At 61.7% G+C, this 56,748-nt stretch carries 48 protein-coding genes, 1 tRNA gene and 3 pseudogenes (1 of these 52 only partly in view); 27 read left to right on the top strand and 25 right to left on the bottom strand.

What is annotated here, in order from left to right; translation table 11 throughout:
* The 6 genes and pseudogenes from PQQ51_RS19520 to PQQ51_RS19545 form a co-directional block, all read right to left on the bottom strand.
* Positions 1–896, bottom strand: a pseudogene (locus tag PQQ51_RS19520) (hypothetical protein); the annotation flags it as partial.
* On the bottom strand, positions 847–2,943 hold the full coding sequence (locus PQQ51_RS19525; RefSeq protein WP_408498453.1) for a helix-hairpin-helix domain-containing protein: 2,097 nt from the start codon (positions 2,941–2,943) through the stop codon (positions 847–849). The pseudogene PQQ51_RS19520 and the gene PQQ51_RS19525, both read right to left, overlap by 50 nt.
* A gap of 379 nt (positions 2,944–3,322) precedes the next feature.
* Positions 3,323–3,949, bottom strand: a complete 627-nt coding sequence (locus PQQ51_RS19530) for a hypothetical protein (RefSeq protein ID WP_408498454.1) — start codon at positions 3,947–3,949, stop codon at positions 3,323–3,325.
* 53 nt (positions 3,950–4,002) lie between these two features.
* Positions 4,003–6,378 (bottom strand): hypothetical protein, encoded by a 2,376-nt coding sequence (locus PQQ51_RS19535; RefSeq protein ID WP_408498455.1) that lies wholly within the window; start codon positions 6,376–6,378, stop codon positions 4,003–4,005.
* Positions 6,368–8,269, bottom strand: coding sequence for a hypothetical protein (locus PQQ51_RS19540; protein ID WP_408498456.1), 1,902 nt, complete (start codon positions 8,267–8,269; stop codon positions 6,368–6,370). The genes PQQ51_RS19535 and PQQ51_RS19540 overlap by 11 nt, the downstream gene beginning before the upstream one ends.
* Before the next feature lie 308 nt (positions 8,270–8,577).
* A pseudogene (locus PQQ51_RS19545) lies at positions 8,578–8,844 on the bottom strand (peptidogalycan biosysnthesis protein); the annotation flags it as partial.
* A gap of 131 nt (positions 8,845–8,975) precedes the next feature.
* On the opposite strand from PQQ51_RS19545, the gene PQQ51_RS19550 reads away from it, so the two are divergent.
* Both PQQ51_RS19550 and glnK read left to right on the top strand, forming a co-directional pair.
* Positions 8,976–10,688 (top strand): NAD+ synthase, encoded by a 1,713-nt coding sequence (locus tag PQQ51_RS19550; RefSeq protein ID WP_408498457.1) that lies wholly within the window; start codon positions 8,976–8,978, stop codon positions 10,686–10,688.
* Positions 10,689–10,818: 130 nt separating this feature from the next.
* Positions 10,819–11,157: a P-II family nitrogen regulator gene (glnK, locus tag PQQ51_RS19555; protein WP_408498458.1), complete on the top strand. Its 339-nt coding sequence runs from the start codon at positions 10,819–10,821 to the stop codon at positions 11,155–11,157.
* A 224-nt stretch (positions 11,158–11,381) separates the two neighbouring features.
* On the opposite strand, the gene PQQ51_RS19560 is transcribed toward glnK, so the two are convergent.
* From PQQ51_RS19560 to PQQ51_RS19580, 5 genes are all read right to left on the bottom strand, one after another.
* The gene (locus PQQ51_RS19560) at positions 11,382–12,533 is read right to left on the bottom strand and encodes a porin (RefSeq protein ID WP_408498459.1); all 1,152 of its coding nucleotides are present in this window, start codon (positions 12,531–12,533) and stop codon (positions 11,382–11,384) included.
* Positions 12,534–13,124: 591 nt separating this feature from the next.
* Positions 13,125–13,904 (bottom strand): ABC transporter ATP-binding protein, encoded by a 780-nt coding sequence (locus PQQ51_RS19565; RefSeq protein ID WP_408498460.1) that lies wholly within the window; start codon positions 13,902–13,904, stop codon positions 13,125–13,127.
* A gap of 31 nt (positions 13,905–13,935) precedes the next feature.
* Entirely contained in the window at positions 13,936–14,649 is a 714-nt protein-coding gene (locus PQQ51_RS19570) for an ABC transporter permease (protein WP_074285052.1), read from the bottom strand.
* A complete protein-coding gene (locus PQQ51_RS19575; protein ID WP_408498461.1) occupies positions 14,646–15,335 on the bottom strand; it encodes an ABC transporter permease in 690 nt (229 codons plus the stop codon). The genes PQQ51_RS19570 and PQQ51_RS19575 overlap by 4 nt, the downstream gene beginning before the upstream one ends.
* Positions 15,336–15,664: 329 nt before the next feature.
* Complete coding sequence (locus tag PQQ51_RS19580; protein WP_408498462.1) at positions 15,665–16,441, bottom strand: ABC transporter substrate-binding protein; 777 nt, start codon at positions 16,439–16,441, stop codon at positions 15,665–15,667.
* Positions 16,442–16,928: 487 nt separating this feature from the next.
* Here PQQ51_RS19580 and PQQ51_RS19585 point away from each other — a divergent pair, with 487 nt between their 5' ends.
* Positions 16,929–17,639 carry a pirin family protein gene (locus PQQ51_RS19585; RefSeq protein ID WP_408498463.1) on the top strand — a complete coding sequence of 237 codons (711 nt, stop codon included), beginning with the start codon at positions 16,929–16,931 and terminating at the stop codon, positions 17,637–17,639.
* Positions 17,640–17,778: 139 nt separating this feature from the next.
* On the opposite strand, the gene PQQ51_RS19590 is transcribed toward PQQ51_RS19585, so the two are convergent.
* Positions 17,779–18,306: a Spy/CpxP family protein refolding chaperone gene (locus PQQ51_RS19590; protein WP_408498464.1), complete on the bottom strand. Its 528-nt coding sequence runs from the start codon at positions 18,304–18,306 to the stop codon at positions 17,779–17,781.
* 220 nt (positions 18,307–18,526) lie between these two features.
* Between PQQ51_RS19590 and PQQ51_RS19595 the strand changes: the two genes are divergently transcribed.
* Together PQQ51_RS19595 and PQQ51_RS19600 are read left to right on the top strand one after the other, a co-directional pair.
* Complete coding sequence (locus tag PQQ51_RS19595) at positions 18,527–19,252, top strand: response regulator (RefSeq protein WP_012432166.1); 726 nt, start codon at positions 18,527–18,529, stop codon at positions 19,250–19,252.
* Entirely contained in the window at positions 19,236–20,552 is a 1,317-nt protein-coding gene (locus tag PQQ51_RS19600; protein ID WP_408498465.1) for an ATP-binding protein, read from the top strand. The genes PQQ51_RS19595 and PQQ51_RS19600 overlap by 17 nt, the downstream gene beginning before the upstream one ends.
* 118 nt (positions 20,553–20,670) lie before the next feature.
* Here PQQ51_RS19600 and PQQ51_RS19605 read toward each other — a convergent pair whose 3' ends face one another.
* A complete protein-coding gene (locus PQQ51_RS19605) occupies positions 20,671–20,937 on the bottom strand; it encodes a double-stranded DNA-specific endonuclease (RefSeq protein WP_074763386.1) in 267 nt (88 codons plus the stop codon).
* A 170-nt stretch (positions 20,938–21,107) separates the two neighbouring features.
* Positions 21,108–22,799, bottom strand: coding sequence for a sensor domain-containing diguanylate cyclase (locus PQQ51_RS19610; protein ID WP_408498466.1), 1,692 nt, complete (start codon positions 22,797–22,799; stop codon positions 21,108–21,110).
* Between the two features lie 696 nt (positions 22,800–23,495).
* On the opposite strand from PQQ51_RS19610, the gene PQQ51_RS19615 reads away from it, so the two are divergent.
* Both PQQ51_RS19615 and PQQ51_RS19620 read left to right on the top strand, forming a co-directional pair.
* Positions 23,496–25,247, top strand: a complete 1,752-nt coding sequence (locus PQQ51_RS19615; RefSeq protein WP_408498467.1) for an ABC transporter permease — start codon at positions 23,496–23,498, stop codon at positions 25,245–25,247.
* Between the two features lie 19 nt (positions 25,248–25,266).
* A complete protein-coding gene (locus tag PQQ51_RS19620) occupies positions 25,267–26,613 on the top strand; it encodes an ABC transporter ATP-binding protein (protein ID WP_408498468.1) in 1,347 nt (448 codons plus the stop codon).
* 90 nt (positions 26,614–26,703) lie between these two features.
* On the opposite strand, the gene PQQ51_RS19625 is transcribed toward PQQ51_RS19620, so the two are convergent.
* The 3 genes from PQQ51_RS19625 to PQQ51_RS19635 all read right to left on the bottom strand — a co-directional run bounded on the left by PQQ51_RS19625 (position 26,704) and on the right by PQQ51_RS19635 (position 29,309).
* Positions 26,704–27,309, bottom strand: coding sequence for a hypothetical protein (locus PQQ51_RS19625; RefSeq protein WP_408498469.1), 606 nt, complete (start codon positions 27,307–27,309; stop codon positions 26,704–26,706).
* Entirely contained in the window at positions 27,306–27,935 is a 630-nt protein-coding gene (locus PQQ51_RS19630) for a hypothetical protein (RefSeq protein ID WP_408498470.1), read from the bottom strand. The genes PQQ51_RS19625 and PQQ51_RS19630 overlap by 4 nt, the downstream gene beginning before the upstream one ends.
* 315 nt (positions 27,936–28,250) lie before the next feature.
* Positions 28,251–29,309 carry a sigma-54 interaction domain-containing protein gene (locus PQQ51_RS19635; protein WP_408498472.1) on the bottom strand — a complete coding sequence of 353 codons (1,059 nt, stop codon included), beginning with the start codon at positions 29,307–29,309 and terminating at the stop codon, positions 28,251–28,253.
* A 328-nt stretch (positions 29,310–29,637) separates the two neighbouring features.
* Here PQQ51_RS19635 and PQQ51_RS19640 point away from each other — a divergent pair, with 328 nt between their 5' ends.
* The 6 genes from PQQ51_RS19640 (at position 29,638) to otsA (ending at position 34,424) form a co-directional block, all read left to right on the top strand.
* The gene (locus PQQ51_RS19640; protein WP_408498473.1) at positions 29,638–29,955 is read left to right on the top strand and encodes an ElaB/YgaM/YqjD family protein; all 318 of its coding nucleotides are present in this window, start codon (positions 29,638–29,640) and stop codon (positions 29,953–29,955) included.
* A 62-nt stretch (positions 29,956–30,017) separates the two neighbouring features.
* On the top strand, positions 30,018–30,284 hold the full coding sequence (locus PQQ51_RS19645; protein WP_408498474.1) for a hypothetical protein: 267 nt from the start codon (positions 30,018–30,020) through the stop codon (positions 30,282–30,284).
* A gap of 310 nt (positions 30,285–30,594) precedes the next feature.
* Positions 30,595–31,992: a sigma-54-dependent transcriptional regulator gene (locus tag PQQ51_RS19650; protein ID WP_408498475.1), complete on the top strand. Its 1,398-nt coding sequence runs from the start codon at positions 30,595–30,597 to the stop codon at positions 31,990–31,992.
* A gap of 173 nt (positions 31,993–32,165) precedes the next feature.
* On the top strand, positions 32,166–32,420 hold the full coding sequence (locus tag PQQ51_RS19655; protein ID WP_408498476.1) for a hypothetical protein: 255 nt from the start codon (positions 32,166–32,168) through the stop codon (positions 32,418–32,420).
* Positions 32,421–32,573: 153 nt separating this feature from the next.
* The gene (locus PQQ51_RS19660; RefSeq protein WP_408498477.1) at positions 32,574–32,783 is read left to right on the top strand and encodes a hypothetical protein; all 210 of its coding nucleotides are present in this window, start codon (positions 32,574–32,576) and stop codon (positions 32,781–32,783) included.
* A gap of 213 nt (positions 32,784–32,996) precedes the next feature.
* Positions 32,997–34,424, top strand: coding sequence for an alpha,alpha-trehalose-phosphate synthase (UDP-forming) (gene otsA, locus PQQ51_RS19665; RefSeq protein ID WP_408498478.1), 1,428 nt, complete (start codon positions 32,997–32,999; stop codon positions 34,422–34,424).
* Positions 34,425–34,589: 165 nt separating this feature from the next.
* Here the strand turns inward: otsA and PQQ51_RS19670 are convergent, their stop codons facing one another.
* The 5 genes from PQQ51_RS19670 to PQQ51_RS19690 form a co-directional block, all read right to left on the bottom strand.
* Complete coding sequence (locus PQQ51_RS19670) at positions 34,590–36,035, bottom strand: MFS transporter (RefSeq protein ID WP_408498479.1); 1,446 nt, start codon at positions 36,033–36,035, stop codon at positions 34,590–34,592.
* A 145-nt stretch (positions 36,036–36,180) separates the two neighbouring features.
* Complete coding sequence (locus tag PQQ51_RS19675; RefSeq protein ID WP_408498480.1) at positions 36,181–36,684, bottom strand: YbhB/YbcL family Raf kinase inhibitor-like protein; 504 nt, start codon at positions 36,682–36,684, stop codon at positions 36,181–36,183.
* Positions 36,685–36,845: 161 nt separating this feature from the next.
* Entirely contained in the window at positions 36,846–37,292 is a 447-nt protein-coding gene (locus PQQ51_RS19680; protein WP_408498482.1) for a very short patch repair endonuclease, read from the bottom strand.
* A 34-nt stretch (positions 37,293–37,326) separates the two neighbouring features.
* Positions 37,327–38,610 (bottom strand): DNA (cytosine-5-)-methyltransferase, encoded by a 1,284-nt coding sequence (locus PQQ51_RS19685; RefSeq protein WP_408498483.1) that lies wholly within the window; start codon positions 38,608–38,610, stop codon positions 37,327–37,329.
* A 252-nt stretch (positions 38,611–38,862) separates the two neighbouring features.
* Positions 38,863–39,204, bottom strand: a complete 342-nt coding sequence (locus PQQ51_RS19690) for a hypothetical protein (protein WP_408498485.1) — start codon at positions 39,202–39,204, stop codon at positions 38,863–38,865.
* Positions 39,205–39,380: 176 nt separating this feature from the next.
* On the opposite strand from PQQ51_RS19690, the gene PQQ51_RS19695 reads away from it, so the two are divergent.
* Both PQQ51_RS19695 and PQQ51_RS19700 read left to right on the top strand, forming a co-directional pair.
* Entirely contained in the window at positions 39,381–39,572 is a 192-nt protein-coding gene (locus PQQ51_RS19695; RefSeq protein ID WP_408498486.1) for a CsbD family protein, read from the top strand.
* A gap of 252 nt (positions 39,573–39,824) precedes the next feature.
* Entirely contained in the window at positions 39,825–40,532 is a 708-nt protein-coding gene (locus PQQ51_RS19700; RefSeq protein WP_408498487.1) for a glutathione S-transferase N-terminal domain-containing protein, read from the top strand.
* Positions 40,533–40,625: 93 nt separating this feature from the next.
* Here PQQ51_RS19700 and PQQ51_RS19705 read toward each other — a convergent pair whose 3' ends face one another.
* Positions 40,626–40,835, bottom strand: a complete 210-nt coding sequence (locus PQQ51_RS19705) for a hypothetical protein (protein WP_408498488.1) — start codon at positions 40,833–40,835, stop codon at positions 40,626–40,628.
* A 240-nt stretch (positions 40,836–41,075) separates the two neighbouring features.
* Here PQQ51_RS19705 and PQQ51_RS19710 point away from each other — a divergent pair, with 240 nt between their 5' ends.
* The 8 genes and pseudogenes from PQQ51_RS19710 (at position 41,076) to PQQ51_RS19745 (ending at position 50,419) form a co-directional block, all read left to right on the top strand.
* Positions 41,076–41,399, top strand: a complete 324-nt coding sequence (locus tag PQQ51_RS19710; RefSeq protein ID WP_408498489.1) for a DUF4148 domain-containing protein — start codon at positions 41,076–41,078, stop codon at positions 41,397–41,399.
* A 747-nt stretch (positions 41,400–42,146) separates the two neighbouring features.
* Positions 42,147–42,980: pseudogene (locus PQQ51_RS19715) on the top strand (alpha/beta fold hydrolase); the annotation flags it as partial.
* A 149-nt stretch (positions 42,981–43,129) separates the two neighbouring features.
* Positions 43,130–43,699, top strand: coding sequence for a methyltransferase family protein (locus PQQ51_RS19720; RefSeq protein ID WP_408498490.1), 570 nt, complete (start codon positions 43,130–43,132; stop codon positions 43,697–43,699).
* 10 nt (positions 43,700–43,709) lie between these two features.
* Positions 43,710–45,035, top strand: a complete 1,326-nt coding sequence (locus tag PQQ51_RS19725; RefSeq protein WP_408498491.1) for a glycosyltransferase — start codon at positions 43,710–43,712, stop codon at positions 45,033–45,035.
* Between the two features lie 86 nt (positions 45,036–45,121).
* Positions 45,122–46,642 (top strand): DHA2 family efflux MFS transporter permease subunit, encoded by a 1,521-nt coding sequence (locus tag PQQ51_RS19730; protein WP_408498574.1) that lies wholly within the window; start codon positions 45,122–45,124, stop codon positions 46,640–46,642.
* A 10-nt stretch (positions 46,643–46,652) separates the two neighbouring features.
* Positions 46,653–47,648 (top strand): glycosyltransferase family 2 protein, encoded by a 996-nt coding sequence (locus PQQ51_RS19735; RefSeq protein ID WP_408498492.1) that lies wholly within the window; start codon positions 46,653–46,655, stop codon positions 47,646–47,648.
* Entirely contained in the window at positions 47,645–49,192 is a 1,548-nt protein-coding gene (locus tag PQQ51_RS19740) for an efflux transporter outer membrane subunit (protein WP_408498493.1), read from the top strand. Before PQQ51_RS19735 ends, PQQ51_RS19740 begins: the two co-directional genes overlap by 4 nt.
* Positions 49,193–50,419: an HlyD family secretion protein gene (locus PQQ51_RS19745; RefSeq protein WP_408498494.1), complete on the top strand. Its 1,227-nt coding sequence runs from the start codon at positions 49,193–49,195 to the stop codon at positions 50,417–50,419.
* A gap of 188 nt (positions 50,420–50,607) precedes the next feature.
* Here the strand turns inward: PQQ51_RS19745 and PQQ51_RS19750 are convergent.
* Both PQQ51_RS19750 and PQQ51_RS19755 read right to left on the bottom strand, forming a co-directional pair.
* Positions 50,608–50,682 (bottom strand) — tRNA-Arg (locus tag PQQ51_RS19750).
* A 262-nt stretch (positions 50,683–50,944) separates the two neighbouring features.
* A complete protein-coding gene (locus PQQ51_RS19755; protein ID WP_408498495.1) occupies positions 50,945–51,163 on the bottom strand; it encodes a rubredoxin in 219 nt (72 codons plus the stop codon).
* A gap of 196 nt (positions 51,164–51,359) precedes the next feature.
* On the opposite strand from PQQ51_RS19755, the gene PQQ51_RS19760 reads away from it, so the two are divergent.
* The 4 genes from PQQ51_RS19760 to parC all read left to right on the top strand — a co-directional run.
* Positions 51,360–51,761 (top strand): DUF4399 domain-containing protein, encoded by a 402-nt coding sequence (locus PQQ51_RS19760; protein ID WP_408498496.1) that lies wholly within the window; start codon positions 51,360–51,362, stop codon positions 51,759–51,761.
* 270 nt (positions 51,762–52,031) lie between these two features.
* Positions 52,032–53,972: an ATP-binding cassette domain-containing protein gene (locus tag PQQ51_RS19765; RefSeq protein ID WP_408498497.1), complete on the top strand. Its 1,941-nt coding sequence runs from the start codon at positions 52,032–52,034 to the stop codon at positions 53,970–53,972.
* Positions 53,973–54,303: 331 nt separating this feature from the next.
* Positions 54,304–56,289 (top strand): DNA topoisomerase IV subunit B, encoded by a 1,986-nt coding sequence (locus tag PQQ51_RS19770; protein ID WP_408498498.1) that lies wholly within the window; start codon positions 54,304–54,306, stop codon positions 56,287–56,289.
* A 64-nt stretch (positions 56,290–56,353) separates the two neighbouring features.
* On the top strand, positions 56,354–56,748 hold the start of the coding sequence (gene parC, locus PQQ51_RS19775) for a DNA topoisomerase IV subunit A (RefSeq protein ID WP_408498500.1). Its footprint extends 1,927 nt past the window's final position; 395 of the gene's 2,322 nt are visible here — the first part of the coding sequence; it begins with the start codon at positions 56,354–56,356; the stop codon falls past the right edge of the window.

Raw genomic sequence — 56,748 nt, forward strand, 5'->3', positions numbered from 1 at the left:
GTGACGAGGAACTCGTCTCGATGCCTTTTCATTTGGGTGGCTATCTCCCGGTCGCTAAAGAGGTTTGTTGTCAGCGAACTGGCGCTCCCAGCGCGGAAGCCTAGGTATTGTCCTATGTGGACTAGTAATATGTCTCGCTCCGCTACAAGCGGTGACTGCGAATGCTCATCGAAGTAGGCTGCGAGGTCACGCATTTCATCCTGGGTCGACCAATGCTGGCCGTACGCGGTTCCGTTGGCGGTCGTTGCGAAGCAGAGCGGATATCTATCCTCAAAAGTGGGCTGCGTCTGGACGTTGGAAGCGGAACTGAGGCAGCTACGTATTTGGTAAAACATCGTCCAACCCACTAGGTTGTCGGCGTAGCACACGGTATCTTGTGCCCAGACGTAGAGGCCGTAAATGCAAATCAATTTTTTATTGACAGTTTTTTGATTGGCGTCTTCGTCGTCCTTTGAGGCCGGATTTGCCTTCACTCGAGCAAGTTCCCAATCGCGGTATTGTTCGAGGAACGCGCCATCAATGTCCAGCCAATGCCTGATATGAGATGGCAGTGGCTCTGCGATTTCTTCCGTCTTCTCAACCTCCCCTAGCGGTGTCTGTTCGTTTTGCCAGTCTACGCCTCGCGAAGCGAGATACTCGGCAAAATGCGTCAGCGCGTTGACCAACGGGTCCATGACCGACCGGTATGCGGTTTCGCTCTTTCTCTGGTCGTAGAGCGCTTTCGCAATTGCTTGCACGTGGTCAGTCAAAGGCTCGATTAGCGCTCCGTTTTTTGCCCTGAACGTGGGCCCATGTGCGCCCTTGCGCCCAGGAGGCCAGATTACCGTCACTTCATACATGGCAACCTCAGAGTATAGGAGAGGGTCGACCTCGAACAGGATGGTTTGGCGGGTCATCGAGAGTCGATAGCGAACCCGGATGTCTTTTTTTTGCGCTGACTAAAAGGATTGAGCGAGTGGCGGACGCGATTGCCTTCGACATCCATAGACGGTCGATAGGCCGGGGACTCTCAAGAGGAACAATGATGTGGTCCCATTCGGAAAACTGCGCTCTTTGCAACGTCAACGCATAGCCGAGTGAGAGGGTCTTCAACTCTTCGGCTGTCAGGAATGCTTCTCCGATGCTTTCGAAGTGAACTCGAACGCACTGCCGCACGGGACCAGAATCAGCAATGGTAAGCCGGGGTTTAACAAGAATCTCGACAATCCGTCCCAGTGTCCCTTTGGTAACCGACAGCCGATGCAGATGTGAGTTACAAACGAAAGGCTCTTCCTCTGTAGCAGGCTCGCGATAGCGGAGGTACACGAAATGATGGTCGCGTTTTGAGGCGGCAAGAAATGCGATTTGCTCATTGTGGAATTCAATGTTGTATCTTCGACATGCTGCAAATGTACGAACTAGCACCACTGCTGTTCCTGTCGAACGCCCTGCGTAAAACGCAGCTTTAACTTCAGCAAACATTTCATGGACGCCGGCGCATTCCACAATCGCAGCTCCATCGGTGACTGTCGTTCCAGCTTGAATTTTTTCGAACGACGGCATTTCGTCACGAATCAGCGCTTCGGACACGTTCGCCATAGAGTTGGCCCCCCTCGCTTGGGTAGCGGTCGGAATGACGTGGGGGTCGGGCAGTTGCAGTTTGCTGTTGATTTCGCCTGCAATAACCGCTGGCAGCGAAGAGGGCTGGACGGGCCATTTAAAGCATAAGTGTAGAAGGCCGCCCAGCGGTAGACGCTGAACGAGTTTTGCAAGCGTCAATATATCGAGCCCGGCACAGTTATGTATGAACATCGAACGATGGGACTTGCGCGGGGGATTCGGTAAGCGTCCGAGTACCTCGGCGATTGTCACCGCCGACCGGGGCCAATGGGCATTGATTGCATTGCGTTGTGAGAGTGTGGCAACTATATGTAGAGGTCGTTCGGTCGCGTCCCTGGCTGCAGCGAATCGTGCTGCTGGCATGCAAGGTAACGCCAGTAAGACGACCGACGTGGTAGGAGTGCGCTCTGGCGAGGTCAGCGTGCGGGACGAGTTAGGAAGCCGCGCCTGCAGTGCGAAATCGCGGAGCCTCTCCCCAAACCGTCGCAGAACAATGCTCATCCCGGCGCCTTGAATCATCTCGACGCCTCCGGAACTTAGTGGAACAAGCCGGCCCGCCTTGACAGCGGCAGTCCGCGCACTTTCTGCAAGCTGAGGGCCGACGTTTTTTGCCAGTAGTTCTTGGAAGGTCTTTTGAGTCATTGCAACTCGGCCGGCCTTCTCACCTAGTAGAACCACAGACTCGGCTGCCGCAATCAATCGCTGTTCCGATTTCTCGGGAATTCTATAAATTTTTCTCGATAACGTGTCAACCTCGCGCCATTTGCAGAAAGGAACAAGCAAATATGGGTTCTTGCAAATACGCTCTGCTGCGTTCTCGCCGAGAAGCGTCACCAGTTCGATTGCGAGCGACGGACGTATGCCACCGGTACTTAGAAGTTCAGCAATCCGCTTTGTCGAGAAATACAGTTTCCATTGTTGGACGAGAGCAACCGCAATACGAAGCTCCAGATGTGCTTCGACCAACGTGGCTATATCACCTTTATCGAGGGCTTCGATGAAACTCTGACCTAGCTTGCCTACAAAGTGACGGGCTCGTTTGGTTGACATTTCGGCGAAACGAGGATGGTGGCCGATGAAGCGAGCCAGTTCGTGAATGTTCGGCCGCTCTGCCCGCACGTCGTGGGCATGAAACTGCTCGTTGTAGACTGGATGAACGTCGTAACGCCCCCAAACAGTTAGGACCTCACCAACGTACGGTTGCTCGACTATCTTGTCAAAGGGAATCACGACGCGGGTGTACTTCTGTGGAGCAGTGCCTAGCGCGACGATTGCGCCTCCACCCGCTCCTACTGAAAGCACTTTTTTTACGACACCCCGCATTTTGGGCATGGACCGCGACATAATTAATCCTGCAGAAGGTGGCCTGTGTCTTCGAGATAACGCAGGCGAGCACACCTCAGCTCGGAATCCTGGAGCCTTTCCTCCAGGGCTCGCACGAACTTCGCATCATCGGCTCGTCGGCTCAATTTCGCCTCACTTCCCGACCGGGATGCAATCAATTTCTTTAGGGCCGTGTCGAGCTCCGTAAACAGCTCGCCGATGCGTGAGTTGCTATGAACCGTAGAGCGGGAGATTTTTAACCCTGCGCATATCTGAGTTCGCGAGCACTCGCCAAACTGATTCCGAGGTACGTCTTCGATGGGGGTTGTTGCTATCCACTTTTGCAAACGGTCGACGTTTTCGACAGCCCGTTTTTTCCGGTCATGTTGAGTATGCGTGCTCATTTCAGTTTGCCCGTCGAACGAAAACTCGTTACCTTCTTTAGTGTAGCTGTTAGCGCGGAGACCTCTGCGGAGAGTGATTGAATTTGTTCGTTCAGCGCCGCGTCGTTTTGCATTCGAGCTCGCCGCTCAGCTCGGTACTTCGCTTCGGCCTCAGCTGCCTTCGCTCGCTGGTCGCGAACGTCCGTCTCCTGTTTCTCCGCTATTGCTTTCCATCGGTCACGGTCCGCGATTACATCAGCAAGCTTTGTAGCCGGTTCCGATATCGTTAGCTGTGCTTTGGCCTTTTCTGTCAGTGCGTCAAGTACGTCAGAGACTCTATCCCGAAGGAGCACGTGAGCTGGTTGAACAATCGTTGAGCGGCTCAACGATTTAATTTCAAGCAACTCCGGAAAGCGTTCGACGGTCCGAGTGCAGTTTTGCTGAGCGGTCCATGCGCAAAAGGCTTTCTCGTCATCGGGAAAGTAGTCAAGCTGCATCACCTTCGATTGCGTCGTCTTGGGGCCCGGCCGCCGTGGAATGACAGGGATACCTCCACATACCCACTTGGTCAGGATAGCGAGCTTGGCGTTGATTTTGTCAGCGGCCTCTTGCTTGAGGCGGCGCGATACATGGTTTTCACTCATTTCGCTTCTCCTGAGCCACGTTGATAGGTTAGACCTGAAGGGCATCGCGGTCGTCAGGCCGCTGCCTGTGTCAGCGGCCATGTAGCTTCAACGGCCTGGTATTGATTAGCAGTCTCTTCGGAAAACTGCTTTTCGAGTGCAATGATGGCGTCCATCTGGTCAGCTTGCCGTTGGTATCCGATGCGGATGCTCGGCGCCAGACGCAAATTGTCGGCGCACGCGCGGGCCTCGTCACGGTCTTTCTCGAACCATAGAATGGTAGTGCTGGTGGTCAGCGAGAAGGTGCATTTTTGGCATCGCTTGGGTGAAGCTGTTTCTGGATGAATGTCGCCGTCTCTGGCGCAGTTTGCATTTTGTCTTCCCCGCCGCGCATCACCAGCCATGCACGCGCCGTTTTCCTTTTCACTGACTTTGTACCCGATGTGCTCCAGCCGCTCGGTGATTAGGCGAGCTTTCTCCTCGTTCGTAAGTTCGAGGAAGTCGCTGAATTTTGACAGTTGTTTCACGAATCTCAGAACTACTCTAGGGAAGGCGCCACCCAAGAGCTTACCGTTGAGCAGGTCCTCGATTTTTTCTGCGAGGAAGCGCGTACGAGTCTCCGATAGCAATTCCTGAAGGTTTTTTTGGTCTTCCCGGCCTTTCGCGAAGAGCTCCGCGATTCGGTTCTTTTGCACGCGCGACTTTGAATCAGTCACGTAGATTCTGGTCTGGTCGACAGTAAGATGAAAGAAGTGCTGGCTCAGTGCAAGAAGTTCCGGACAATCGTAGCGGTATACAAAGAGCACCGCGAACAGTCGACGGAATGGGTGTGTCCGAGCGGCGAAGTCACGGACGTCAACCCCGGCCATGGTGAAGAATTCGGGCGCGTAGTTGTCCCAGTTATATTCGGTGTTCCCTCCGGTAAGTCCGCGCTTCGAAAAGTTTACGAGGGTGAAGAGCTTCTGTGCCCGTTTGATTTTAAGCCGTTCCTCGCGCGAGAGTTTAGCGTTGCCTCCTGCCGATGAACTTGGACGCCTATTGGTTGCCCGGCTTGATGGTTTAAACCGGTTAAATAGAGTGTGCAAAGTTTCAAGCTTCTCGACACAGCGTTGGACTAGGATATTGCACCAAAGCGTTGCGTAGTTCCTGAGAGACTTCTCGATGTATATGTCGATTTTCTTGTTATCTGACTCTGGCGCAACCTCTTGGACGCATCCGACATACAGGCCGTAAATCTTCTCATGTCCTAAGATTTCATTTCTGCGACGCCCGTGGTTGAGTGCAATAAGGCAGGTTATGGCGGTCATCACATAGCCTACCATCGCATGGAGCGACTGATTCCCATGATTCATGTCTATTTCGGGAAACGGCAGTTGGTACTTCTCGCGTATGGCGGGGTAAGCGTTTCGTAGTGCCGTGCGCATAGCCGCATCGCATTCGTCGGCGTTCTTGTTCCTGTTTTTTTTAAACGCATTGAGCACTATCTGCACCAACTCTGTGACACCAGGGAAATAGTCAAAAGCCCATTTCAAAGATGTTTCGAGCAACGATATGGCTTGTGGCAATGGGAGGTTCAGTGTGCGGCCATCGTAATTCGCGCGAAGCGAATGGACCTTCTGATACCTTCTCTTCGCCGCTTCAGCATTCTGAAACGGGAAAAATGGGATGCTGTCCGCGTACGGGGGAAATAAGGCAAGAAGATTTAGCGTACGAATAAGCGAACCGGTGTCGACGAGGCGCTGACTGAGGCGTGCGGGCTGCTTGCGCTTGTCGTCGTATATTTTGCACATGGCGCGTGAGAACCAGTCCGGCAGAGCGCTTCGAGGGAGCGGAAGTCCAATTTGAGCCGAAATCCTAGTATGATTGAACGTCGTATACGGCACGTGGTCACTGGTGCCTTTCAATGAAATCGCAAATGCGTGGTCTGCTTTGGCGCGTTTCAATAGTGCACGCAAAGCTGAGTCATAGCCGAGCACGCCCCACCAACCCTTTTTGCCGACTGATGCGACGCAACTCGTCACATCTTCCGGCGTCAGGTCGGACAGTTTGTGGATTCCCTTCCGAATACACCAGACAAAGAATCTTATGCAATTCCACAGGAACATACCGACCTGCTGCCAAGCGTCCCCGTCATCATTTCTTGCTAGGACTGTGTTAATACCGATTTTGACGGCTTTGAGTAACCTGGGGAAATCCCGCAGACGCTTCATTTTGCGATAGGGACTTCGTCCACCACGGACGTCCATTACGATTTCGCCAAGATTAATCTGTCGAGTCTCACTCGAACGAAAGGTCGTGTGCGAGATGTTCACCGTAATTATGTTGTCTTCCCACGCGGTTTCGTATCGCCAGAATCTTTCCGGCCATTGCGCGGATGAATGCTCGACTCCGAACGGGGAGGTGACGTTGCGCGTATTATGCTGGCGCGGTCGCAGATAGTTACGCGGCATTTAACACCTCCTCACATTGCTCGAGAATGAAGCCATAGCGACTGCTCTTGATGAACTGGTACAGCGCGACACAGAACACGAGGCGGGGCAAGTGAAACGTCTTAAAACGAAGTTCGTTGTCGTTGATGAGTCTTCTTAGATTGGTCTTATAGAACAGCATCTGAAGCGCGCAATGTTGAATTTCATTCGCACCCAGTTTGAGTTGCAAATTTCCGTTACTGGAAATCCATTGGTCCGCAAGAGAGTTGTCCTCCTCTGCTGTCATGCTGCTTACTGGGAACAGCAAGCGGTCGTCGATTCGATTTGTGTCCATTTTTAGAGCTTCTACGGCCGAGCGACCTCGACACGCAAATACAATTGTCGGTCCCAGAATGTCCATATAACGCTTCAAATTCGCCTCGCCCAGCAATCGAATTATTGTGGTGTTGAGGTAGTCTTCGGTTGCGGAAAGGCTGGCGTGGCCCATCACGATTGATACACCCTGAATATTCCGCCCGGTTTGGAGGTAGTAAATATTTGCGGCATGGTCGCGCAAATCATCGAGGGTGAATGAGGGTAGTTCATTCTTCTCTATGAAAGCGTGGAGGTCACGCGGATAATCGGGGATTTGAAATCGTAGCGGATAGGTCGATTTGAGATTCAGGGCGCAAAAGACAGACTCGCTGTCCCGAGTGGCGTATTTGCTGATGGCTCGGCTGTGGTCCAGAAGCAACCGGATGATTTTACAAGTGCGTTGGTCGGTAATTTCGTTCCAGCCAATTTCCGTAGGGTGCGGCGTTATCTCGTTGTCGGAAACTGAAACTGCGCCGTCCTGCTTGCTTCTAACTTTGCTTTTTATACCGAAGACTTCGACGCGATTGCGATGTAGTTTGATTCGCTTTGGCGTTAGCGACAACGCCGTATCCATGTTCCAAATCATCGCCGCTTGGACGATGATGAGACAAGCGATAAGAACATAGCGAGGGATGTACGTGGCGCTTAGCAAAACCTCGAATTTTGCTTGATTGGCAGTGCTGCAGACAAGGTTTTCTAACTCGCTGATGCCTTGGAAGGTGATATAGCGAGTCGGGTAGGACCGCGCAAAATTGTCCCGAATAGAGATATGTACCGCGACCCAGAATTGTGTCTCTTCGCTCAGACTCTTCCACACATCCTGGTTGAAATAGCCGCCGCGAGCTAGCACTATCTTCATTTTTCGTGTCAGTTCTTCTGGCACTGGCGCCGCTTGTAAAGCGTAGAGTCGCTCTCTAAGCGCAAGATATTGGTCGACAACTAATTCGCACTTTGCAAGCACTCTGTCGAGCCGGACTCGAAGGTGTGTCAACGCACTTTCGTCTCGGTCAGTTAGAGTCTTGAAGTCGACAGTCGAGAGTGGTTCGGCGAACGCCTTGACGTCGAAAGCATCGTCGAAATCTTCAGCTAACGGGAGGGTTCGTTTTCTTGGGAGCGACGGAAAGCGGGAATTAAATCCGCATTCAGATATGCTTCGGCCATCAGCGAGCGAGCGCCGGCAATATTGAAAAATGTGCCGCGCTTGTGCGGATAGTGACAAGTTTGCGTTGACGTTCCATCCAGCGATTTCATCTTCAAATCCGGCCAGTAGCGTGTCAATCTGCCACGTATAGAGGTCTCCCGGCGGGGTGCTGAGTATTTCCCTCAAAGTTTTTATCGCGCAAACCCCCTTGAGGACGCGTTTGAGTTTGCCGCCAGCGTTCACGTCAAGCGGGGTTGGCGAGTCTTGTATGCAAACGTCCAAAAGACCGCCTCGTGCAATTCCCAATTCGTCGAAGTCGAGGATGACCTCGCGACGTGATTCTCTCTTACGATGTTTGAGCCGGCATTCCAATGTGACGGTGTTTCCTGCCCAGACGTGGTGAGGTCGATAGTTCATACACTTTCCCTACCGAACGGGTATAGGAGCATTCGTCCCGAGCGGGACTCACCGTGCAAGTAGGGCCAATGCCGTTTTATGACGACTAGAAGGGTGACCGTACGTCGTCCACTGCGGCTGAGCGGTCGCGCGAAGCTTGGGCTAACGCGGCCGGAGAGGCCGATGCGGGCCTCGGGCAAGCCGTTTGGAAACCTTTGAATTGGTGTCCAAGTAGTAACAATGAATGCGACCATGACAGTTCCACCCCCACAAAGGAGAACAGCGTCTATCAGTCAGTCAGTCACCTTCACTATAGTACATAAGGCATTATACTCGCCGTACGAGTGCCCCTTCAGATACACGGGCGCGGCGGCCGCGAGTTTGCCGGTGCGCGGATCGGTGAGCGTGACGAATTGCGGCGCCCAACCGGTATCGGCGACCGCGCAACGAGTCGCGTGCAACGCGCTCAAGAACTCGTGCCGCAGAAACGGCGTGGGCTGCGTCTGCTGCGCGAGCAGGGCGTTCCATTCGGCAGCGTCTACCTCGGAGGGCGACGCCAGAATGCCCGTGCGATAATCAAAGCGTTCCTGGTTCAATCTGTGACTTGTTTCCGATGAGCGACGTAGCGCGCTGAGCGATGCGTCGTTCGTTTATCCGATTTGTCCGTTCCGTCGAGCTATCCAGCCGCGGTACTCGCAAGCTGTCCGGCTTGCCTGTCGATCCTGCCATGAAGACCCGAATCGCTCTTGCTCAAATCAATGTCACCGTCGGCGACTTCGCCGGCAATGTCGCGAAGATCGTCGCTGCCGCGCAAGCCGCGCACAGCGAGGGTGCGAAGCTGCTGATCGCGCCTGAACTCGCGCTGTCCGGCTACCCGCCCGAAGATCTGCTGCTGCGCCCCGCGTTCTATACCGCGAGCGCGGCGGCGTTGGCCGATCTCGCCGCGCAACTGAAGCCGTTCGCGGGCTTGCATGTGATCGTCGGCCATCCGCTGCGTGATGCGCCAAATGCCGTGGCACACACCGCGGCGCACGGCCATGTTAATGCAAACGCGCCGATCGAGCGCGGCGTGCCGCCGGTCGATACGTTCAACGCGGCGTCGCTGATCGTCGGCGGGGAAGTGGTCGGTACGTATCTGAAGCAGGATCTGCCCAACACCGAGGTGTTCGACGAGAAGCGCTACTTCGCGTCCGATCCGAAGCCGTTCGTGTTCGACCTCGACGGCGTGAAGTACGGCGTGGTGATCTGCGAGGACGCGTGGCACGCGTCGGCTGCGCAAATGGCGAAGGCCGCGGGCGCGCAGGTGCTGCTGATTCCGAACGGCTCGCCGTACCACCTGAACAAGGAAGCCGTGCGTTTCGACATCCTCCGCGCGCGGATTCGCGAAACCGGTTTGCCGATGGTCTACGCGAACATGGTCGGCGCGCAGGACGAACTGGTGTTCGACGGCGGCTCGTTCGTACTCGACGAACTCGGCGAGCTCGTCGCGAAGATGGCGCAGTTCGAAGAAGGCAATGCGATCGTCGAGTTCGAGAACGGCAAGCCGCTGCGCGGCGCGATTGCGCCGGAACTGTCGCTCGAAGCGCAGGTGTACGCCGCGCTCGTGATGGGCGTGCGCGACTACATCAACAAGAACGGTTTCCCCGGCGCGCTGATCGGTTTGTCCGGCGGCGTGGATTCGGCACTGGTGCTGGCGGTCGCGGTCGATGCGCTCGGCGCCGATCGCGTGCGCGCGGTGATGATGCCGTCGCGCTACACGGCCGACATCTCGACCACCGACGCCGCCGAGATGGCACGCCGCGTCGGCGTGCGCTACGACGAAATCGCGATCGCGCCGATGTTCGACGCGTTCCGCGGCGCGCTCGCCGACGAATTCGCCGGCCGCCCCGAAGACGCCACCGAAGAAAACATCCAGGCCCGCATTCGCGGCACGTTGCTGATGGCGCTGTCGAACAAGTTCGGCTCGATCGTGCTGACCACTGGCAACAAGAGCGAGATGGCAGTGGGCTACTGCACGCTGTATGGCGACATGGCCGGCGGCTTCGCGGTGATCAAGGACATCGCCAAGACGCTGGTGTACAAGCTGTGCCACTACCGCAACCAGGCCACCACGTTCGGCAAGACGGACGTGATTCCCGAGCGCATTCTGACGCGCGCGCCGTCGGCCGAATTGCGCGAGAACCAGACCGACCAGGACAGCCTGCCGCCGTACGAAGTACTCGACGCGATCATGCGCATGTACATGGAAGAGGACCGCTCGCTCGCGGAAATCATCGCAGCGGGCTACGCGGTGGACGACGTGAAGCGCGTCACTCGCCTCATCAAGATCAACGAGTACAAGCGCCGTCAGGCGCCGATCGGCATTCGCGTCACGCATCGTGCGTTCGGTCGCGACTGGCGTTATCCGATTACGTCGCGCTACACCGAACCGGTGGAATAACACTTGAAGCGGACGGGCGCGCACGTGCCCGACGCAAGCCCGCGCCGGAATGCCGCAACGCATCCGGCGCGGCGTAGAATCAAATCATCCATTTTCCTTTCACTCTTCCAATCACGAGACGAGGTTCGCCATGAAGCGCATTACCGCAGTCATCAAACCGTTCAAACTCGACGAAGTGCGCGAGGCGCTCGCAGAAGTCGGCCTCACGGGCCTCACCGTTACCGAAGTCAAAGGCTTCGGCCGGCAGAAAGGTCATACCGAGCTCTATCGTGGTGCAGAGTACGTGGTCGACTTCCTGCCGAAGGTCAAGATCGAAGTGGTCGTCGCCGACAGTCAGACCGATCAGGTGATCGACGCGATCATCGGCGCGGCGCGTACCGGCAAGATCGGCGACGGCAAGATCTTCGTCACGGATGTGGAGCGTGTGATCCGGATTCGCACTGGGGAAGAAGACGAAGCAGCGGTCTGAGCTTCACCGCCGCTCTTCACGCCGCACGCACCTGCGCGGTGCGTCGCAACCCGCGGCACAATCACGAGCAGAAATAAAAAACGGTGCGATACCCTTGCGGACATCGCACCGATACGCGCCTCTCGCAGCAGCGTGAAAAAGATTCTCTCGAAGACTGGTGACTTCGCTCCCAAAAGAAGACCTTTGGGAGCCCCGAAGGATATTCCTCCGGGGATTCCGTTCGCTTAGAACGAGTGTTGAATACCTGCGTACACGCCCGATTGCTGGTGACCCGGCAGCGGGTTGTCCGTCGCGACCGACGTACCTGCGTTGTTCGCGTTCAGGCCGTAGTTGGCCGTCTTGCTGTTACGCACCGTAGCGATCTGCAGGTCCAGCAGCGTGCGCTTGGACAGGTTGTACGAACCGCCGATCGTGTAGATCGTCGCATTGCCCGCGCCGTTGTTGCCGTTGACGTGGTACACCGCCGCGATCAGTGCCGCAGCCGGCGTTGCTTGCCACGTCACGCCGCCCCATTCGTGATCGAGGGTGGTCGGCTGGCCCGGCAGAACGCCCGTCGCACCTGCCGAACGGACAGCCTGGTAGGCGGCTTGAACCTTGAACTGGCCGAGGAACACGTTCACGAGAGCCGAGTATTCGCGCGATGCCGCGAACACGCCGGTGCCGATGTTAGCCGCGTTGGCGCCGACAGCAGCCGGACCGTACAGAATACCGTTGCCCGGGTTGCGGATTTCGTCGTACAGGCCGCGAACCTGGAACAGCGAGTTCGTGTAGGTGATCTGTGCGCCGGCTTCACGGCCTTGCGGGGTCGTGCCGTTACCGTTCCAGTTCGTCGCGTTCGACAGCGCGTATTGACCGTAGAAGTCAAAGCCTGCGATCTTCGGCGACTGGTACGCGAAGTTGTTGCTCGATTGCGGCCAGTTGCGGCCACGCACCAGCGATGCCGACGACCAGTTCGATTGACCGAACGGGTCGAAGTCCCACACGCCGTTCGAGATGTAGAGCATGCGGCCCAACGTGAACGTACCGTACTGGTCGTTCGACAGGCCTACCGTTGCCCAACGATTGAAGAGACCGCCGCCGCCAGGGCCTGCGCCCGTCATCGTGTTGAAGGAGCCTTCCAACTGGAACAGCACCTTGTTGCCGCCACCGATGTCTTCAACACCCTTCAAGCCCCACAGGCTGGTACCCCAGTCGCCGCTTTCCGCGCGGAAACGGTTCGTGCTGCCCGTTGCCTGGCCGTTTGCACCGACGCCTTGCGGAACGCCCGACATGTATTCCAGGCCGGCATCGAGGCGGCCGTACAGCGTCACGCTGCTTTGGGCGTGCGCAACTACACCGGCTGTCATCAGCGCAGCGGCGAGCAAAGCTTTCTTCATCTTCTCCTCCATACCCTGTCAAAAAGTGAAACCCAGTACTGCGAATGGTGTCCGGACGCCAGCAGCGCCGAACAGAAATCGTTGGTACCAGGGAGATTAGCGGGTGGATTGGGTCTCCTGCCGTGACGTGTAGCCTTGGGGCTATCTGGTCGTCATGCCGATCCCTCGCCGACCGGTTCTCCTCTGTGCTTTGAAGTGAAACTACTTTTAATCAACTTTGTTTTGCTACTTTGGTTACTAATTTATCAAAAATACCCCTACGTGGGAGAAGAAATTAGTACCGGCCTCCATGGATGTCTCAAAATTGCAATAACAATGTGCACAAAGACCCATTCCGGTCTCAGGGAAATGAGCTGGGAGCCTTATGTAGTAAGGGAATCACGGTTCACGGCCGACAACGTCAAGGATTGCCACTATTGACGCGTCCAAAGTGGCAGAGTAAGGCGAAAAGACGGGCTGCAGGCGGGGAGGAGGCGGGATTTCGCGGCCGGAATGACCGGAATGCACAGGTGAGCGAAACAAAAAAGGCGCTCGTAAGCGCCTTGTAATGCTACTTCGACTACAGCCCAAATACCGGGCTGTACGACAGTCTTATTTGAGGCTGCCGGAGAGGAACTGCTTGAGCCGTTCGCTCTTCGTATTCTTGAATACCTCGTCGGGATGGCCTTCTTCTTCGACGCGGCCCTGGTGCAGGAACATCACGTGATTCGACACGTTGCGCGCGAACGCCATCTCGTGCGTGACGACGATCATCGTGCGGCCTTCTTCGGCGAGCGTCTGCATGACCTTCAGCACTTCGCCGACCAGTTCGGGGTCGAGCGCCGACGTGGGTTCGTCGAACAGCATCACGTCCGGATGCATGGCCAGCGCGCGGGCGATCGCCACGCGCTGCTGCTGGCCGCCGGACAGATGCGACGGATACTGCTTCTCCAGACGCGGCGCGAGGCCCACTTTCTCCAGATACTCGCGGGCGCGCTCTTCGGCTTCCTTGCGCTTCAGACCCAGTACGTTGATCGGCGCCTCGACGATGTTCTCGAGCACGTTCATGTGCGCCCACAGGTTGAAGTGCTGGAACACCATCGAGAGTTTGGTGCGCACGCGCTGCAGTTGTTTCGGATCGGACACGCGCAGCGCGCCGTTCTTCGCGAGTTGCGTACGCACCTCTTCGCCGTCGACGAAAATGCGCCCCGAGTTCGGCTGTTCGAGGAAGTTGATGCAGCGGAGCATCGTGCTCTTGCCCGAGCCGGACGAGCCGATCACGCTGATCACGTCGCCGGCATTGGCTTTGAGCGACACGCCTTTGAGGACTTCGTTGTCGCCGTACTGTTTGTGAAGCTCGTCGACGAAGAGCTTTTGCTTCTTGGTGTTCATCGGGATCCTTGGCGGGCTGGGCTGCCTGGTGTTATTTGCCTTGCGGCCGCAGGTAAGCGAGCCAGCGGCGCTCGGCGCGGCGGAACAGCCACACGAGCGCGAAAGAAATGCACAGATAGAGCAGGGCGGCGAGGCCGAACGCGTTGAACGACTGATACGTGGCGGAGTTCACGTCGCGCGCGATCTTGAGAATGTCCGGCACGGTCGCGGTGAACGCGACGGTGGTGGCGTGCAACATCAGGATCACTTCGTTGCTGTAGTACGGCAGCGCGCGGCGCAGCGCCGACGGCAGAATCACCCGGCGGTACAGCGTAAACGACGACATCCCGTACGCGCGCGCCGCTTCGATCTCGCCATACGGCGTCGCCTTGATCGCGCCGGCGAAAATCTCGGTGGTGTACGCGCAGGTGTTCAGCGTGAACGCGAGCAGCGTGCAATGCATGCCGTCGCGGAAGAACGCGTTGGTCAGTTCGTGATTGCGGATGATCTCGAGGCTGTACAAGCCGGTGTAGCAGAGCAGCAGCTGCACGTAGAGCGGCGTGCCGCGGAATACGTACGTATACAGCCACACCAGCCCGGCGAGCCACTTCTTCTTCGACACGCGCGCAACCGCGAGCGGAATCGACAGGCAGAAGCCCAGACCGATCGACACCACCAGCAGCCACAGCGTGATCACGACGCCGGTGAGGCGGTAGCCGTCGCTATATAGATAGTTGCGCCAGTATTCCTGAATGATCTCGATCATAGATCCGCCTTTCGTACGCCGGTCGAGTAACGCTTTTCGAGGTACATCAGCACGAAGTTGGAGATTGTGGTGATGACGAGATAGATCGCCCCTGCAAACAGGGTGAAGAAGAAGAAGCGCAGCGTGCCCTTGCCGGCGTCCTGCGAGGCCTTGACCACGTCGGCGAGACCGATGATCGACACCAGCGCGGTGGCTTTCACCATCACCTGCCAGTTATTGCCGATGCCGGGCAGCGCGAAACGCATCATCTGCGGGAACATGATCCGCGTGAATACCTGCCAGCCGGTCATCCCATAGGCCGCGCCCGCTTCGAGCTGACCGCGCGGCACCGCCAGAAACGCGCCGCGGAAAGTCTCGGTGAAATAGGCGCCGTAGATGAAACCGAGCACCGCGACGCCGGCCACGAATGGGTCGATGTCGATCTGGTCCCAGCCGAGCAGGTCGGTCAGGTTGTTCAGCCAGATCTGGATGCTGTAGAACAGCAGCAGCATCAGCACGAGGTCGGGCACGCCGCGCACGAGCGTCGTGTAGACGGTGCCGACGCCGTACGACAGGCGGTTCTTGGACAGTTTCGCCGCCGCGCCGAGCAAGCCCAGCACGAAAGCGAACGCCAGCGACAACACCGCCAGTTTGACGGTTTGCCAGGTGCCGTTGAGAAGCAGCGGGCCGTAGCCTTGAAGGAACATAGGGGGTCCTTGACGATACGTGCGTGACGCACCGCGAAAGACGCGGCCAACCGGGCGCCGCGTGTGCCGTGAGCCTGGGGCTCGCCGATACTTGCGACGCACAGCGCACCGCTGTGCAAATCATGACTGCATGACCGTTGCCGGTCTCGCAGCGCGCGTTTCGAGTCTTGTTTGAAGCTGGGTGATGCTGCTTTGAATCTACTGCCGACTGTATTACCAAGCTTGGGGAAAGCCCATGCGGGTGAGCCCCGGGTCTTGCTGGTGCTGCGTGATGCCTGTGTGGTGCCTGTGTGGTGCCTGAGCGGTGCCGGCTAGTGCCGTGGTCCCGCTCAACGCCCCGGATAGATGTCGAAGTCGAAGTACTGCTTTTCGAGCTTGCGGAACGTTCCGTCCTGGTGAATTTCGGCGAGCGCCTGGTTGAACATCGCTTTCAGCTCGGGGTCGCTCTTGCGTAGGCCGATCGCCGTGCCGTCGCCGATCGTCTTCAGATCCTTCACTTCCGGACCGGCCCAGCCGAAGCCTTTGCCGCGCGGCGTTTTCAGGAAGCCGGCGTCGGCTTGCACTTCGTCCTGCAGCGCGGCGTCGAGGCGGCCCGACGCGATGTCGGCATACACCTGATCCTGGTTCTGGTAGGACACCACGGTCACGCCTTTCGGCTCCCAGTAAGCCTTGGCGTAGGCTTCCTGGGTCGAGCCCTGCTCGACGCCGACGTGCTTGCCCTTCAGCGATTCAGCGGTGGGCAACAGCGGCGAGCCGGCCTTGGCGATCATTCGGGCGGGGGCGTCGAACAGCTTGGCAGAGAAGTCGATCTGCTCGCGGCGCTTGTCGGTGATGGTCAGCGATGACACGATCGCGTCGAACTTCTTGCCCTTCAGGGCCGGGATGATCCCGTCCAGGTCCTGTTCGACCCACACGCATTTGACGTTCATTCTGGCGCACAGGGCGCGGGTCAGATCGACGTCGAAACCGACGATCTGGCCGCTCGCCGCCTTCGATTCGAACGGCGGGTAGCTCGCGTCCACCCCGATACGCACGGTTTTCCATTCTTTGGCCATGGCGGCGGTGGCCATGACGGCAAGCGCTACGCACAGTGCGAGCTTCTTCATGTTTCTCCAGGATCAAACTGATCGTCGGTGTAGGCCGATCTCGACGACCGCCGGCTTATGGCCGGCCGTCGCTATTCTAGGCGGTCAAAATTGTTGCGCCGCGTGGCGGAAGCCGCTCGGGTTCCGTCGGCGTCGGTTGATGCATGGCGGGCGATCGGCGCGGCCTTTCAGCGCTGTCGCCGTGCCGCAGGGCCACGTTGCCGGGCCGGCCGGCGCGCGTCTTGCGCCCATGCGTGCCGAAAAGCGCGGTATTTTACCCGAACAGGGACGACGCGCCAGTGCGGGATAACCGTAGCGGCGACCGTCGGCGTTTGCGCGGCCGCGTGCGTGGCGCATGCGCGACGGTTCCCGTGGGTCTGGCTGAATCCCGCCTACCCGCTGCCGATTACGCGGATTGGTGGAACGATCCGGTGCGGCGGTGCCGGTTGTTTAGCCTGTCGGGCGCCCATACATTCTGGGCATCGCTAATTATTCACTGGAGTACCCCATGATCGAGATTCGCCGTTCCGAAGAACGCGGCCACGCCAACCATGGCTGGCTCGACTCGTATCACAGCTTCTCGTTTGCCGACTACCGCGATGCGCAGCACGTGCATTTCGGTCCTTTGCGGGTGATCAACGAAGACCGGATCGCCGGCGGCCAGGGCTTCGGCACGCACGGCCATCGCGACATGGAAATCGTCACCTATCTGCTCGAAGGCGCGCTGGCGCACCGCGACAGCATGGGCAACGGGTCGACGATTCGTCCCGGCGACGTGCAGCGGATGAGCGCCGGCACCGGCGTGATGCACAGCGAGTTCAATGCGTCGGAAACCGACGAGGCGCATCTGCTGCAGATCTGGGTGATTCCGCGGCGTGCGGGCGATCAACCCGGCTACGAAGAAAAGCATTTCTACGCCGCCGACAAGCGCGGTCGTCTGCGGGTGGTCGCGTCGCCGGACGGGCGCGACGGTTCGGTGACGATACACGCGGACGCGTCGATCTACGCGGGTCTGATCGACGGTGCCGAACAGGTCACGTTCGCATTGCCGGAAGGACGCCAGGCTTATGTGCATGTCGCGCGCGGCGCGCTCACGGTGAATGGCGTGGCGCTGCGTGCAGGCGACGCGGCGAAGCTGAGCGGTACCGACACCGTGACGCTCGAAAAGGGCGATAACGCCGAGGTGCTGCTGTTCGATCTCGGCCAACTCAACGGCTGAGCGCTCGGCAACGAGCCTATGCCGCGTGTTGTTCGATGGTTGAAGTCGCAACGAATCGCGCAGCCATAAAAAACGCCACGGAAGACCTCCGTGGCGTTTCTACGTTCAGACGACGGCCGGCATCGGCCGCTATCGTCGCTTACTGAGTTGCCGCAGGCGCCGACGCCGCGCCTTGATGATGCTGCCAGCGCTCTTGCATCTTGTCGTGACGCGCTTCCATCTTCGCGAAGCGCTGCTTCAGCGCCGTGCTCACGACGGTTTTCTGCTGGTCGTTCAGGCCGTTATAAAAGCTGAGCCATGCATCCGACGTCTGCTTGCGCAACTGCGCGTCTTTCTGCTCGACCTGGTCGTGGGCGGCGGCCATCGCGTTCAGGTCGAGGATCGGCTGTTGCTGCGCCGCCTTGAACTGATTCTTGATCTGCTCGTGATTGGCGCGCATGGCCTCGTGATTCTGCTTCATCGTGTCGAGCGCGGCTTGCCACTGCTTTTCCTGGTCCGCATTCAGCTTCAACTGGTCATGCAGCTGGGTCAGTTGTTTCATGAACTGGCCGTGCCAGCCGCCGGGGCCGCCATGCGTGGCGGGTTGTGCCGCGTAGGCGGCGCCGGCGCCGATAGCGAGGGCAGTGGCTGCAACGGCGAGAGCGCGCGACATCTTTTTGGTGGACATATAAGGCTCCTTGTAATGGAATAGCCGACGATGCGGCCGGTTCGGTACGGCGGCCTGCATTCGGTAAGACACAGCGTAGAGAACTGCGTCCCGCACTGTGTTACGGGGGCAATTTCGGCTATTACCGGCCATTACGTATGGCTTTCACCGTAACACCCGGTAACCCTTGAGGCCCGTGTGAAATCCAAATCCCAACCTGCTGCGCGTTAAACTCCAACCCATGGCTACTCAAATACTTGTTGTCGACGACGACGTCGAATTGCGCGATCTGCTGCGCGACTATCTGGCCCGTCAGGGCATCGAAGTCTCGGTGCTGCACGACGCGGGCTCGCTCGAGCGCCGGCTGGAGCGCGAGCGTCCCGACCTGATCGTGCTCGATCTGATGATGCCCGGCGTAGACGGTCTCACCGCGCTGCGCAAGCTGCGCGCGTCGGGCGACGACATTCCGGTGATCATGCTGACCGCACGCGCGGACGACGTCGACCGGATCGTCGGCCTCGAACTCGGCGCGGACGACTACCTCGGCAAGCCGTTCAACCCGCGCGAACTGCTGGCGCGCGTGCAGGCGGTGCTGCGGCGGCGTCGCACGCTGCCGTCGGCGGCGGCGCCGGAACAGCGCGAGCCGTTCAATTTCGGCCGCTTCACGCTGGACTTCCAGTCGCGCACGCTGCACCTCGAAGACAAGCCGCTCACGCTGTCGGGCAGCGAATTCGCGCTCCTGAAGATTTTCGTCAATCACCCGATGCGCACGCTCACGCGTGAGCGTCTGCTCGAACTGCTGCACGGTCCGGAATACGACGGCACCGACCGTGGTATCGACGTACAAGTGTGGCGTCTGCGCCGCATCCTCGAAACCGATCCGTCCACACCGCGCTTCATCCAGACCGTGCGCGGCCGCGGCTACGTGTTCGTGCCTGATGGCGAACAGCATGCGCCGGCCCATTGATTCGCTGTTCGGGCGGCTGGCGGTACTGGTTGTCGCAGTGCTGCTGCTGTCGCATTTCGCGTGGTTCGCGCTCATGCGCCTCGAGCGCAGCCAGTTGCAAACCCGCTATGCGGTCGAAGAAGCCACGTTCCTCGTCGACGCGGTGCGCCAGCACGTCGCCCGTACGCCGGATCAGCCGCTGCCGTCACGCGTGAGGCTGGTCGACCCGGCCAGTCCCGACGTGCCGCCGGAAAACACCGATTTGCCGCCGCCGGTCGAGCGTTTCGTCGAAGACTTGCGCGACCGCATGCCGTCCGGCACGCTGGTGCGCATCGGTCCGCCGGCCCGGCCGCCGATGTTGTGGGTGCGCAGCCCGGACGATCACAGCTGGATCGTCGTGCCGTTGCAGCCGTTGCGTATGCCGCGTTCGCTCGACCGCACCGTGTTGTGGCTTGCAATCATTTTCTCGTTCGCGGTGATGGCCGCGCTGTTCGCCGCCTGGGCGTTGCAGCGGCCGCTGCGCTCGCTCGCCCAGGCCGTGGCGCGCTTCGGCCGAGGCTTGCCGGTGCCGCCGGTGCCCGAGCGCGGGCCACGCGAACTGCGGCAACTCACGCACGGTTTCAACCAGATGGTGCAGGAAGTGGCGCGCACCGAAAACGACCGCGCGGTGATGCTGGCCGGCGTCGCGCACGATCTGAAAACGCCGCTGGCGCGGATGCGCTTGCGCGCCGAAATGATGGAAGAAGTGAAGATGCGCGACGGCGTGGTCCGCGACGTCGATTCGATGACGCACATCGTCGAGCAGTTTCTGGTGTTCGCGCACGACGGCGCCGATCGCAGCGAAGCGGTCGAGGTCGACGCGCAATGCGAGCGCGTGGTGCGCAGCTATCGCGCGGTGGCCGCCGGTGTGCCCACGGTGCTCACCGAGCTCAGCGCGGGCGCGGGCTTCCTGTTGCCGGCCGCCACGCTCGACCGCATCCTGTCGAATCTGCTCGACAACGCGCACGCGTACGGCGCGCCACCGATCATCGTGGCCACGTCGCGCACGTCGCAGGGGTACACGCTGTCGGTGCGCGACAACGGCAGCGGCATTGCCGCGCAGGATCTGCTCAACGCGAGCCGGCCGTTCGTGCGGCTCGATCCGGCGCGCGGCGGCAATGGCCACAGCGGCCTCGGGCTTGCGATCGTCGAGCGGCTGGTGCGGCGCGCGGGTGGCGAGTGGGAAATCGGCAACCACGAAGGCCGTGGCTTGCGAGTCCTGATGAGCTTCCCGTTCGAAGCGGTGCCGCGTGTGACGGCGGCTTCGGAAAGCGTCTGGTAGGTAGGTGGTTGGAGCGGGCGGCGGTATCAGGCGTTTGCCCTGCCGCCCAAGTGTGACACTGCGTAGATGATATTAATGCATGCAACCCTGCATGCAGCCCTGCAGGCAACCCGCCTCGCTAATCCGAGAACAGCGTGTTCAGCGCATTCGCTGCATCGCTATCCACCGTATTCCACGTCACTGTTTCGGCTTCGAAAATATAGTGCGTGGTGTACTTGCCGAGCCGCGCGAGTATCTCTTCCTGAATCAGTTCCGGCGCAACAGCCAGCTTCAGATACCACGCGGTGGACGACAGGCGCGTCTGGAACGCGCCATATTCCGCGAGCAGATGGTCGAACGCGTCGGCGTCCTGATCGCGACACACGATCACCAGATTTCCCTTCATGCGAATCTCCCGTTAGAGCGGTAGCGGCAACCTCGATATCAGGGTCGATGATACCTGCTTAGTCTGGGCATATTGGCAGAAGGGATTTGTATCGATTGCGCCGGGTCAACGGGCGCGCATGCGGATAGCGTCGGCGAATCGTTCTGTTGGCGCGGCCCGGTGGCGGCGCTTCAATACGCGTTCGCCACCGTGCGCGTGGGCGGCGCGGTGTCGTCCGGCGGCAATGCTTCGATGCGATCGCGGCCGCCCGTTTTCGCCGCGTAGAGGGCGGTGTCGGCGCGGCTCATGATCCGCTCGGGCAGATCGTCCGGCGAGAGTTCGGTGATGCCGATGCTCACGCTCAGGCCGACCGAGGCCGGCAGCTTCGGCGAAGGCGTCGCCTTCAATCGCAGGCGCAAGCGCTCGACCACCTCACGGCCGCCCGCCAGATCCGTGGCCGGCAGCAGCAGCCCGAATTCTTCGCCGCCCAGCCGGCCGATCGCATCGGTGCCGCGCAACTCGGCACGGCAGGTGTCGACGAAATGTTCGAGCGCGCGATCGCCGGCGGCATGACCGAAGCGATCGTTGATCTGCTTGAAATGATCGAGGTCGGCGATCGCCATGCAGAGCGGTTCGTCGGCGGCGTGCGCGCGCTCGATCTCGCGACGCAGCAGGTCGAGGAAGTAGCGCCGCGACAACGCGCCGGTCAACGCGTCGTGACGCGCTTCGGCCGAGAGCAGCGTATTGGCCGACTGCAATTGCTCGGCGAGATCGCGGGTCGCGCGATGGTGGCGCCGCTCGCGCACATACGAAACGGTGATCACCCACGCGAGCGCGACCGTGCCGGCCAGCGTCAGAAACACCAGCAGATGATCGCGCTTATGGTTGCGCAGCAACTCGGGCCACGCCGCGAGCGGATCGACCAGATGCGCGGAGAGTCCCGAATTCAAACCGCCGCGAGCCTGATAGAGCGAAGGTTCCGGCCGCTCCGGCATCCCGTACAACTGCTGGGCGATCGCGCTGGGCACCCACGGCGCCTGCTCGCGGATCCGCTGGTCGACCTGAATACGAATCTCGGGAAACGTGTCGCGCCGATAGACCGTCTGACGCTCGGCACTGCTCATCTGCTGAATGCGCGAGTTCGGCAGGACGTGTCCTTCGAGGCGGCTGTCGTGCGCCATGATGGTCATGCCGTTCTCATCCGACACGAACGTGCCGGCATGCGCGACCCAGTGGCGCAGCCGCGCGATCCCGACCTTGGCGACCACCACGCCGACCAGCAGTCCTTCGGCATACACCGGCGCGGCGATGAAGATACCGGGTTCGCCGCTCACGCGGCCGACACCATAGGCTTCCGAGAAAGCGCCGAGCAACGCGTTAGCCAGATAGCCGCGCGTGCGCATGTCCACGCCGACGAACGAATGCTGCCCACCCTGGGGCATGGCGATCGTGCCGCTCGACGCGACGCAGATGCCGTTCGCATTGACGAGCCAGATCTGGTCGAGACCTGAGAAGCCCTGCGCATCGTGCAGAAAACCGCTGATCGCGCTCATTTGCGGATCTTTTGTCAGCGCGTCGTGCAGGGCGGGTTCCGCCGCTTCGCCGTTCGCGGCATAATTCTGAGATTGCACCAGCGCGCGCTGGACCACGTCCATTTCGGCCATGGTTGCGGGAATCGCCCGCGACATCGCAAGGTCGCTGGCGATCACCTCGGCCATGTTGTCGACGATCGACGTGGACATCTGCCGCTGGGTACGCAGGGCCGCGTCCAGCTCTTGCTGTACCATCCGGTCCGCGACCATGCCGGCCACGAACCAGCAAACCAGCACCACCAGCACGAAGCTGAGCGGTCCGGTTGCCTGGCGCAAGGTTGTCCTGTTCATCGACTCTCAGATCCGTCTGGCTGTGAAATGCAACTAGCTCATTCGTGGCAGCACGCCCGTGCTGTGCGGCGCCTGTGGCAGCGGATGGCGATACGCCGTCGTTGCGGCCCGGGATAAAGCCGTCATGCGGTGCGCCTGTCCTGATTTTAACCGTCGTGGGGCCTGACGCCACCGTTATTGCTGGAATGCGAAGTGCATCGGCCGCGACCATCAGGTTCTTAACGGCACGGCCTGGGGTTTCTGAATGACTTTGCGGGTTTTCCGCAAGAAGTCGACACTTTGGCAATAGTTGCGCTGCCGGGTGATCCGGCGCTACCCGCGGCATGCGAACGGTCTCAACCTGACACGTCGCTGACGGCCGCCAGACGGACGCTTTCGGTTTGTTGCTATTTGCCGCGAAAGGTTGTGTCTGAAACATAGGATGGTGTAGTGTCGCGCTGTCCAAATTAAGGAAAGCTCGCCAGCCCCCGGGCGGCGCCTGCGGCGACAGGAGTCCGGCTTGACGGTTTCGGTTCCGGGCAGCCAGCCCGCGGACACGTCCGGCCGGTCCACGTGTCTCCAACGCTAACGATTTACCGCGCACACGCGTTTTGCCATGCATGATTTCCGCTTTCCGGACCGACCTTCAGATTGCCGCGCCGAAGCCGCGGCCTCCTTCGCACGCTGCTACGACTGTATGAACCGGGGGAGTGTTTAATGGATTTCAGTTTTAACCTCAAGCGTACTGCCAATGCGTCGGCATGGCGGGTACTGCCCAATCGCTGGGACTTCGTCGCGTTTCCGCTGATCATCTGCATCATCGCGATGGCGGCGATCGGCTTTCACGAGACGCTGGCGCCGATGTCGACGTTGAAGACCCAGACGATCTCGCTCGATCCGTCGAATCTGCCTGAGTATGCGATGCGCACCACGCTGCGCATGCTGGCCGCGATGGTCGCGTCGCTGACCTTTACGCTGGTGTACGGCACGCTGGCCGCCAAGAGCCGCCGCGCCGGGCTCGTGCTGGTGCCGATTCTCGACATCCTGCAGTCGGTGCCGGTGCTCGGCTACATCTCGTTTACGGTCACGTTCTTCCTCGCGCTGTTCCCGGGCCGCGTGCTCGGCGCCGAACTGGCGGCGATCTTCGCGATCTTCACGAGCCAGGCGTGGAACATGACCTTCAGCTTCTATCAGTCGCTGCGCACGGTGCCGCGCGATCTGGATGAAGTCTCGCGCGGTTTTCATCTGACCTCATGGCAGCGCTTCTGGAAGCTCGAAGTGCCGTTCTCGATGCCCGGCCTCATCTGGAACATGATGATGTCGATGTCGGGCGGCTGGTTCTTCGTGGTCGCTTCCGAAGCGATCACGGTCGGCAACAACACGATCACGCTGCCGGGCATCGGCGCTTTTCTCGCGCAGGCGATCTCCGAGAAGAACCTGCACGCGATCGGCTGGGTGATCCTCGCGATGACGGTCGTGATTCTCGCGTACGACCAGTTCCTGTTCCGCCCGCTGGTCGCGTGGGCCGACAAATTCCGGATGGAAAACACCAGCTCGGGCAACGCGCCGGAGTCGTGGCTGCTGGATCTGATTCGCCGCACGCGTCTGATTCACCGTCTGCTGGTGCCGCTCGGCTGGATGTTCGCGAAGGCCGCGCGCGTGCCGTTCCGTTTGCCGGCGTTCAGCGGACCGCGCTTCCATATCCCGCATAGCCAGAAGAGCTCGCGCGTGGGCGACATGCTGTGGGCCGCGCTGGTGCTGATCACCACGGTGTACGTGGTGTACCGCGTGTTCACGTATGTGCGCACCGGCGTCTCGCTCGACGAAGTCGGCCACGTGTTCCTGCTGGGTCTCATCACGCTGCTGCGCGTGGTGCTGCTGATCGCGATCGCCTCGGTGATCTGGGTGCCGCTCGGCGTGCTGATCGGGCTTCGCCCGGCGCTGGCGGAGAAGCTCCAGCCGCTCGCGCAGTTCCTCGCCGCGTTCCCGGCCAATCTGCTGTTCCCGGTATTCGTGATCGTGATCGTGCGCTTCCACCTGAACCCGGACGTGTGGCTGTCGCCGCTGATCGTGCTCGGCACGCAGTGGTATATCCTGTTCAACGTGATCGCGGGCGCGAGCTCGTATCCGAACGATTACCGCGAAGCCGCCAAGAACTTCCATATCCGCGGCTGGCAATGGTGGCGTCAGATCATGCTGCCGGGCATTTTCCCGTACTACGTGACCGGCGCGATCACCGCATCGGGCGGCGCGTGGAACGCGAGCATCGTTGCGGAATTCGTGCAGTGGGGCGATACCAAAGTGGTCGCGCACGGTCTGGGCGCCTATATCGCGCAGTCCACCGCGGCCGGCGACTATCCGAAGATCATTGTCGGCATTGCCGTGATGTCCCTGTTCGTGACCCTGTTCAACCGGCTGCTGTGGCGTCCGATGTATGCGTACGCCGAAGCCAAGCTGCGGCTTGATTGAGAAATAAAGGCATAACGCGATGCAAAATCCTAAAGCTGCTATGACCGCCGCGCCGATCCAGACACCGCCGAATCCGCCGCGCCTCGGCGAAGAAATCCTGCGCGTGAAGGACGTGTGCCGCGGTTTCAACAAATCGCAAGGCGAATTGCTGGTGCTCGACGACGCCAATCTGTCGTTGCGCGAAGGCGAGATCGTCGGTTTGCTGGGCCGTTCGGGCTCGGGCAAGTCCACGTTGTTGCGCATCATCGCCGGTCTGATCGAACCGACCGACGGCGAAGTCACCTACCTGGGCAAGCCGCTCAGCGGTCCCGCGAAGGGCGTCGCGATGGTGTTCCAGACCTTCGCGCTGTTCCCGTGGCTGACCGTGCTGCAGAACGTGGAAGCGGGTCTCGAGGCGCAAGGCGTCGGCGCGAGCGAGCGGCGCACGCGCGCGCTCGCCGCAATCGACCTGATCGGTCTCGACGGTTTCGAAAACGCGTATCCGCGCGAGCTGTCGGGCGGGATGCGCCAGCGCGTCGGCTTTGCGCGCGCGCTGGTGGTCGACCCCACGCTGCTGCTGATGGACGAACCGTTCTCCGCGCTCGACGTGCTGACCGCCGAAACGCTGCGTACCGACCTGCTCGATCTGTGGACGCAAGGCCGCATGCCGATCAAGGCAGTGCTGATCGTCACGCACAACATCGAGGAAGCGGTGTTCATGTGCGACCGGATTCTGGTGTTGTCGTCGAATCCGGGCCGCGTGATCGCCGAGATCAAGGTGCCGTTCAAGCATCCGCGTAATCGTCTGGACCCGGCGTTCCGGCGGTTGGTCGACGAGATCTACGCGAAGATGACCGCGCGCCAGACCGACGAAAGCACCAAGAAGGGCCTCGTGCTGCATAGCTGGCTGCCGCACGTGTCGACCAACCTGATGGCCGGTCTGATCGAAACGCTGGCCGCCGCGCCGTATCACGGCCGCGCCGACATGCCGGAAATCGCCCGTTCGCTGCATCTGGAGGTGGACGATCTGTTCCCGGTGGCCGAAGTGCTGCAACACCTCGGTTTCGCCGACGTGCGCGAAGGCGATATTTTCCTGACGCCGCCGGCACGCGTGTTCGCCGAATTCGGCACTCAGGAACGCAAGATGATGTTCGCCGAGCATCTGCTGCGCCACGTGCCGCTCGCCGCGCGAATCAAGAAAGTGCTGAACGAACGTCCGGGGCACCGTGCGCCGCGCGTGCGCTTCGAACAGGAACTGGAAGACTTTCTGTCGGACAGCGCCGCGGAAGAAACGCTCGACGCGGTCATCAACTGGGGCCGTTATGGCGAGATCTTCTCGTATAACGACCAGACGGAAATTTTCAGCCTGGAAGACGTGGAGTCCTGATTCGCGGCTGCAGGCCTCGCGCTAACGCCGAGGCGAAAGCAAAAAAAGCGGCAAGGGGCGACCCTGCCGCTTTTTTCATGGGCGCACGGCTTACTGCAACGTGCCCCAGCGTTCGACCGCCGGTTCCGCCGATGCCCACTTCCAGCCCTTGTCCTGCTGACAGGCGCTGCCCGTGTACCAGGCCTCGTGCGCGTTGGGGCCGTCGCCGTCCTGCACCGAGAACACGAACTCCTTGCACAGCGCGAGCGCCGAGCCGAACGCGCGGGTGACACGCACCTCGCCGTGACCGTTCTCGATCGGCAGCGTGTGTTTGATTTTCCACGGCCGGGTTTCGCCGACCGGCATCGCGCCGGCCAATGCGGCGATCAGGTCCTGCTGATCGGTGTGCATGGAGCGCATGAAGCGGCCGACGGCTTCGTCGGTCGCTGCCTGCACGGCGATGCCGACGCCGATGCCGACCGCCGGATTGGACGTGACGAGTCCCGATGCGACGCCGGCGGCCGCACCGCTCGCGGCGCCGACCGACGAGCAGCCGCTCGTCAGCAGACTGGCGCCGACGCACAGCGCGCTGGCCAGCACGAGCCGCAGCCGGTGGCCGGCGAGCCGCGCGGGGACCGCTTCGGCAGCCTCGCGTGAAGAGCGCAACGCAAGCGGAAGGGGACGCGCAAAGGCAAGCGAAAGCGAACGCGCCGTCATTGCAGCGCGCCCCAACGTTCGGTGGCGGGTTCGGCCGACGCCCACTTCCAGTTGTCGCCGTCGCGGCAGATCGACGCGACGTAGAACGCGCTCGTTGCCGGCACGTTCTTGTTGGCGGCGCGGTCGACCGAGAAGACGATTTCCTTGCAGTCGAGCGCGCCGCTGCTGATCGTGCGGCTGACGGTGACGCGGCCGTGTTCGTCGTCTTCGATCGGCATCGAGTGCGTGACGCTCCACGGCGCGATTGCGCCGACCTCGAGCGGCCCGGCGATCTTCGCGATGCCGTCCTGCGTATTGGTGTGGACCACGCGCTCCGAATACTGCACGCCGGCGCGCGCGGCGGCGACCGCGCCGAGGCCGATGCCGGTGGCGACCGCCGCATTGCTGGTGACCTTGGCCGCGAGCGCGGCGCCTGCGATACCGGCGCCGGCGGTGGCGCCTTCCGAGTAGAGCGAACTACATCCGCTCAGTGCCGACGTGAGCGCGACGGCCAACGCGACGAGTGCAGTGGCGCCGGGCGTCGCTATATTGAAGTCTGCGCGGCGGGTTGCGCGTTTGGCCGTGCCACCATTGCCGCCTTCGACCGCTGTCTTTGCCGGTTCGACCCACACGATACTTTTTTGCATTTCCCTGTCCCTACTCCTGCAAGTACCTTTCGTTCACGCTTGAAGAGGAGCCTTGTGGACGAACGGCACGTCGATCCCGCGTGACTACGCGCGCAGCCGCATTTTGCAGGATGCGTTTTGTAATTGGCAGTGGGAAAGTGCAAGCAATTGCAAAAGATGGTGCGGGTCAAATAAGTTTCTGCTGCGCCGAACCGAATTTGATTGGTGGTACGAAAGGATTAAAAGCAGCGTAAACACGGCTTGAAACGCGCATTCGCCGACGCGCAAAAAAACGCTCACGCGAGAACTTCGGCGTGAGCGTTTCGTGTCGTCCTATTACTCGGTTTCTTCTTCGCCGGCTTCGTCGCCGCCGTATGCGCTCAAGCGGTTGTACAGCGTTTTGAGGCTGACGCCGAGCGCTTTGGCCGCGCGCCGTTTATCGCCGCCGCAATGTTTGAGCGTGCCGAGAATGATCTGCTTTTGCGCATCGGCGAGCGGTGTGCCGATCCACACGCTCATCGCATCGCCCTGCGTGACGGGCTTTTTCACGCGCGACGCGAGATGCGGATGCGGCAATTCGACGATCTTCTCCGCGAGAATGAACGCGCGATACACCGCGTTTTTCAACTCGCGCACATTGCCCGGCCAGGACCACGTGCGCAGCGTTTCGATCGACCGTTTGCTGAAGCTCTTGCTCGCGCCTTCCTGCTGATTGAGCAGTGCGAGGAAATGTTGCGCGAGCAGTTCGCGGTCGCTTTCGCGTTCGCGCAACGGCGGCGCCCGCAGTGGAAACACTGCCAGCCGGTACATCAGATCTTCACGCAGACCGTTTTCCTTGACGGCCACCGCCGGGTCGCGATTGGTCGCGGCGATCACGCGCACGTCGCCGCGAATCAGTTCGTTGCCGCCGACCCGATAGAACGTGCCGGTCTCGAGCGCGCGCAGAAGTTTCACCTGGCGCACCGGCGCCATTTCGGTGATTTCGTCGAGGAACAGCGTGCCGCCGTTCGCATGTTCGAAATAGCCGACGCGGCCTTGGACCGCGCCAGTGAAGCTGCCTTTTTCATGGCCGAACAGTTCGGCTTCGATCAGCTCGTCGGGAATCGCGCCGCAGTTTACGGCGACAAACGGCGCTTCCTTGCGATTGCTTTGATCGTGAATCGTGCGGGCGATCAGTTCCTTGCCGGTGCCGGATTCGCCGATGATCAGCGCGGTCGCGTCGGTGCCCGCGACGCGTTCGATCTGCTCGTACAGATCCAGCATCACGGGCGACGAGCCGTACAGCAGCCCGTAGGATTTCAGTCCCGCGATGCCGTCCGCGACACGCTGCTTCGCCAGTGCCGAAGTATTGCCGCCGGCGGAGACGGTGGGCGAGTCCAGATCGATTGACGCCATAAACGGGGAGTCCTGTGCAAATGAGTTCGTTGTTGCGGCGCGCAGGCCTTGGAAAGAGACGACCTGGGACAGTCGACGTCCCGGTCAATATCTCACAAATATTGATTTAACCACTTCGGCGACGCTTACGGCAATCGAACTGTCAGTGCGCGCAAGACATCGGTAAGCGGTCGGTCGAAAGTGCCTGAGAAGGGCATCGCAAATCGTGTAACAGGCAAATTTACCGGGTATGAGGCTTGCGGCTTACCCCCGACCCGCGTGTGCGTCGGGCTGGATTTTTTGCCCCCGAACCCTACGCGAACGCCGACCTCAGACACAGGAGTAAATGATGACTGACACCACGCACCAGCTCGCACTTGGCGGGCAGAAAATCGTCGAGGATCTGCGCGTGCTGCTGACGGACTCGGAAGAAATGCTGCGGCTCGCGTCCAATGTGCCCGGCGAGGGCGTCGACGTGCTGCGCGAGCGGCTTAACTCGCATGTCGAGACCTTGCAATCGGCGCTCGGCGACGCGCAGCAAACCGCACGGCGCGGCTACCGGGTGGCCACCGTCAATACGGAACGCTACGTGCGGCTCAATCCGTGGCGCTCGATCGGTATCGCCGCGGGTGTCGGGTTTCTGCTGGGCGTCCTGACCACCCGTTAGCACGCGCGAGGCGGCATGGCCGTACTGAAAACCGAACCGTTCACGAAACCAAGGAGTTCTCGATGGCACGACCCAAAATTGGCATCTTCGGCGCGCTGATGGCGCTCGGCGGATTTCTCGCGATCCGTTACGTGCAGCAACGCAACCGTGCAGCGCAGTTGCCGGTGGCGAACCAGTTGAGCCGCTGGGAAGACGAGGGCGGTGCGGTGGCGGTGCCTGCGCCCACGCCTTCGGCGAGCGCCATCCCGGCACAGCATGGCGCGAACGGCGCCAACGGTACGTCGCACCCGAACGGTAACGGCGGCGCATGGCCGTTTCCGCGGAGCTGATCGCCGGTGTCTTGCAACGCGTGTTCGGCCAGCGGCGCCTCGCTGCACGAAGGCCGGCATGCGTTTCTAATCTCTCCCGTTAAGGCCGTATAATAGGCAAATCGACAACAATAACGCGGAAAACCAGTAGGTTTTTCCGTATATTGTTGCGAAATCAGATTAAGTCCAAGATTCGGTATTTTTTGCCATATAGTAGATGGAGGTCTCGCTTCGGTGGGACTTGTATCGGGCAGAAGAGCCATCGTCCGGCTTGTTTCAGCGTGCTATTCAGCATGCTTCCCCATTCACGCTTTCGGGCTTTCGAGACGCGATGCCACACGTACTGATTGTCGACGACGACGCGAGCACCCGCGAGGCGCTTTCCGCCATCATCGGGGAAGACGGCCTGACTACCGCCACCGCAGCCGATTTGCGCGAGGCGCGCATCCAGCTGGTCCGGCAGATGCCGGACGTCGTGTTCACGGATCTGAAGCTGCCCGACGGCAGCGGAGTCGATCTGTTCGAAGACCTCGATCCACGCTCGGGCGTCGAGGTGATCGTGATCACCGGCCATGCGACGGTGGAATCGGCGGTCAACGCGCTGAAAATGGGCGCGACCGATTATCTGGTCAAGCCGATCAACATGCAGCGCGTGAAGGCGATCCTGTCGCGCCTGCCGCGCGCAGGCGACCTCAAGGCGGAAATCGGCACCTTGCGCGGCGAGCTGCGCCGCATGGGCCGCTTCGGCTTGATGCTCGGCAATTCGCCAGCGATGCAGGAGGTCTACGACCAGATCGGGCGCGTCGCCCCAACGGCGGCCTCGGTGATGCTGGTCGGCGAATCCGGCACCGGCAAGGAAGTCGCCGCGCAAACACTGCACGAACTCAGCCTGCGCCGTAAGCACGCATTCCTCGCGGTAAACTGCGGCGCGATTTCGCCGAACCTGATCGAATCGGAAATGTTCGGCCACGAACGTGGCTCTTTTACCGGCGCGGATCGTCAGCACAAAGGTTATTTCGAACGCGCGAACGGCGGCACGCTGTTCCTTGACGAAATCACCGAAATGCCGATCGAACTGCAAGTGAAACTGCTGCGCGTGCTGGAAACCGGCATGTTCATGCGGGTCGGCACGACCAAAGAAATCGAAACCGACGTGCGCCTGATCGCGGCCACCAACCGCGACCCGGAGCAGGCGGTGCTGGAAGGTAAGCTGCGTCTGGACTTGTACCATCGGTTGAACGTGTTTCCGATCAGCCTGCCGCCGTTGCGCGATCGCGGCAAAGACGTCGAACTGCTGGCTCAGGCCTTCCTCGACGATCTCAACGAGCGTCACAGCACGAAGAAGCATTTCCCGCCCGCAGTGAAGGAAATGCTGATGTCGTATCCGTGGCCCGGCAATGTGCGCGAGTTGAAGAACTACGTGCAGCGCGCCCACATCATGTCGGGCACGGATTCGGACAGCACGGCGACGGTGCCGCTGCAGATCACGCTGTCCAAGCCCGCGGCCGGCACGGCGATCACGATTCCGTTCGGCACGTCGCTCGCCGAAGCCGATCGTCAACTGATTCTCGCGACGCTCGAACAATGCGGTGGCGTGAAGACGCGCGCCGCGGAGATTCTCGGCATCAGCCTGAAGACGCTGTATAACCGGCTCGTCGAATACGGCAACGACGCGCGCGACGACGCCGATGCCGCGGACGAACGCGCTTTAGGTGGCGCTGACGCTTGAGTGTCAGCCGTCTGAGTACGCTTGTGTGGCGCGAGCACCAGGTATTTCTCGCGCCACACATCCTCTCCGCTTAAAGCCGCCCGCCACGCCAGCCATCCCGTCGTAGCGCACAGCCTCAACGGCACAGCCCTTGCTGCGGTCTCCTACAGAACGCTAAAACGAGGATCACTGTCATGCCGGAATACGCTGCCGCCCCCGCGCTTCCCCTTCCGCTGCACGCGCATCGTCCTGAGCCGATCGAGCCGCCTTCGCCGCCACCCATCGCACCGCCTGCACCGACTCCGCCCACGCCCGGCGAGCCCGACACGATTCCCGACCCGACGCCGAATCCGATCGAACCCGTAGGTCCGCCGATCGGCGACCCGCCGCCTGAGCCCACCCAGACGCCACAAGCCAGTCAGCGTCCGCCGCAAAGCGTGCAACTCTGACACGTGTAGACCGCTGCGCCTCATACTGGCCGTGCCGATTTATGTACTTGTTACAAAGCCGGCGCATCTTTTACCGGCAATTTACCAACGCGACCCCTAGACTGTATTGATGCCGCCTTCTCCGGCGGCTCGGCTTCCCTGGAGGCATCGATCATGAGACATCCCGCACTGCGGCGTTCCGCGCGCCACTCGAAGCGCGATTCCCGGCCGGGCGGCAAGAACGAGGCGCCGAACGCACCGGACCCGTCCGCGCAGAACCGGGTCGCCCCCGATGCGCCGCCGGACGGCGAACACAATCAGGGCGGCGTGCGGCCGGAAGGGCTGGAGTATCAGCGAGACCTCGGCTCCGAGCAGGACGCCTGACGCAGTCCGACGACCGGTAAGAAGCTTTTCCGGGGCAATCGCATAAAACAGAAAAAAATTCTTCGCGATGTGCGAACATCGCGTGCTTTTGCTCGTTCGTCACATTTGCATACATTTTTATTTCGGATATCGCAAAAAACGGCACGCGATTTGCATGCACCTTTTTGGCACATATCCGTATGCAACGAAACAACTGACTGAGGTGGAGCACCAATGAGCAGACTGATCGTGGTATCGAATCGTGTCGCGCCGACCCAGGAGGGCCGTCCTGCTGCGGGCGGACTGGCGATCGGCGTACTGGACGCGCTGAAGGAAACCGGCGGCGTCTGGTTCGGCTGGAGCGGCGAAACGGTGAGCGAGCCGTCCGCGCCTGTGATCGAGAAGCAGGGCAACGTGACTTACGCGACGGTGGGTCTCACCAAGCGCGACTACGATCAGTACTACCGCGGCTTTTCGAACGCGACACTGTGGCCGACATTTCACTATCGCAACGACCTGTCGCGCTACGACCGGCAGGAATACGCGGGCTATCAGCGCGTCAACGCGACGCTGGCGAAGCAGCTCAAGGAGCTGCTCAAGCCCGACGACATCATCTGGGTTCACGACTATCACCTGCTGCCGTTCGCGCGCTGTCTGCGCGAGCTGGGCGTGAAGAATCCGATCGGCTTCTTCCTGCATATTCCGTTTCCGGTGCCGGAGGTGCTGCGCACCATTCCGCCGCACGAGGAACTCGTGAAAGCGATGTGCAGCTACGACGTGGTCGGCTTCCAGACCGAAGCGGACCGGCAGTCGTTCGTCGACTTCATCGAGCGCGGCCAGCATGGCACCTCGAGCGAAGACGGCATGGTGCACGCGTACAACCGTTTCCTCAAAGTGGCCGCGTATCCGATCGGTATCTATCCGGACGCGATCGCCAAGGCCGCCGAGCAGTTCACCGACCGCAAGCCGGTGCGCAGTCTGCGCGACGGGATGCGCGGTCGCAAGCTGATCATGAGCGTCGACCGTCTCGATTATTCGAAGGGATTGGTGGAGCGCTTCCAGGCGTTTGAGCGGCTGTTGCTGAATGCACCGGGTTGGCATGGTCGCGTGTCGCTGGTGCAGATCGCGCCGCCGACACGTGCCGATGTCACCACGTATCAACGCATCCGCCAGACACTGGAAGGCGAAGCCGGCCGCATCAACGGCCGTTTCGCGCAACTCGACTGGACGCCTATCCAGTATCTGAACCGCAAGTACGAACGCAATCTGCTGATGGCGCTGTTCAGGCAGTCGCAAGTCGGTTACGTGACGCCATTGCGCGACGGGATGAATCTGGTCGCGAAGGAGTACGTCGCATCGCAGGATCCGGCCGATCCGGGCGTGCTGGTGTTGTCGCAATTCGCGGGCGCTGCCGAGCAATTGCCGGGCGCACTGGTCGTCAATCCGTTCGATCTTTCGCAGATGGCCGAGGCGCTGGAGCGCGCATTGTCGATGCCGCTCGCCGAACGGCAGGCACGCCACGCGGACATGATGGCGCCGATGCGCGAGAACAATCTGTCGGTCTGGCGCGATACGTTCCTGTCGGATCTGCGCAATGTGTCGACTGCGTCCAAGGTGACGGCCAAAGCTGTAAAGCTAGCTGACGTGACGGCGTCGTCGTAGCCGGTTCAGTGGCGGCGGCGCGAAAGTCCGTTTGTCGGAGCCGCGCACGCCGGTCACGTCGAAAATAGTGTGGGGCGTTGTGAGAGAAGGGCGCGAATCGCGGGTCAGGATTCGCGCCTTCTGTTTTTTGCCGAGGCCGCGACTCGGGCTTCCGCTTCCTGCCACTCAAGCCGCCTGCACATTCACCCGTTGCATCACGCGCATCGTACTGACCACGGCCGCGACCGCTGAAAAACCTGCGGCGACATATAACGCGACGGTCGGTCCATGCAGCGGCGCGACGCCGAAGATTAGCGCGACCAGCGCCGCGCCGAGCGTTTGCCCGGTTAGCCGCGCGGTGCCCAGCATGCCGCTCGCGCCGCCGCTGCGCTCGCGCGGCGCGGCCGACAGCATGGTCCGGTTGTTCGGCGACTGGAAGATGCCGAAGCCCGCGCCGCACAGCGCCATGCGCCACGCGATCTGCATCGGCTCGGGATGCGCGCCGAGCGTGGCGAGCAGCAACAGCCCCGCGGTCATCGCGACGAGGCCCACGCCACCCAGCCATCCGGACGACACCTTGTCGGACAGCGCGCCGGCAATCGGCGCGGCGATGATGATGACTGCGGGCCATGGCGTCATCAACAAGCCGGTTTCGACTTGCGACAAGCCTAGCGTTTCCTGCAGCAGGAACGGCAAGGACACGAACGCGAGCATCTGCGCGCAGAACGAACAGACCGACGTACCGATCGACAACGCGAACACTGGAATTCTCAGCAAATCGATCGGCAGAAGCGGCGCGGACTGCGTCAACTGACGGCGCACGAAGAAGTAACCGATCACGATGGCGCCGAGCGCTTCGGCGATGACCCAGCCGAGGCGCTCGCCGTGGCCGAGACCGTCGACCGCGAAAATGAGCAGGCCGAACACGAACGCGTTCATCACCGCGCTCAGATAGTCGTACGGCGAATCGTGGCCGGGATTCAGCGGCAACGCCTTGAAACCGCCGACGATCGCCGCGATCCCGATCGGCACGTTGATCGCGAACAGCCACGGCCACGACGCAATGGCAAGCACGCCCGAGGCGACCGTCGGCCCGACCGCTGACGATACCGCCACCACCATCGCGTTGATCGCGACGCCGCGCCCGAGATGCGCGGGAGGATAGATCATCCGCACCAGCGCGGTGTTCACGCTCATGATGCCGGCCGCGCCGAAGCCCTGGATCACGCGGGCGAGCGCGAGCGTGGTCAGCGAGTCGGACAATGCGCAACCGAACGACGCCACCGTGAACAGAATCAGCCCGCCCAGATAGATGCGCCGATAGCCGATGCGATCGCCGAGCGACGCGAGCGGCAACAGCGAAATCGTGATCGCGAGCTGATACGCGTTGACGACCCAGATCGAGCCGGCCGCGCTCGCGTGCAGATTGCGCGCGATGGTCGGCAGCGCGACGTTGGCGATCGCGCTGTCGAGCACGGCCAAAGTCAGCGCGAGCGCGATCACCAGCATCGCCCAATAGCGTTGCGGCAGCGGCAGGCCTTCGTTGGAGTGTCCGGGCGGCGCGCCGGAGGCGGGTGTCTCTGCGCCGGCGGACGGTGCCGCTGCGTCCTTGCGCGTTGGTTGTGCGTGCATCGTTTTTTGGATTTGTAGTGGGAGACTTGCCGACGCTTCGCTTCGGCGTGCCACGCGCGCTGCTTGCTCTTGCTGCCCATCAGCGGCGGCAGGCAGCGACGACGGCGGTACGCCGCAAAAGCGCGCCGCCGTCGCGTCTCCCGCGTTATTTCAATTCGTACAGACCGGTATGCGTGGTCGAGTCGAGTTCGTTCAGATGCGTCATGAAGCGCGCAACCGCATTGGTGGTGTCCGCGTCGATCGGCAGATGCGCGACCTTCAACGCATGCAGACGGAAGATGTAGCGGTGCGCTTTGTCGCCACGCGGCGGCGCCGCGCCGCCGAAGCCGACGGTGCCGTAGTCGTTGTGCAATTGCAGCGCGCCTTGCGGCAGCAGCGAGCCGTCGGGCTTGCCGGCATTACGCGGCAACGAGCGGGCGTCGGCCGGAATGTTCACCACGACCCAATGCCAGAAGCCGCTGCCGGTCGGCGCGTCGGGGTCGTGCACGGTGAGCGCGAAGCTTTGGGTGTCGGGCGGCGGCGCATCCCACTGCAGCGCGGGCGAGATGTTTTCGCCGTCCACGCCGAAGGCCTTGTCGTCGTATTCGTGGGCTTTCGGCATGAAGCCGTTGGTGGGGAACTCGTCGGACCAGAGACGGAAATCAGCCATGGTGTGCCTCCCTGCCTGGATTGTTCTGGGATGGTCGGGACGTGCTTTTTGCTGCGCATGCGCTGACGCGACAGCTTGCAAAAACGCCCCGGTGAGCCAATCGAGTGTATCACCAGCGGCCTGTGGAAGACCGTGCGAGCGGCGCAGTCGGCCGGTGTCGTTCAGGCGCGTTCCTCGAAGCTCGGCGCGTCGCTCGTCAGCCATTCGACGAGCCGCTGCAACACACCCTCGATATCGCGATTGGCGCCGCGCAATGCGCATTCCCACACCACCGCGACGCGCCAGCCGTGTGCGAGCAACGCTTCGCGGACCTTGTCGTCGTTGCTGCGATTGCGGCCGATCTTGTCGCGCCAGAATTCGGGCCGCGTTTGCGGCCATTTGAACAGATGACAATCGTGGCCATGCCAGAAACAGCCGTGCACGAGCACCACCGCGTGATAACGCGGCAGCACGATGTCCGGCCGGCCGGGCAGATCGCGCGCATCGAGCCGGAAGCGAAAGCCCCGCCGATGCAGCAGGCTGCGGATCAGAATCTCCGGCTTGGTGTTGCGGCCGCGGATGCCGGACATCATCCGGCTGCGGGTCGCGCTATCGACGATATCGACCATTGCTCAGCCGGCCGTCAGCGTTCGGGTGGCGTTTTCACGCGTACAGCGCGAGCTTCTGTTTCGAACCACGGGGCGACTCCTCGGCGAGCAGGGCTTGCACATGCGGCAGCATGATGCGCGCCACCTCCTGCATCACCGGCATCACGACGCTGTTGCCGAATTGCCGGTAGGCCTGCGTATCGCTGACGGGGATCTGGAACGTGTCGGGAAAGCCCATCAGGCGCGCGCATTCACGCGGCGTCAGACGGCGCGGACGCAGCGCTTCGCCCTGATAGACCAGAATCTCGGACCCGTCCTTGTGATAACGCGCCGACAGCGTGCGCGTGACGCTCTGCGGATACGCCATCCCGAAGCCGAAACCGTTGCCCGCCGCGCGATGCTTTTCCGCGTAGTTTTGCAGGTAGGTCCAGAGCTTCGGTGTGAGCGTGTACTTCGGTTGAACGCAGCGCGCGGCGTGGTCGAAGAAACGGTCGTGGTCCCACGGCAGCACCGGCTCGGTGCCGTCCGTGCGATGCAGGATCGCGCTCAGACGCGGGCCGCTTTCGGGCAGGCGCAGATCGTCCCACGAGAACGACGTCTTGCCGCGAAAACCGACGATGATGATCCGCTCCCGATGCTGCGGCGTGAAATGCTGGCCGTCGACGACGCGGTAATGCACCTCGTAGCCGAGTTCGTCGCGCAGGGTTTGCAGGATCACGTCGAACGTGCGGCCCTTGTCGTGCGACAGCAGATTCTTCACGTTCTCGAGCAGAAACGCGGCAGGGCGTTTCGCCGCGATGATTCGCGCGACGTCGAAAAACAGCGTGCCCTGCGTCGTGCACTCGAAGCCGTGCGGCCGCCCCATCGCGTTTTTCTTACTGACGCCGGCGATCGAAAACGGCTGGCACGGGAAGCCGCCGAGCAGCACGTCGTGGCTCGGCACCTCTTCGGCGGGAAAGGAGACGATGTCGCCGATCAGCGCATGGTCGGCGCCTGCCGCATAGTTCTCGCGATAGGTGCGGGTGGAAAACTCGTTCCACTCGCTCGTGAATACGCATTCGCCGCCGTGCGCCTCAAAACCCATGCGAATGCCGCCGATGCCGGCGAACAGATCGATGAAGCGGAACTGACTAGCGCCGCCAGCCGTGCCGGCGTGGGTTCGCATGGTGCCATGCAACAGATCCCGCAACGCCGGTTCGAGCATCGCCGGACAGGGCGTGTCGCCCTTTTCCCAACGACGCACCGTTTTGATGTCCTTGCCGACATGTGAGGCGATTTCGCGTTGAGTGAAGCGTGCGCGCGCCTCTTTGAGCAGTGCGAGCGGTGCGGCGAGGGTCACGGGCGTCCTTGCTGGGAATTTTTGCGGACATTATGACCTAACGTCGTCCCTTTTTCTCGGCTTTTGGCGTGTATGGGCAGGAAATTTCCGGTAAGCAGGCGACGTCACCGCGTAAATGTGGATGTCACAGTTGCGCGTGTACGCTTATGGCGTGACGCGAAATCCCCGCGTTGCGACGTGTTGAGGCCGCGCTTGTTTCGCGGCCTTTTTTTATGCGCTGGAAATGTGGTCGAACGGCTGCGAGTCAGGCTGTCAGAGATGACTGCTGGGGTTCGTCGTCACCGGTTGAGGCCGCGCGGCAGCCGCGGGCGCCAGTTCTTCCCACGGCGATTGGGCCTGCGAGACCGGAGCGAGCGACGAGTCGAATTCGTCGAGTTGGAGCAGGAGGCTGTCTACCGTGCAAAGCTGCGCGTGGGAAAGGTTTCCACTGTCGAGCAGGTCGTACAGGCGTTTGCGCCAGTAGGCCGCCGGCAGGATCGGGCCGCCAAGATCGCCGTGTAAAGACGGTCGCATCACGCGCCGGATATGCGCGATGTCCTGATCGATTAGCGCCGCGTGGGATGACCCTTTGTGTGCGGTGAATGTCTGGTCCATGACTCCTCCTTGGCACCATTACGGCACGCGGAGGCGGGACTTTAGGCTCTTCGGGAAATATTTTTAGCCGCCTATCGGGTGCGGAAGTTCGTCGCTGGCGGAGTGCGGGCACACCCGTTGCTCGACCAGGTTACTGGCGTAATGTCACGCCGGCATTCCAAACAGTGGAGCCGATCATGAACAAGGACCAGGTAAAGGGTGTAGGCGAGCAGGTCAAGGGTAAGGTCAACGAAGCAGTGGGCAAGGTGACCAACAACCCCGGCAAGGAGCTGAAGGGCGACTTGCAACAAGGCGCAGGCAAGGTGCAGAAGGCCTACGGCGACGCGAAGGAAGACGCGAAAGACAACGCCAAGCGCAACGCGCCGTAATCGGGCTCGTATGTTGAAGTTGGGTTGAAGTTGCGGTTAAGTTGACTGACGACGAAAGGCGCTGCGGCGCCTTTCGTCGTTTGCGTTGTCTTTTCATGCACGCTTCTCATACACGCGAGCTGTGATGGCGCGCTCGCGCACGCGATTTGTTGAGTCGGTTTATATTTGGCGGTCGCGCGCTCGGGCCGTTCTTTCGGCCCTCCAGTGATCCGCTTTTCAGCCCCCAGCTTTCGCAAGGATGACACCCTCACCATGACCGATCTCTCCGCTTTTCCGATCACGAAGAAATGGCCCGCGAGCCAGCCGGACCGGATCCAGCTTTATTCGCTGCCCACACCCAATGGCGTGAAGGTGTCGATCATGCTCGAAGAGACCGGTTTGCCGTACGAGCCGCATCTCGTGCGCTTCGATACGAACGATCAGATGTCGGCGGAGTTTTTGTCGCTGAATCCGAACAACAAGATTCCGGCGATCATCGACCCGAACGGACCGGATGGCAAACCGCTGCCGCTGTTCGAGTCCGGTGCGATCCTGATTTATCTCGCCGACAAAAGCGGCAAGTTCATTCCGCAGGACGCCGCCGGCCGTTACGAAGCGATCCAGTGGGTGATGTTCCAGATGGGCGGGATCGGCCCGATGTTCGGGCAGCTTGGCTTCTTCAACAAGTTCGCCGGCAAGGACTACGAAGACAAGCGTCCGCGCGACCGCTACGTCGCCGAATCGAAGCGACTGCTCGGCGTGTTGAACGAACGGCTCGAAGGACGTGAATGGATTCTCGGCGACGCCTACTCGATCGCCGATATCGCGACTTTCCCGTGGGTGCGCAACCTCGTCGGCTTCTATGAGGCGGGCGAGCTGGTGGGCATTCAGGACTTTCCGAACGTGCAACGTGTGCTGGCCGCATTCGTCGCGCATCCGGCGGTGGCGAAGGGCCTCGATATTCCGAAGCGGCCTTCGTAAAGCAGTTTCGCATCGATCGATGCGGCCGGTTGGGAATGCCACTGGCCGCGCTCGATCACGGCGATCAACGCATCAGGGCAAGGCATCAACGCATCAGGGCAAATCGCCCGGATCGCCGCCCATCGCGCGATAGAGATCGCGCACAAACTCCTCGCTGACGACGTCCCATTCGGCCGAACCATACAGCACGTCTTCGGGATTCTTCTTGCCCTGCGCGTGACGCAGCGTGCGCACGGTCATTTCGAGGGCCATTGCTTCTTCGTAGAGAGGGTGGCCCGGGCGGAGGCGGTCGTCGTTTTCCATGTTTGAATTTCGGCGGTCGCTGAGGAAACTTTAGGCGTGGTTGAGCGCTGTTTTTTTGCGAGCCTGAATTGGGAGTCGCACCCGGCGATGCGATCGTCGCGTCGATTGTCACGTTTATAGCAACTTTGATTTCAGGTTTTAGGGGTTTTCCCTGGGGCTGCTGACTCATAGACTCTCTTCAACGGCTGCGGATACCAAGGTTCGTCGCTTCGGAAAAAACAATCTCTGGAGGTAGTCATCATGAAATCGCTCATCAATGCTGTGGCTGTTGCTCTCGTTCTTGCTGCTCCGGCGGTGTCGTTTGCGCAATCGAATGGCCCGGTCACACGCGCTCAGGTTCGTGCAGAACTCGTTCAACTGGAGAAGGCGGGTTATAGGCCGGCTGCCGGACGTGACCCGTACTATCCGACCGATATTCAGGCAGCAGAAGCGCGTGTCGCCGCGCAGAACGGTGTCGCGCAAAGCAGTGGTTATGGCGCGGCAACGAATGGTTCGTCGCAATCAGGTAGCCGGGATTCGACCGTGAGTTCGTATTCGGCTCCGGTCGTGAACCGCGGTCATTGATTGACCACTTCCGACGCGGACTCGGATTCGCGTCGGGCGGTTTGAATGTGGTTCGAGCAGGCTTGTTTTCCACGCACAAGCAGGTTTGCAAAACGTATAGCCGAAACCCTCCGTCCCCGATGATTCGGTGACTTGGCCCAGCCCTCGTGCTGGGCTTTTTTACGTTGATCGTCCGCACGCTCCGTTTGCCGATCGCGTCCGTTGGTCTCTGAAAACCTGTTTGGCATTCCGAAGCATCGGAGGCCCGGCAGCGTCGTCGTTCGCATGCCATCGCAAGCCGATGCAGCGTTTGCGGAAAGGGCGCCGATTCCTTTCAATTAGATTTTCTTTTCAATTTTCGAACTATGCACAATGACTTTTTTAAAGATTTTATTTTTTAAACATGTTAAAAAGCGTTCCGTCGTCGTATATTGACATCAACGCTTCACGCAAGACGACCACACTGAGGCCGTCGAATGACAAGCGGTAGTGTTTTGAAATCATGCTTTCCAATTATCTATAAGAAATATCACGAGGCATCGAACGCCCAATTGAAGTGAACGTGAGTTTGAACACTTCATGACGGCGCGCCCGCAGCGCTTTGCGCGGTGCGTGTGTTCGGTGCAGCAGCGGTCGTCGCGGATCGGATTTGCCGGCGTAAAGGCAGATCGCATGGGCCTGGTCCGCGGTAGTACGGCCGCAAAGCGTCCGCTGGAGCGGGCGCGGTATCGGTACGCATTTGCTTTTGCAAGTGCATGCGAATACGCCATGCCCATCGAAAAACTCCTTGTTCCGCTTCCGGCGGGCCTGAAAGTCTACGTGGAACGTCACGTATTCGATCCGGCCTTCGAGAGTGTCATTCTGATCAACGGCGCGTTGGCCACGACAGCGTCGTTCGGACAGACAATCAAATATCTCGGCGAACGCTATAACCCGATCTGTTTCGATTTGCCTTATGCCGGGCAATCGAAAATGCATAACGAATGCGGCTTCATTCTTACCAAAGACGATGAAGTCGATATTCTTTTATATCTGATCGATTTATTCGAGCCGAGCTTCCTGCTGTCGGTGTCGTGGGGCGGCGTGGCGTCGCTGCTCGCGCTGTCGCGGGCGCGTACCAGCATCCGGCGAGCCGTGATCGCGTCGTTTTCGCCGCTGCTCAACGGGCCGATGACCGCGTACGTGATCGCGGCGCGCGACTACATCGCCGCGGGCGAAAACCTGAAGGCCGCGCAACTGCTCAACGACACCGTGGGCCGTCATCTGCCGCGCATCATGAAGCTCTACAACTTCCGCTACCTGGCGACGCTGCCTCGCGACGAGCAGAATCAGGTCGCGTTTCATGTCGACCAGATTCTGGCGATTCGTCCCGAGCATTATCTGCACGAGTTCCGCAATATCGACTGCGGGCTGAAGTTCATCAACGGCGAACTGGACGACTACACGACGCCCGACGACGTGCGCTCCCTCAGCCACCATCTGAAACGCGCCGAATTCGAGACCATCGGGCAGGCCGGCCATTTCCTCGATCTGGAAGGACGCGCCGCGTTGCGCCAGGTGCGTACGGCAATTCTCGATTACTTCGGCGCGGCAGCGGCAGCGCCGGTGCCAGCGTCGTTGCCGTTGCCGTTGCCGTTGCCGATCCAGTCATCCACGCAGCAACCCGGATACGCGTCCAACTGCTTCGATAACGTCGCGGCCATCGCATTGCAGGCCACCGCCGATCACTCGTTCCAACAGGTCGAACTACCGTGAATATCGCTCAGAGCATCGCCATCGTCGTGCCGTGGACCGTGTGGCTGCTGTACTGGATCGCCACGTCGAAACAGGTCAAGGAAACCGTGCGCAAGGAGGCTTCCGCATCGCGCACGTTGCAGTCCATACCGCTGATTGCCGGCGGCGCGCTGATCGTGTTGCCGGACTTCAGTGCCGCGGCATGGTCCTTCGATTGGCATTCGTTCGCAGCGCCGCAATTCGCCGGCGTTGCCGTACTCCTCGCAGGGCTCGCGTTTTCCGTCTGGGCGCGCCTGCACCTCGGCACCAACTGGAGCGTGTCGGTCACGTTGAAAGAAGATCACGAGTTGGTGCGCAGCGGCCCGTACGGGGTCGTGCGCCATCCGATCTACACCGGTTGCCTGCTGGCGCTCGTCGGTGCGGCGCTGATCGGCATGGAATGGCGCGGCGCGCTCGGCTTGCTGCTGATCTTCGCTTCTCTCGCCTACAAGGTTCGAGTCGAGGAAAGCTGGCTGACGGGCCACTTCGGCCGCGCCTACGCGCAGTATCAGCGCGACGTCGCCGCACTGATTCCCGGCCTTTTCTGAAGAGCCGGCTATGACGCGCGTCATCATCACGGCGATCGGCTCGGCGGGCGACGTGCATCCGCTGCTCGGCATCGGCGCGGCGCTCGCGGCGCGCGGCCACGAGATCGTGTTCTGCACGCATGCGCCGTTCGCGGAAGCGGCGACGCGTCGCGGCTTCCGCTTCGTGCCGATCGGCACGGCCGCGGAATATGCGCAGGCGTTGGCGAACCCGGCACTCTGGCATCCGCGCACGTCGTTTCGCACGTTGTGGGCGGTCGTCGCGCCGACCTTGCGCGCGCATTTCGACACGCTGGTCTCGTTGACCACGCATGACACCGTGCTGGTCGGTACGTTATGGGCTTTTTCCGCGCGGCTGATGCAGGAGTTGTACGGCGCGCCGTTCGTGTCGGTGCAGGTCTCGCCGTCGACGTTGCTCTCCGCGCACGCTCCACCGACGCATCCGCGGCTGACGATTCCGCGCGGCCTGCCGCTCGCGCTGAAGACCGCGCTGATGCGCACGATCGAGCGGCACGCGCTCGACAAGGTGTGCGCGCCCGCGCTGAATGCGTTGCGCGCGGAACTCGGTCTCGCGCCGGCCTCGCGTATTTTCGGCGCGTGGCTGCACTCGACCGACGGCGTGTTGTGCCTCTTTCCCGAGTGGTTTGCGCAACCGCAGCCCGACTGGCCGACGCCGCATCGCATGAGCGGTTTTCCGCTTTTTAACGACGCGCTGCCGTCCGCGCCCGATCCGCAACTCGACGCGTTTCTCGCCGCCGGCGAACGGCCTGTGGTGTTCACGGCGGGCTCGACGCTGATCGATCAGGCGCATTACGCGCGGGTCGTGCGCGACACGTTGCGAGCGAGCGGCCTGCGCGGCATTCTTCTGCGACCCGATGCGGACGATGCACCGGAGAGTGAGACGAGCGGTCCGCACGCCGATCCCTCCACACTACTCGAACGCCGCTACGTGCCCTTGCGCACGTTGTTGCCGCGTTGTCGCGCGCTGGTGCATCACGGCGGTATCGGCACGGCGGCGCTGGCATATGCCGCCGGTATTGCGCAAGTCGTGACACCGTTCGCGCACGATCAGTTCGACAACGCGCAACGGGTCGTCGCAAGCGGCTGCGGGGTTCGGCTGGATGGACCGATCGATGCGCGCACGTTGACGCGCGCGCTCAAGCAGGTGCTCGGCAGTCCGTCGATTGCGACCGCGTGCGGCCGCGTGCATGACCGGCTGGCTGCATCGCCGGACGGTTGCGAGGCGGCCGCGCGTTATATCGAAGGCTTCATGCAGGCGAACTCACGCGCCGCCCCGGTCGAGCTGCCCGCATTGGCATTCAACGGGCTGAGTGCATGAGCGCCGCCGCTCAGTCCTTGCCGAAGCAACCCGGCTCGCGTGATGGCACGCACCGTGACGCCGGTGGCGATCAGCGCGAACAAAGCATGCGCGGCGCGCGCCTCGCATTGCTGACTTTCGCGCTCTCGCTGGCGACCTTCATCGAGGTACTCGATTCGACGGTGACCAACGTCGCCGTGCCGGCCATTTCCGGCGGCCTCGGCGTGTCCAACAGCCAGGGCACGTGGGTGATCAGTTCTTACTCGGTCGCCGCCGCGATCGCCGTGCCGCTGACAGGTTGGCTATCGCGGCGGTTCGGCGAAACGCGGCTCTTTCTCGCGGCGGTGATCCTTTTCACGCTGACCTCGCTGCTGTGCGGCGTGGCGGGCGACGTTCATCTGCTGGTGGTGTGCCGCGCGCTACAGGGCCTCTTTTCCGGGCCGATGGTGCCGCTCTCGCAAACCATCCTGTTGCGCGCCTTTCCACCGGATAAGCGGGTGGTCGCGCTCGCGCTCTGGGCGATGACCGTGTTGCTCGCGCCGATCTTCGGACCCGTAGTGGGCGGCTGGATCATCGACAACTATTCGTGGCCTTGGATTTTCCTGATCAATCTGCCGATCGGCATTTTTTCGTTCGCGGTGTGCCTGACGCTGCTGCGTCCCGATGCACGTAAAGTAGACCGCGCGCAGGCCGCGCCGGTCGATCTGCTGGGCATCGTGCTGCTGGTGGTCGGTGTCGGTTCGTTGCAGGCCGTGCTCGATCTCGGTCACGAGCGCGGCTGGTTCGATTCGCCGCTGATCCTGACGCTCGCGATCGTCGCGGGACTCGCGATCGTGTCGCTGCTGATCTGGGAGGCGGGCGAGAAGCATCCCGTGATCGATCTGAGCCTGTTTCGCGACCGCACGTTCTCGTTCTGCGTGCTGATCGTGTCGCTCGGCATGATGAGCTTCTCGGTGGTCGGCGTGATCTTTCCGCTGTGGCTGCAAGCGGTGATGGGCTACACCGCCTATCAGGCCGGACTCGCCACCGCGCCGCTCGGCTTGCTGGCACTCGTATTCTCGATCCTGGTCGGCCTGTTCTCCGCGCGTTTCGATGCGCGCGTGCTGGTCACGTTCGGCTTTCTGATTTTCGCGGGCGTGCTGTGGTGGGACGCGCACTTCACGCTGACCATGACCTTTACGCAGATCATCACGCCCGGCCTGATTCAAGGTATCGGCCTGCCGTGCTTCTTCATTCCGCTGACGGCCGCCACGCTGTCGCGCGTGTCCGACGACAAACTCGCCGCGGCCTCCAGCCTGTCGAACTTCCTGCGCACGCTGTCGGCGGCATTCGGCACCGCGATGAGCGTGACGCTGTGGGACAACCGCGCGCTGTATCACTACGACGTCGTCGCGCAATCGGTGACGAAATCGTCCGGCAATACGCAGCGTTTCGTGCAGACGCTGCACGGCGTGGGCATCGAAGGCGTGCGCGAACTCAGCGCGTTGCACCATATCGTGCAGCAGCAGGCGTACATGATGGCGACCGGCGACATGTTCTACATGGCGAGCGTCACCTGCGTCGTGCTCGCCGCGATGATGTGGCTGACCCGCCCGAAGCGCGGCGCCGCGCTGGCAGCAGGTCACTGAAGGAGTTGCGATGACGATCCTGGGCGGCCTGATCATTCTGTTTCACCCGAGCGAAGCGCAACTGCTGCGCGTGGTGGCGATGCATGCCAAATGCGACCGTCTGCTGGCGGTCGACAATTCTCCGCAACCCGACAGTCGCGCTGCCGCGTGGCTCGGCGAAGCGGGCGTCGCGCTGCTGCATCACGGCAATTGCAACGGCATTGCCGGCGCGTTCAATTGCGGGCTGGATGCACTGTTCGAGCAGCGCGTGGACGCGGTTGCGCTGTTCGACCAGGATTCCGAAGCGCCGCCGGAATACTTCGACGTGATGCGCGACCGGTGCGCGTCGCTGAGCGGCGCTGCGTTCATGGCCGGCCCGCGCATCTTCGACGAAAACGATCGGCGCTTCCTGCCGGAATTGACGACGAGCGGGCTCGGCGTCGAGCGCCTGTCGCTGCGCGTCGATGCCAGCGTGCAACGTTGCGCGTTTCTGATCTCGTCCGGCTGCGTGATCTCGCGTGAAGCGTTCGTGCGACTCGGCCGCTTCGACGAATCGTTGTTCATCGATCACGTGGACACCGAATACTGTTTGCGCGCGCTATTGCGCAACGTGCCGGTCTACCTCGTGCCTGCGCTGGTGCTGCCGCATCGGATCGGCGCGCGGCGTCGTCACACACTTGGACCGATCGAGTTGACGAGCATGAATCACCCGGCGTTTCGCCGGTACTACAGCGCGCGCAACGCGATGCAACTCGCGCTGCAATACGGCTTGCGTCTGCCGGTCGCGGTCGTGCCGAATCTGCTGACACTCTGGCAGATCGTGCAGATCGTGCTGCTGGAAAAGGACAAACTGCACAAGCTGGGCGCGATCGTATTGGGTGTGATCGACGGGTTGTTCGGGCGCATGGGGCCGCTTGCGCGAACCCGTCCGTGGCTGGCGGCGAGAGCGGTGCGTGCCGCGAGGACTGGCGCCGTGAGCGCGCCGGCGTCTACCGGGCGCGCGCTGCGGCGCACGCGTCATTCATGAGCCGATCGATGCGAACCTTCATGCGCCGCTCGTGGCCTGTGTTGCTGTTGACGGCGGCGGCGCTCGGCGGCTGCGTCAGCGATGCCGGTCTGCATGCGAACGTTCAGCCGCGCAAGCCGGCGGAGGATGCGCTCGCACAGACTGTTGGGCCGAACGCGAACGGCGCGTGGCCCGCGCCCGATTGGGTGAAGCGGTACCGCGATCCGCAACTGGACGAGCTGGTCGCCGAAGCGTTGCAGGCCAATCCCGATCTGCAGATTGCAAAGGCGCGAGTAGGCGCCGCGCAGGCGCAACTCGAGCAGTTCGCGTCGTTGACCGGCCTGACCGGCACTGCGGCGGCGACCGTGAGCAAAACCCGTTTGCCGCAGCCTGCGGACGTGGCCAACGTGTCGGTCGGCGGCCAGCAGATTCCGGTGCAGGTGTTCAGCGATCCGACCGTGTCGCCGGCGGCGTTGTTCGCAGGTTTGAGCTATCAGCTCGATCTGTGGGGCAAGAATGCCGCGTTGACGCGCGGTTTGCTGTCGACGCGCGACGCGGCGCGAATCGACGCCGAGCAGGCGCGTCTCACGCTGACGGTGGCGATGGTGACGCTCTACTGCGAACTCGACCGCACGTTCGCGATGCGGGACATTCTGCGACAGAAGCAACTGGCGGCGCAGCAGGTCGACGCCGTGTTGCGCGAGCGCAGCGCGCGTGGCCTCGATAACGCGTACGACGCCGCCGACGCGACGCTCAAGCAAAGCCGCCTTGCTTCGCAACAGGCGCTGAACGACGAGCGCATCACGCTGGCCGAGTTGCAGATCGGCGTGATGACGGGGCGCGGACCGGAGCGTGGCTTGTCGCTGCGTCGCCCGCAACTTGCTGCGGCGGTGGACGCGCCGCTGCCTGCGCAACTGCCGGTGGATCTGCTGGGTCGTCGTCCCGACATCGTGGCGGCCCGCTTGCGCGCCGAAGCCGCGCTCGCCAACATCGACGCCACGCGCGCGCAGTTCTATCCCGACGTGAACCTCGTGGCGTTTGCCGGCTTGACGGCCTTGACGCCCGCCGCGCTTTTTTCGCGCGCGGCGCTGACGGGCTCGATCGGTCCGGCGATCTCGTTGCCGGTGTTCGACCGGACCCGTCTGCGTGCGCAACTCGGCGGCGACTACGCGAATGTCGACGCCGCGGTGAGCCTTTACAACAAGACCGTCGACGAAGCGCTCGGCGAGGTCGCGCGTCAGCTCACTTCGTTGCGCACGGTGGATACGCTCACGGGCGAACAGACGCGCGCGGTGAACGCGGCCACGCGTATCGTCGCGATCGCCGAAGAGCGACATCGGCGTGGCATTGCGATGCAAAAGGACGTGACGCTCGCCGATTTGTCGTTACTCGACGAGCGCGCGCAGCAGGTCGATCTGCAGGGTCGCCGCAGGATGTTGCAGGTTGCGCTGGTCGGCGCGCTGGGCGGCGGCTTCGACGAACGCAAAGTGGCCGGTGCACCGATCTCGCATTACCAGACCGCTTTTCCCTCTCACGCGCGCATCACGGATACGCACTTCGATTGAATGCACAACGATAAACAGGCACATCATGCCGCCGGCTGGACCGAAGAACAGGTCGCGGCGGCGAGCGCAGCGGACGACGCGCAGCAACTGAAACGCGCGGCGCGGCGGCGACGCTTTGCGATCTTTTTCGGTGTGGTCGCGCTCGCGGGGGCGGCGTGGCTTACGTGGTGGGTTTTGAGCGCGCGCTTCGTCGAAGAAACCGACGACGCCTACGTGGCGGGCAACATCGTGCAGATCGCCGCGCAGATTCCGGGCACTGTCACCGACATTCTGGTGGACAACACGCGCCAGGTGCGCGCGGGCCAGCCGCTCGTCAAACTCGACGACGCCGAAGCGGCCGCGGCTTTCGCCCAGGCGCGCGCGCAATTGACGCTGGCTGTGCGCCAGGTGGCGAACGCGACGATCTCACGCAAGCTCTACGTGCAGTCGATCGAAGCGCGCCGCGCCGAACTCGCGCTCGCGCAACGTGCGTTGGCGGCGCGCGATCATGCTTCGGTCGAGGTCGTGTCGCCGGAAGAATTGGCGCGCGCCCGCGAAGCGGTGGCCGTGGCGCAGGCGAATCTGGCGTCGGCCCAGGTTCAACTGGACGCTGCGCGCGCGCTCGGCGGCAAGGTTTCGATCGAGGCGAGTCCGCCCGTGTTGCAGGCGGCCGCGCAATTGCGGCTCGCGTATCGCAATCTGCAGCGCACGACTATTGTGTCTCCCGTCGACGGTACGGTCGGGCAGCGGTCGGTGCAGATCGGGCAGCAGGTTGGGCCGGGAGTCGCGCTGATGTCGATCGTGCCGCTCGAACGTTTATGGGTCGAGGCGAATTTTAAGGAAGGGCAGATTCGCAACATGCGCGTCGGGCAGCCGGTGCGGATCGTGTCGGATGTGTACGGCTCGCAGGTGCTGTATCGCGGCAGGGTGGAGGGTTTTTCGGCCGGCACCGGCAGCGCGTTTTCGATGCTGCCGTCGCAGAACGCGGCGGGGAACTGGATCAAGGTCGTGCAGAGGGTGCCGATTGTGATTTCGCTTTCCGCAGCTGATTTGGTGGCGCATCCGTTAAGGCTCGGGTTGTCGATGCAGGTGGCGGTGGATACGCGGGTGAGGGAGGGGCATCTGGTGGGGGAGGGGGCCGCGGTGGTAACGCAGAGTACGCGCGTGCATGACAATGTTTCGCGGGAGGCGGATGCGGTGGTTGAGGGGATTGTTCGGGAGAATATGGCCGGGGTGGAACACAATTGACATGACCAGATAGATAAATGACGTAATCGATGGACGCGGCGATATAACCGATCGGCCTATCCGCTCAATGCCTTCACCACGTCTGGTTCATCTTTGGCTGCACGTGGACGATCAATGCAGCAAAAAGCCCCGCAGCGCAAGGCATACGGGGCTTTCTAAGCAAACTCGGGCAACACCGGAAATCTAGTTGGTCCCCCTGACAGGAATCGAACCTGTATCTAGCGCTTAGGAGGCACTTGTTCTATCCATTGAACTACAGGGAGAGGACCGAACCATAAAAAATCGCGTCAATCCTGCAAACGAACGAAGACAAGGTCCGCGAGGAAAGGGCGAGTCCAAATTCGCCGGCGAGCGCAGAGTATATCAAACGCTCCCGGGCGGGAGGAGGGGCGGGAACCCGTCCTCAAAAAAGCAAACGGTCCGGCAGGAGTCCCCCATCGAGCCGTGCAAACCACGCGAAGCCCCAAGGCGCCTCAACCACGCCTCACCTGACCTTACCCCGCAAGCAAACTCACCAACCCACCCTCAAAACTCCACCACCGCAAACTCCGCCTTACCCACATCGCAAAGCGGGCAACGCCAGTCATCGGGAATCGCGGCGAACCGGGTACCGGGGGCGATCCCTTCCTCCGGCAAGCCTTCTTCCTCGTTGTAGATCCAGCCGCAAATCAGGCAGACCCAGCTTTTGTATTCAGTCACTTCGATTACTTCGCTCACGACGTACTCTTCTTTGGTTCGATGCATTGATCCGCTAAATCTGCCCCTTTTTAGGGCATAGCGGCGACCCGCAATATTACAGGAATTCGGTACCCGGACCGTCAACGACCCATACAAAGGCGCCGCAAAGCCAGCGAAATCAACCCCTTGCAAGCGCAAGCACACCGTCATACACAGCGTGTATGCTCTGATCGCTCTCGTTTCCCAAACAAGGAGAAAAACGATGTTGAAAAACAAATGGTTGGCCGGCCTCGTGCTGGCGGGGTCGCTGGCTGCGTCGGGTCTTGCGCAGGCTGCCGGCGTGTCGTTCGTCGCACCGAAGGACGGCGCTACCGTCAGCAATCCGGTGCACGTGGTGTTCGGCGTCGACGGCATGAAGATCGCGCCGGCCGGCACGATGACGGAAGGCACGGGCCACCACCACCTGCTGATCGACGGCAAGCCGCTGCCGAAGGGCGAAGTGATTCCGGCCACTGAAACATCGCTGCACTTCGGCAAGGGCCAAACCGAAACCGATCTGACGCTGCCGCCCGGCGACCACACGCTGACGCTGCAATTCGGCGACGGCATGCATCGTTCGTATGGCCCGGAGATGAGTAAAACCATCACCGTGCACGTGAAGTAAGCGCCGCTCGCGAGCCGCCTGCCAGACGCGCGCCGGAACCGGCCGCGTCATGGAAGCCGAATCGCCGCTCCGCAAAAAGAGCGGCCAAAAAACGCTTCCAGACCGCAACCCAGGCGGCTCATCCACCCAACCCGCCGCCGCCCGCCATCTGCGCCAGAATCCCAGTCCGCAAGCCAGCCGTTCAGCCTATCTCTTCCGACAGACAGGCACCCGCCGCTGCGCCCGGTACAATGAGCAGTTCCGACTCATCGCTGTCTTCTCCAATTCTCCATGTCGCTTTACACCATTACCGGGGCCCAACTGGCGTTCGGTCACGTCGCGTTGCTCGATCACGCGGATTTCTCCCTCGAAGCGGGCGAACGCGTCGGGCTGATCGGCCGTAACGGCGCGGGCAAGTCGTCGCTGCTGAAGATCGTCGCCGATCTGAGCAAGCCGGATGATGGCCTGATCACGCGCCAGCAGGGCCTCACTTCGGTCTACGTGCCGCAGGAGCCGGAGTTCGATACGGACGACACGGTGTTCGACGCGGTCGCCGCCGGCCTGACCCACGCCCGCGCGCTGCTGGACGAATACGACGCAGTCGCCAACCAGCTCGCCGACGAGCCGGAAGGCGCGCAGCACGACGATCTGATGTCGCGCATGAACACGCTGCAATCGGCGCTCGACCACTCGGACGCGTGGAACTGGAGCACGCGCGTGGCCACCACGCTGCAGCAGATCGGTCTGAACGGCGAGGCGCGCGTCGGTTCGCTGTCGGGCGGGATGCAAAAGCGCGTCGCGCTGGCGCGCGCGCTAGTCGTGCAACCGGACATCCTGCTGCTCGACGAGCCGACCAACCACCTGGACTTCGACGGCATTCGCTGGCTCGAGGAACTGCTGGTCTCGCTGCGCGCGGGTCTGCTGTTCATCACCCACGATCGCGCGTTTCTGGATCGCGTCGCGACCCGCATCGTTGAACTGGATCGCGGCCGTCTGCTGTCGTATCCGGGCAATTTCTCCGCCTACCAGACCCGCAAGGCCCAGCAGCTCGAAATCGAGCAGGTGGAAGCGGCCAAGTTCGACAAGCTGCTCGCGCAGGAAGAAGTGTGGATCCGCAAGGGGGTCGAGGCGCGTCGCACGCGCAGCGTCGGCCGGATCGCGCGGCTCGTGCAGATGCGTAACGAGCGCGCCGAGCGCCGCAACGTGCAGGGCAACGTGAAGCTCGACGTGGGCCAGGGCGAGAAGTCCGGCAAGATCGTCGCCGAACTCACCGACGTCACGAAGCGCTACGGTTCGCGCACGGTGGTCGACACGTTCACGGCCACGGTCATGCGTGGCGACAAGATCGGTTTCGTCGGCCCGAACGGCGCGGGCAAAACCACGCTGCTGAAAATGATCCTCGGCGAATTGCCGCCGGACGAAGGCGCGGTGCGCGTCGGCACCAATCTGCAAGTCGCGTACTTCGACCAGATGCGCGCGCAACTGGATCTGGAAAAGAGTCTCGCCGACACGATCAGCCCGGGCAGCGAGTGGGTCGAAGTCAACGGCCAGAAGAAGCACGTGATGAGCTATCTCGGCGACTTCCTGTTCGCGCCGGAACGCGCGCGTTCGCCGGTCAAGTCGTTGTCGGGCGGTGAGCGCAACCGTCTGCTGCTCGCCCGTCTGTTCGCGCGGCCGGCCAACGTGCTGGTGCTCGACGAGCCGACCAACGACCTCGACATTCCCACGCTCGAACTGCTCGAAGAACTGCTCACCGAATACGACGGCACGGTGCTGCTGGTCAGCCACGATCGCGCGTTTCTGGATAACGTCGCGACCTCGGTGATCGCGTCGGAAGGCGGCGGCAAGTGGCGCGAGTACGTGGGCGGCTTTACGGATTGGCAGATCCAGCGCGACCGTTCGCAGCAGATGGCGCAAGACGCGCTGAAGGAAGCGACGAAAGAAGCGTCCGGCAAGGACGCGGCGCAGAAAGACAGCGCCGCGGCAGGCCGCAACGCGCCGCGCGCGGCCAAGCTGTCGTTCAAGGAGCAGCGCGAACTGGATGCGTTGCCGGCCACGATCGCTGCGCTCGAAGCCGAGCAGAAAACCATCGGCGCCCAACTCGAAGACGGTTCGGTCTTCGCGAAAGACCCGCAGGAAGGTACGCGTCTATCCGAACGCTACGCGGCGATCGACGAAGAACTGCTGGTCGCGCTGGAACGTTGGGACGAACTGGAAAAGAAGCGCAAATAAGGCTGGAGGGGGCGTCCCGCCCCTTATCCAAACGGCCAATCCAGCGCGTAGTCAATTGCCGCCGGTATCGAAATCAGTAAAATACCCCGCGAACAGGCTTCCCCCGGCGTTCGCACCGGCGCTTACCAGACCCGGCTATAGTCGAGCCGGCATCGAACCGCCGTCGAGCGCGCCAAAGGGAAGCGGGGCATCGAAAGCAGTTTGCCCGCAGCGCGGGCACCTCTCCTAACCCCGTTGTTTCGTTTCGCTTTTTTTGAAAACTCAACGCATTGTCCACGGACCTGTCCACAGGACCTGTGGACAACGATGAACCGACGCACCCGAGTCAACCATGTCTACGAAAAAGCCAAACGCCGCGTATAGCGAAGCGTCGATCAAGGTGTTGAAGGGCCTGGAGCCGGTCAAGCAACGGCCCGGTATGTACACCCGCACCGAGAATCCGCTGCACATCATTCAGGAAGTCATCGACAACGCGTCGGACGAGGCCCTCGGCGGCCACGGCCGGCAAATCACGGTCACGCTGCACGCGGACCATTCGGTCTCGGTCGAAGACGACGGCCGCGGCATTCCGTTCGGCCTGCATCCGGAAGAAGGCGTGCCGGTCGTCGAGATCGTTTTCACGCGTCTGCATGCGGGCGGCAAGTTCGATAAGGCCGCCGGCGGCGCGTACACATTTTCGGGCGGCCTGCACGGCGTCGGCGTGTCGGTCACGAACGCGCTGTCCACGCGGCTCGACGTCACCGTGTGGCGCGAAGGCAAAGTCGCCGACCTGAGCTTCGCCAACGGCGACGTCGCGAAACAGCTCGAAGTGCGCGCGGCCGTGAAGGGCGACAAGAAGTCGGGCACGCGCGTCACCGCGTGGGCGAATCCGAAATACTTCGATTCGCCGAACCTGCCGCTCGGCGAATTGCAACGCCTGCTGCGCTCGAAAGCGGTGCTGCTGCCGGGCGTCGAAGTCACGCTGATCAACGAGAAAACCGGCGAGCAGCAAAGCTGGAAATACGAAGACGGTTTGCGCGGCTATCTGCTCGAAGGGATGAACGGCAGCGATCTGCTGATTCCGTTGTTCGAGGGCGAGCGCTATGTCGAAAACTCGCGCGCGAGCGAAGAGACGTTTGCCGAAGGCGAGGGCGCGGCGTGGGTCGTCGCGTGGAGCGAAGAAGGCACGCTGATGCGCGAGTCGTACGTCAATCTGATCCCGACTCCCGCCGGCGGCACGCACGAATCCGGTTTGCGCGACGGCCTGTTCCAGGCGGTGAAGAGCTTCGTCGAATTGCATAACCTGCAGCCGAAGGGCGTGAAGCTGCTGGCGGAAGACGTGTTCGCGCGCGTGTCGTTCGTGCTGTCGGCGAAGGTGCTCGATCCGCAATTCCAAGGGCAGATCAAGGAACGGTTGAATAGCCGCGACGCGGTGAAGCTGGTGTCGTCGTTCGCGCGGCCGGCGCTGGAGTTGTGGCTGAACCAGCACGTCGAGCACGGCAAGAAACTCGCGGACCTCGTCATCAAGCAGGCGCAGGCGCGCACGCGCGCGGGTCAGAAGGTCGAGAAGCGCAAGAGCTCGGGCGTGGCGGTGCTGCCGGGTAAGCTGACCGATTGCGAATCGACGGAAATCGGCCGCAACGAACTGTTCCTCGTCGAGGGCGACTCGGCGGGCGGTTCCGCGAAGATGGGCCGCGACAAGGAATACCAGGCCATCCTGCCGCTGCGCGGCAAGGTGCTGAACACATGGGAGACCGAGCGCGACCGGCTGTTCGCCAACAACGAAGTGCACGACATTTCGGTGGCGATCGGCGTCGATCCGCATAGCCCGGACGACAAGGTCGATCTGTCGAATCTGCGCTACGGCAAGATCTGCATTCTGTCGGACGCGGACGTCGACGGCTCGCACATTCAGGTGCTGTTGCTCACGCTGTTCTTCAAACACTTCCCGCAGTTGATCGAGCGCGGTCACGTGTGCGTCGCGCGTCCGCCGCTGTTTCGCGTCGATGCGCCCGCGCGCGGCAAGAAGCCGGCGCAGAAGCTCTACGCGCTCGACGACGGCGAGCTCGAAGCGATTCTCGACAAGCTGCGCAAAGACGGCGTGCGTGACACGCAATGGTCGATCAGCCGCTTCAAAGGCCTGGGCGAAATGAGCGCCGAACAGTTGTGGGACACCACGATGAACCCGGACACGCGGCGCCTGATGCCGGTCGCGCTCGGCGAGCTCGACTACGACGCGACGGTCGCGCGTATGACGATGCTGATGGGCAAGGGCGAAGCGGCGTCGCGCCGCAGCTGGCTCGAAGAAAAGGGCAACGAAGTGGAAGCGGATATCTGAGCGCGCTGGAAAGCGCCCCGACTACGCACAGCCACTTCACGCCAAACACGGATACGGAATCTAGATGGACGACGACAACACTCTCGACCTTTTCACCGAGCCGCCGCCCCCGGAGGGCGACTTCCTGACGCTCGGCAACTACGCGGAACGCGCGTACCTCGACTACGCGGTGAGCGTGGTCAAGGGCCGCGCGCTGCCGGACGTGTGCGACGGCCAGAAGCCGGTGCAGCGCCGCATCCTGTTCGCGATGAACGACATGGGTCTGTCCGACAACGCGAAGCCGGTCAAGTCGGCGCGCGTGGTCGGCGACGTGCTGGGTAAGTACCACCCGCACGGCGACCAGTCCGCGTACGACGCGCTGGTGCGTCTCGCGCAGGACTTCTCGATGCGCTATCCGCTGATCGACGGCCAGGGCAACTTCGGTTCGCGAGACGGCGACGGCGCCGCGGCGATGCGATA

It is taken from the genome of Paraburkholderia xenovorans (assembly GCF_046030735.1).
In the GTDB taxonomy this organism is placed as follows: domain Bacteria; phylum Pseudomonadota; class Gammaproteobacteria; order Burkholderiales; family Burkholderiaceae; genus Paraburkholderia; species Paraburkholderia xenovorans_A.

Excerpts from the sequence above, each read along its gene's own strand:
- PQQ51_RS19760 (WP_408498496.1), top strand. The coding sequence starts at position 51,360 with ATGTTGAAAAACAAATGGTTGGCCGGCCTCGTGCTGGCGGGGTCGCTG.
- PQQ51_RS19660 (WP_408498477.1), top strand. The coding sequence starts at position 32,574 with ATGAGACATCCCGCACTGCGGCGTTCCGCGCGCCACTCGAAGCGCGAT.
- PQQ51_RS19635 (WP_408498472.1), bottom strand. The coding sequence starts at position 29,309 with ATGGCGTCAATCGATCTGGACTCGCCCACCGTCTCCGCCGGCGGCAAT.
- PQQ51_RS19565 (WP_408498460.1), bottom strand. The coding sequence starts at position 13,904 with ATGAACACCAAGAAGCAAAAGCTCTTCGTCGACGAGCTTCACAAACAG.
- PQQ51_RS19590 (WP_408498464.1), bottom strand. The coding sequence starts at position 18,306 with ATGTCCACCAAAAAGATGTCGCGCGCTCTCGCCGTTGCAGCCACTGCC.
- PQQ51_RS19600 (WP_408498465.1), top strand. The coding sequence starts at position 19,236 with ATGCGCCGGCCCATTGATTCGCTGTTCGGGCGGCTGGCGGTACTGGTT.
- PQQ51_RS19585 (WP_408498463.1), top strand. The coding sequence starts at position 16,929 with ATGATCGAGATTCGCCGTTCCGAAGAACGCGGCCACGCCAACCATGGC.
- PQQ51_RS19670 (WP_408498479.1), bottom strand. The coding sequence starts at position 36,035 with ATGCACGCACAACCAACGCGCAAGGACGCAGCGGCACCGTCCGCCGGC.
- PQQ51_RS19770 (WP_408498498.1), top strand. The coding sequence starts at position 54,304 with ATGTCTACGAAAAAGCCAAACGCCGCGTATAGCGAAGCGTCGATCAAG.
- PQQ51_RS19630 (WP_408498470.1), bottom strand. The coding sequence starts at position 27,935 with ATGCAAAAAAGTATCGTGTGGGTCGAACCGGCAAAGACAGCGGTCGAA.
- PQQ51_RS19735 (WP_408498492.1), top strand. The coding sequence starts at position 46,653 with ATGACGATCCTGGGCGGCCTGATCATTCTGTTTCACCCGAGCGAAGCG.
- PQQ51_RS19690 (WP_408498485.1), bottom strand. The coding sequence starts at position 39,204 with ATGGACCAGACATTCACCGCACACAAAGGGTCATCCCACGCGGCGCTA.
- PQQ51_RS19655 (WP_408498476.1), top strand. The coding sequence starts at position 32,166 with ATGCCGGAATACGCTGCCGCCCCCGCGCTTCCCCTTCCGCTGCACGCG.
- PQQ51_RS19765 (WP_408498497.1), top strand. The coding sequence starts at position 52,032 with ATGTCGCTTTACACCATTACCGGGGCCCAACTGGCGTTCGGTCACGTC.
- PQQ51_RS19615 (WP_408498467.1), top strand. The coding sequence starts at position 23,496 with ATGGATTTCAGTTTTAACCTCAAGCGTACTGCCAATGCGTCGGCATGG.
- PQQ51_RS19595 (WP_012432166.1), top strand. The coding sequence starts at position 18,527 with ATGGCTACTCAAATACTTGTTGTCGACGACGACGTCGAATTGCGCGAT.
- PQQ51_RS19570 (WP_074285052.1), bottom strand. The coding sequence starts at position 14,649 with ATGATCGAGATCATTCAGGAATACTGGCGCAACTATCTATATAGCGAC.
- PQQ51_RS19605 (WP_074763386.1), bottom strand. The coding sequence starts at position 20,937 with ATGAAGGGAAATCTGGTGATCGTGTGTCGCGATCAGGACGCCGACGCG.
- PQQ51_RS19620 (WP_408498468.1), top strand. The coding sequence starts at position 25,267 with ATGCAAAATCCTAAAGCTGCTATGACCGCCGCGCCGATCCAGACACCG.
- PQQ51_RS19625 (WP_408498469.1), bottom strand. The coding sequence starts at position 27,309 with ATGACGGCGCGTTCGCTTTCGCTTGCCTTTGCGCGTCCCCTTCCGCTT.
- PQQ51_RS19675 (WP_408498480.1), bottom strand. The coding sequence starts at position 36,684 with ATGGCTGATTTCCGTCTCTGGTCCGACGAGTTCCCCACCAACGGCTTC.
- PQQ51_RS19730 (WP_408498574.1), top strand. The coding sequence starts at position 45,122 with ATGCGCGGCGCGCGCCTCGCATTGCTGACTTTCGCGCTCTCGCTGGCG.
- PQQ51_RS19705 (WP_408498488.1), bottom strand. The coding sequence starts at position 40,835 with ATGGAAAACGACGACCGCCTCCGCCCGGGCCACCCTCTCTACGAAGAA.
- PQQ51_RS19725 (WP_408498491.1), top strand. The coding sequence starts at position 43,710 with ATGACGCGCGTCATCATCACGGCGATCGGCTCGGCGGGCGACGTGCAT.
- PQQ51_RS19640 (WP_408498473.1), top strand. The coding sequence starts at position 29,638 with ATGACTGACACCACGCACCAGCTCGCACTTGGCGGGCAGAAAATCGTC.
- PQQ51_RS19610 (WP_408498466.1), bottom strand. The coding sequence starts at position 22,799 with ATGAACAGGACAACCTTGCGCCAGGCAACCGGACCGCTCAGCTTCGTG.
- PQQ51_RS19535 (WP_408498455.1), bottom strand. The coding sequence starts at position 6,378 with ATGCCGCGTAACTATCTGCGACCGCGCCAGCATAATACGCGCAACGTC.
- PQQ51_RS19540 (WP_408498456.1), bottom strand. The coding sequence starts at position 8,269 with ATGAACTATCGACCTCACCACGTCTGGGCAGGAAACACCGTCACATTG.
- PQQ51_RS19680 (WP_408498482.1), bottom strand. The coding sequence starts at position 37,292 with ATGGTCGATATCGTCGATAGCGCGACCCGCAGCCGGATGATGTCCGGC.
- PQQ51_RS19710 (WP_408498489.1), top strand. The coding sequence starts at position 41,076 with ATGAAATCGCTCATCAATGCTGTGGCTGTTGCTCTCGTTCTTGCTGCT.
- PQQ51_RS19575 (WP_408498461.1), bottom strand. The coding sequence starts at position 15,335 with ATGTTCCTTCAAGGCTACGGCCCGCTGCTTCTCAACGGCACCTGGCAA.
- glnK (WP_408498458.1), top strand. The coding sequence starts at position 10,819 with ATGAAGCGCATTACCGCAGTCATCAAACCGTTCAAACTCGACGAAGTG.
- PQQ51_RS19740 (WP_408498493.1), top strand. The coding sequence starts at position 47,645 with ATGAGCCGATCGATGCGAACCTTCATGCGCCGCTCGTGGCCTGTGTTG.
- PQQ51_RS19530 (WP_408498454.1), bottom strand. The coding sequence starts at position 3,949 with ATGAGTGAAAACCATGTATCGCGCCGCCTCAAGCAAGAGGCCGCTGAC.
- PQQ51_RS19580 (WP_408498462.1), bottom strand. The coding sequence starts at position 16,441 with ATGAAGAAGCTCGCACTGTGCGTAGCGCTTGCCGTCATGGCCACCGCC.
- PQQ51_RS19550 (WP_408498457.1), top strand. The coding sequence starts at position 8,976 with ATGAAGACCCGAATCGCTCTTGCTCAAATCAATGTCACCGTCGGCGAC.
- PQQ51_RS19700 (WP_408498487.1), top strand. The coding sequence starts at position 39,825 with ATGACCGATCTCTCCGCTTTTCCGATCACGAAGAAATGGCCCGCGAGC.
- PQQ51_RS19695 (WP_408498486.1), top strand. The coding sequence starts at position 39,381 with ATGAACAAGGACCAGGTAAAGGGTGTAGGCGAGCAGGTCAAGGGTAAG.
- PQQ51_RS19560 (WP_408498459.1), bottom strand. The coding sequence starts at position 12,533 with ATGAAGAAAGCTTTGCTCGCCGCTGCGCTGATGACAGCCGGTGTAGTT.
- PQQ51_RS19755 (WP_408498495.1), bottom strand. The coding sequence starts at position 51,163 with ATGCATCGAACCAAAGAAGAGTACGTCGTGAGCGAAGTAATCGAAGTG.
- PQQ51_RS19525 (WP_408498453.1), bottom strand. The coding sequence starts at position 2,943 with ATGTCGCGGTCCATGCCCAAAATGCGGGGTGTCGTAAAAAAAGTGCTT.
- otsA (WP_408498478.1), top strand. The coding sequence starts at position 32,997 with ATGAGCAGACTGATCGTGGTATCGAATCGTGTCGCGCCGACCCAGGAG.
- PQQ51_RS19645 (WP_408498474.1), top strand. The coding sequence starts at position 30,018 with ATGGCACGACCCAAAATTGGCATCTTCGGCGCGCTGATGGCGCTCGGC.
- PQQ51_RS19650 (WP_408498475.1), top strand. The coding sequence starts at position 30,595 with ATGCCACACGTACTGATTGTCGACGACGACGCGAGCACCCGCGAGGCG.
- PQQ51_RS19745 (WP_408498494.1), top strand. The coding sequence starts at position 49,193 with ATGCACAACGATAAACAGGCACATCATGCCGCCGGCTGGACCGAAGAA.